Annotated in this window: 61 protein-coding genes and 2 tRNA genes (1 of these 63 running past the window's edge); 25 read left to right on the forward strand and 38 right to left on the reverse strand. The window is 42.0% G+C overall.

All coding sequences use genetic code 11. The features are described 5' to 3' along the window. A partial coding sequence (locus NFU46_RS17595; RefSeq protein ID WP_251603666.1) for a transposase occupies window positions 1–309 on the reverse strand: 309 nt, incomplete at its 3' end. 469 nt (window positions 310–778) lie between these two features. Between NFU46_RS17595 and NFU46_RS17600 the strand changes: the two genes are divergently transcribed. The 8 genes from NFU46_RS17600 (at window position 779) to NFU46_RS17635 (ending at window position 6852) form a co-directional block, all read left to right on the forward strand. Further along, entirely contained in the window at window positions 779–1711 is a 933-nt protein-coding gene (locus NFU46_RS17600) for a hypothetical protein (RefSeq protein WP_058585354.1), read from the forward strand. A 30-nt stretch (window positions 1712–1741) separates the two neighbouring features. Beyond that, window positions 1742–2641 carry a DUF350 domain-containing protein gene (locus tag NFU46_RS17605; protein ID WP_251603669.1) on the forward strand — a complete coding sequence of 300 codons (900 nt, stop codon included), beginning with the start codon at window positions 1742–1744 and terminating at the stop codon, window positions 2639–2641. 73 nt (window positions 2642–2714) lie between these two features. After that, complete coding sequence (locus NFU46_RS17610; protein ID WP_371319681.1) at window positions 2715–4367, forward strand: polyamine aminopropyltransferase; 1653 nt, start codon at window positions 2715–2717, stop codon at window positions 4365–4367. Between the two features lie 79 nt (window positions 4368–4446). Then, window positions 4447–4860: a YjfI family protein gene (locus tag NFU46_RS17615; protein WP_054563728.1), complete on the forward strand. Its 414-nt coding sequence runs from the start codon at window positions 4447–4449 to the stop codon at window positions 4858–4860. A 24-nt stretch (window positions 4861–4884) separates the two neighbouring features. Then, window positions 4885–5577 carry a PspA/IM30 family protein gene (locus NFU46_RS17620; protein WP_054563727.1) on the forward strand — a complete coding sequence of 231 codons (693 nt, stop codon included), beginning with the start codon at window positions 4885–4887 and terminating at the stop codon, window positions 5575–5577. Window positions 5578–5648: 71 nt separating this feature from the next. Then, a complete protein-coding gene (locus tag NFU46_RS17625) occupies window positions 5649–6287 on the forward strand; it encodes a hypothetical protein (protein ID WP_055199258.1) in 639 nt (212 codons plus the stop codon). Next, window positions 6284–6601, forward strand: a complete 318-nt coding sequence (locus NFU46_RS17630) for a hypothetical protein (protein WP_054554605.1) — start codon at window positions 6284–6286, stop codon at window positions 6599–6601. The genes NFU46_RS17625 and NFU46_RS17630 overlap by 4 nt, the downstream gene beginning before the upstream one ends. 65 nt (window positions 6602–6666) lie before the next feature. Further along, the gene (locus NFU46_RS17635; RefSeq protein WP_251603672.1) at window positions 6667–6852 is read left to right on the forward strand and encodes a hypothetical protein; all 186 of its coding nucleotides are present in this window, start codon (window positions 6667–6669) and stop codon (window positions 6850–6852) included. Here the strand turns inward: NFU46_RS17635 and NFU46_RS17640 are convergent. The 5 genes from NFU46_RS17640 to NFU46_RS17660 all read right to left on the reverse strand — a co-directional run bounded on the left by NFU46_RS17640 (window position 6845) and on the right by NFU46_RS17660 (window position 9946). Then, window positions 6845–7246, reverse strand: a complete 402-nt coding sequence (locus NFU46_RS17640) for a hypothetical protein (protein WP_058585357.1) — start codon at window positions 7244–7246, stop codon at window positions 6845–6847. The two genes, NFU46_RS17635 and NFU46_RS17640, sit on opposite strands and share 8 nt — an antisense overlap. Before the next feature lie 13 nt (window positions 7247–7259). Then, on the reverse strand, window positions 7260–7745 hold the full coding sequence (locus NFU46_RS17645) for a hypothetical protein (protein WP_054554607.1): 486 nt from the start codon (window positions 7743–7745) through the stop codon (window positions 7260–7262). 149 nt (window positions 7746–7894) lie between these two features. Next, window positions 7895–9271 (reverse strand): aspartate ammonia-lyase, encoded by a 1377-nt coding sequence (locus NFU46_RS17650; protein WP_251603675.1) that lies wholly within the window; start codon window positions 9269–9271, stop codon window positions 7895–7897. Window positions 9272–9279: 8 nt separating this feature from the next. Further along, entirely contained in the window at window positions 9280–9645 is a 366-nt protein-coding gene (locus NFU46_RS17655) for a hypothetical protein (RefSeq protein WP_251603678.1), read from the reverse strand. 106 nt (window positions 9646–9751) lie between these two features. Then, window positions 9752–9946 carry a hypothetical protein gene (locus NFU46_RS17660; protein ID WP_054554610.1) on the reverse strand — a complete coding sequence of 65 codons (195 nt, stop codon included), beginning with the start codon at window positions 9944–9946 and terminating at the stop codon, window positions 9752–9754. 183 nt (window positions 9947–10129) lie between these two features. On the opposite strand from NFU46_RS17660, the gene NFU46_RS17665 reads away from it, so the two are divergent. Next, complete coding sequence (locus NFU46_RS17665) at window positions 10130–10720, forward strand: DUF938 domain-containing protein (protein ID WP_251603680.1); 591 nt, start codon at window positions 10130–10132, stop codon at window positions 10718–10720. Here NFU46_RS17665 and NFU46_RS17670 read toward each other — a convergent pair. The 3 genes from NFU46_RS17670 to NFU46_RS17680 all read right to left on the reverse strand — a co-directional run bounded on the left by NFU46_RS17670 (window position 10697) and on the right by NFU46_RS17680 (window position 13730). Beyond that, on the reverse strand, window positions 10697–11836 hold the full coding sequence (locus tag NFU46_RS17670; protein WP_251603682.1) for a GNAT family N-acetyltransferase: 1140 nt from the start codon (window positions 11834–11836) through the stop codon (window positions 10697–10699). The genes NFU46_RS17665 and NFU46_RS17670 overlap by 24 nt on opposite strands. Further along, window positions 11833–13200 (reverse strand): carboxylesterase, encoded by a 1368-nt coding sequence (locus tag NFU46_RS17675; RefSeq protein WP_251603684.1) that lies wholly within the window; start codon window positions 13198–13200, stop codon window positions 11833–11835. The genes NFU46_RS17670 and NFU46_RS17675 overlap by 4 nt, the downstream gene beginning before the upstream one ends. Before the next feature lie 68 nt (window positions 13201–13268). Further along, a complete protein-coding gene (locus NFU46_RS17680) occupies window positions 13269–13730 on the reverse strand; it encodes an Lrp/AsnC family transcriptional regulator (RefSeq protein WP_062566269.1) in 462 nt (153 codons plus the stop codon). A 113-nt stretch (window positions 13731–13843) separates the two neighbouring features. Here NFU46_RS17680 and NFU46_RS17685 point away from each other — a divergent pair, with 113 nt between their 5' ends. Both NFU46_RS17685 and NFU46_RS17690 read left to right on the forward strand, forming a co-directional pair. Continuing rightward, complete coding sequence (locus NFU46_RS17685; RefSeq protein ID WP_054563718.1) at window positions 13844–15013, forward strand: monodechloroaminopyrrolnitrin synthase PrnB family protein; 1170 nt, start codon at window positions 13844–13846, stop codon at window positions 15011–15013. Continuing rightward, on the forward strand, window positions 15013–16131 hold the full coding sequence (locus tag NFU46_RS17690) for an aminotransferase class V-fold PLP-dependent enzyme (protein WP_251603686.1): 1119 nt from the start codon (window positions 15013–15015) through the stop codon (window positions 16129–16131). Before NFU46_RS17685 ends, NFU46_RS17690 begins: the two co-directional genes overlap by 1 nt. Here the strand turns inward: NFU46_RS17690 and NFU46_RS17695 are convergent. The 5 genes from NFU46_RS17695 to NFU46_RS17715 form a co-directional block, all read right to left on the reverse strand. Further along, entirely contained in the window at window positions 16103–16867 is a 765-nt protein-coding gene (locus NFU46_RS17695; RefSeq protein WP_055199252.1) for an MBL fold metallo-hydrolase, read from the reverse strand. The two genes, NFU46_RS17690 and NFU46_RS17695, sit on opposite strands and share 29 nt — an antisense overlap. 69 nt (window positions 16868–16936) lie before the next feature. After that, window positions 16937–17437: a DUF4124 domain-containing protein gene (locus NFU46_RS17700; RefSeq protein ID WP_175083134.1), complete on the reverse strand. Its 501-nt coding sequence runs from the start codon at window positions 17435–17437 to the stop codon at window positions 16937–16939. Window positions 17438–17545: 108 nt separating this feature from the next. Next, a tRNA-Ser gene (locus NFU46_RS17705) sits at window positions 17546–17638 on the reverse strand. Window positions 17639–17691: 53 nt separating this feature from the next. Then, window positions 17692–17782: transfer RNA gene (locus tag NFU46_RS17710), tRNA-Ser, on the reverse strand. 227 nt (window positions 17783–18009) lie between these two features. Continuing rightward, window positions 18010–18150 carry a hypothetical protein gene (locus NFU46_RS17715; protein ID WP_166341396.1) on the reverse strand — a complete coding sequence of 47 codons (141 nt, stop codon included), beginning with the start codon at window positions 18148–18150 and terminating at the stop codon, window positions 18010–18012. A 324-nt stretch (window positions 18151–18474) separates the two neighbouring features. Between NFU46_RS17715 and NFU46_RS17720 the strand changes: the two genes are divergently transcribed. Beyond that, complete coding sequence (locus tag NFU46_RS17720) at window positions 18475–19323, forward strand: diacylglycerol kinase family protein (RefSeq protein ID WP_251603688.1); 849 nt, start codon at window positions 18475–18477, stop codon at window positions 19321–19323. A gap of 53 nt (window positions 19324–19376) precedes the next feature. Here the strand turns inward: NFU46_RS17720 and NFU46_RS17725 are convergent, their stop codons facing one another. After that, window positions 19377–20306 (reverse strand): DMT family transporter, encoded by a 930-nt coding sequence (locus NFU46_RS17725; RefSeq protein WP_251603690.1) that lies wholly within the window; start codon window positions 20304–20306, stop codon window positions 19377–19379. A gap of 101 nt (window positions 20307–20407) precedes the next feature. Here NFU46_RS17725 and NFU46_RS17730 point away from each other — a divergent pair, with 101 nt between their 5' ends. Beyond that, window positions 20408–21850, forward strand: coding sequence for a PLP-dependent aminotransferase family protein (locus tag NFU46_RS17730; RefSeq protein WP_251603692.1), 1443 nt, complete (start codon window positions 20408–20410; stop codon window positions 21848–21850). Between the two features lie 66 nt (window positions 21851–21916). On the opposite strand, the gene NFU46_RS17735 is transcribed toward NFU46_RS17730, so the two are convergent. Then, entirely contained in the window at window positions 21917–22717 is an 801-nt protein-coding gene (locus NFU46_RS17735; protein WP_054563710.1) for a YggN family protein, read from the reverse strand. A gap of 391 nt (window positions 22718–23108) precedes the next feature. Between NFU46_RS17735 and NFU46_RS17740 the strand changes: the two genes are divergently transcribed. Then, window positions 23109–23297: a PA3496 family putative envelope integrity protein gene (locus NFU46_RS17740; protein WP_082389337.1), complete on the forward strand. Its 189-nt coding sequence runs from the start codon at window positions 23109–23111 to the stop codon at window positions 23295–23297. A 52-nt stretch (window positions 23298–23349) separates the two neighbouring features. Here NFU46_RS17740 and NFU46_RS17745 read toward each other — a convergent pair whose 3' ends face one another. The 3 genes from NFU46_RS17745 to NFU46_RS17755 form a co-directional block, all read right to left on the reverse strand. Then, window positions 23350–23832, reverse strand: coding sequence for a glutathione peroxidase (locus tag NFU46_RS17745; protein ID WP_054563709.1), 483 nt, complete (start codon window positions 23830–23832; stop codon window positions 23350–23352). Between the two features lie 107 nt (window positions 23833–23939). Next, window positions 23940–24239, reverse strand: coding sequence for an AzlD domain-containing protein (locus NFU46_RS17750; RefSeq protein ID WP_058585371.1), 300 nt, complete (start codon window positions 24237–24239; stop codon window positions 23940–23942). Beyond that, entirely contained in the window at window positions 24236–24943 is a 708-nt protein-coding gene (locus NFU46_RS17755; protein ID WP_251603695.1) for an AzlC family ABC transporter permease, read from the reverse strand. Before NFU46_RS17755 ends, NFU46_RS17750 begins: the two co-directional genes overlap by 4 nt. A gap of 137 nt (window positions 24944–25080) precedes the next feature. Here NFU46_RS17755 and NFU46_RS17760 point away from each other — a divergent pair, with 137 nt between their 5' ends. Continuing rightward, window positions 25081–25731 (forward strand): cytochrome b/b6 domain-containing protein, encoded by a 651-nt coding sequence (locus NFU46_RS17760; protein WP_251603698.1) that lies wholly within the window; start codon window positions 25081–25083, stop codon window positions 25729–25731. A 221-nt stretch (window positions 25732–25952) separates the two neighbouring features. Here NFU46_RS17760 and NFU46_RS17765 read toward each other — a convergent pair whose 3' ends face one another. Further along, on the reverse strand, window positions 25953–26405 hold the full coding sequence (locus tag NFU46_RS17765; RefSeq protein ID WP_058585373.1) for a cytochrome c: 453 nt from the start codon (window positions 26403–26405) through the stop codon (window positions 25953–25955). Window positions 26406–26508: 103 nt separating this feature from the next. Then, window positions 26509–26979 (reverse strand): DUF2721 domain-containing protein, encoded by a 471-nt coding sequence (locus tag NFU46_RS17770; protein ID WP_063700612.1) that lies wholly within the window; start codon window positions 26977–26979, stop codon window positions 26509–26511. A 244-nt stretch (window positions 26980–27223) separates the two neighbouring features. Here NFU46_RS17770 and NFU46_RS17775 point away from each other — a divergent pair, with 244 nt between their 5' ends. Together NFU46_RS17775 and NFU46_RS17780 are read left to right on the forward strand one after the other, a co-directional pair. Then, window positions 27224–30928, forward strand: coding sequence for a S8 family serine peptidase (locus NFU46_RS17775; protein WP_251603701.1), 3705 nt, complete (start codon window positions 27224–27226; stop codon window positions 30926–30928). A gap of 130 nt (window positions 30929–31058) precedes the next feature. Beyond that, entirely contained in the window at window positions 31059–33224 is a 2166-nt protein-coding gene (locus NFU46_RS17780) for a S9 family peptidase (RefSeq protein WP_251603704.1), read from the forward strand. Window positions 33225–33245: 21 nt separating this feature from the next. Here NFU46_RS17780 and NFU46_RS17785 read toward each other — a convergent pair whose 3' ends face one another. Genes NFU46_RS17785 through NFU46_RS17800 form a run of 4 tightly spaced genes read right to left on the reverse strand, consistent with a single transcriptional unit; the run spans window position 33246 to window position 36944 of the window. Further along, the gene (locus NFU46_RS17785; RefSeq protein ID WP_251603707.1) at window positions 33246–34721 is read right to left on the reverse strand and encodes a HAMP domain-containing sensor histidine kinase; all 1476 of its coding nucleotides are present in this window, start codon (window positions 34719–34721) and stop codon (window positions 33246–33248) included. Then, window positions 34721–35446 carry a response regulator transcription factor gene (locus tag NFU46_RS17790; RefSeq protein ID WP_251603710.1) on the reverse strand — a complete coding sequence of 242 codons (726 nt, stop codon included), beginning with the start codon at window positions 35444–35446 and terminating at the stop codon, window positions 34721–34723. Before NFU46_RS17790 ends, NFU46_RS17785 begins: the two co-directional genes overlap by 1 nt. Window positions 35447–35504: 58 nt before the next feature. Next, window positions 35505–36233, reverse strand: coding sequence for a spondin domain-containing protein (locus tag NFU46_RS17795; RefSeq protein WP_251603713.1), 729 nt, complete (start codon window positions 36231–36233; stop codon window positions 35505–35507). 9 nt (window positions 36234–36242) lie between these two features. Continuing rightward, window positions 36243–36944: a spondin domain-containing protein gene (locus NFU46_RS17800; RefSeq protein ID WP_251603716.1), complete on the reverse strand. Its 702-nt coding sequence runs from the start codon at window positions 36942–36944 to the stop codon at window positions 36243–36245. 205 nt (window positions 36945–37149) lie between these two features. Here NFU46_RS17800 and NFU46_RS17805 point away from each other — a divergent pair, with 205 nt between their 5' ends. Beyond that, window positions 37150–37521 (forward strand): DUF4870 domain-containing protein, encoded by a 372-nt coding sequence (locus tag NFU46_RS17805; protein WP_054563699.1) that lies wholly within the window; start codon window positions 37150–37152, stop codon window positions 37519–37521. Between the two features lie 57 nt (window positions 37522–37578). Beyond that, window positions 37579–38013: a YqaA family protein gene (locus tag NFU46_RS17810; protein ID WP_175083146.1), complete on the forward strand. Its 435-nt coding sequence runs from the start codon at window positions 37579–37581 to the stop codon at window positions 38011–38013. On the opposite strand, the gene folX is transcribed toward NFU46_RS17810, so the two are convergent. From folX to NFU46_RS17840, 6 genes are all read right to left on the reverse strand, one after another. Further along, window positions 38010–38369 (reverse strand): dihydroneopterin triphosphate 2'-epimerase, encoded by a 360-nt coding sequence (gene folX, locus NFU46_RS17815; RefSeq protein WP_175083175.1) that lies wholly within the window; start codon window positions 38367–38369, stop codon window positions 38010–38012. The two genes, NFU46_RS17810 and folX, sit on opposite strands and share 4 nt — an antisense overlap. Before the next feature lie 2 nt (window positions 38370–38371). Continuing rightward, entirely contained in the window at window positions 38372–38926 is a 555-nt protein-coding gene (gene folE / locus NFU46_RS17820) for a GTP cyclohydrolase I FolE (RefSeq protein WP_058585381.1), read from the reverse strand. A gap of 18 nt (window positions 38927–38944) precedes the next feature. Continuing rightward, window positions 38945–39664, reverse strand: coding sequence for a dihydromonapterin reductase (folM, locus tag NFU46_RS17825; RefSeq protein ID WP_062566254.1), 720 nt, complete (start codon window positions 39662–39664; stop codon window positions 38945–38947). 248 nt (window positions 39665–39912) lie between these two features. After that, window positions 39913–40749, reverse strand: a complete 837-nt coding sequence (gene nadE, locus NFU46_RS17830; protein ID WP_054563697.1) for an ammonia-dependent NAD(+) synthetase — start codon at window positions 40747–40749, stop codon at window positions 39913–39915. A 67-nt stretch (window positions 40750–40816) separates the two neighbouring features. Continuing rightward, window positions 40817–41443, reverse strand: a complete 627-nt coding sequence (locus tag NFU46_RS17835; protein WP_251603719.1) for a YceH family protein — start codon at window positions 41441–41443, stop codon at window positions 40817–40819. Window positions 41444–41458: 15 nt separating this feature from the next. After that, on the reverse strand, window positions 41459–44824 hold the full coding sequence (locus tag NFU46_RS17840; RefSeq protein WP_251603722.1) for an ATP-binding protein: 3366 nt from the start codon (window positions 44822–44824) through the stop codon (window positions 41459–41461). A gap of 165 nt (window positions 44825–44989) precedes the next feature. Here NFU46_RS17840 and NFU46_RS17845 point away from each other — a divergent pair, with 165 nt between their 5' ends. Further along, the gene (locus tag NFU46_RS17845; RefSeq protein ID WP_251603725.1) at window positions 44990–47272 is read left to right on the forward strand and encodes a penicillin acylase family protein; all 2283 of its coding nucleotides are present in this window, start codon (window positions 44990–44992) and stop codon (window positions 47270–47272) included. Here the strand turns inward: NFU46_RS17845 and NFU46_RS17850 are convergent. Continuing rightward, window positions 47265–48365, reverse strand: coding sequence for a GGDEF domain-containing protein (locus tag NFU46_RS17850; protein ID WP_251603728.1), 1101 nt, complete (start codon window positions 48363–48365; stop codon window positions 47265–47267). The genes NFU46_RS17845 and NFU46_RS17850 overlap by 8 nt on opposite strands. A gap of 261 nt (window positions 48366–48626) precedes the next feature. On the opposite strand from NFU46_RS17850, the gene NFU46_RS17855 reads away from it, so the two are divergent. Both NFU46_RS17855 and NFU46_RS17860 read left to right on the forward strand, forming a co-directional pair. Continuing rightward, entirely contained in the window at window positions 48627–50159 is a 1533-nt protein-coding gene (locus tag NFU46_RS17855) for a carbon-nitrogen hydrolase family protein (protein ID WP_251603731.1), read from the forward strand. Further along, window positions 50159–50476: a multidrug efflux SMR transporter gene (locus NFU46_RS17860; RefSeq protein WP_251603734.1), complete on the forward strand. Its 318-nt coding sequence runs from the start codon at window positions 50159–50161 to the stop codon at window positions 50474–50476. The genes NFU46_RS17855 and NFU46_RS17860 overlap by 1 nt, the downstream gene beginning before the upstream one ends. Before the next feature lie 41 nt (window positions 50477–50517). Here NFU46_RS17860 and NFU46_RS17865 read toward each other — a convergent pair whose 3' ends face one another. Next, the gene (locus NFU46_RS17865; RefSeq protein ID WP_251603738.1) at window positions 50518–51396 is read right to left on the reverse strand and encodes a DMT family transporter; all 879 of its coding nucleotides are present in this window, start codon (window positions 51394–51396) and stop codon (window positions 50518–50520) included. A 234-nt stretch (window positions 51397–51630) separates the two neighbouring features. Between NFU46_RS17865 and NFU46_RS17870 the strand changes: the two genes are divergently transcribed. After that, window positions 51631–52014 (forward strand): MAPEG family protein, encoded by a 384-nt coding sequence (locus tag NFU46_RS17870; protein WP_055199242.1) that lies wholly within the window; start codon window positions 51631–51633, stop codon window positions 52012–52014. A 78-nt stretch (window positions 52015–52092) separates the two neighbouring features. Here NFU46_RS17870 and NFU46_RS17875 read toward each other — a convergent pair whose 3' ends face one another. From NFU46_RS17875 to NFU46_RS17885, 3 genes are all read right to left on the reverse strand, one after another. After that, a complete protein-coding gene (locus tag NFU46_RS17875; protein ID WP_251603742.1) occupies window positions 52093–53298 on the reverse strand; it encodes a TonB family protein in 1206 nt (401 codons plus the stop codon). Window positions 53299–53306: 8 nt separating this feature from the next. Next, window positions 53307–53681, reverse strand: coding sequence for a BlaI/MecI/CopY family transcriptional regulator (locus NFU46_RS17880; RefSeq protein ID WP_054554650.1), 375 nt, complete (start codon window positions 53679–53681; stop codon window positions 53307–53309). A gap of 68 nt (window positions 53682–53749) precedes the next feature. After that, window positions 53750–54436 (reverse strand): pseudouridine synthase, encoded by a 687-nt coding sequence (locus NFU46_RS17885; protein ID WP_251603798.1) that lies wholly within the window; start codon window positions 54434–54436, stop codon window positions 53750–53752. A gap of 80 nt (window positions 54437–54516) precedes the next feature. Here NFU46_RS17885 and NFU46_RS17890 point away from each other — a divergent pair, with 80 nt between their 5' ends. Both NFU46_RS17890 and NFU46_RS17895 read left to right on the forward strand, forming a co-directional pair. After that, window positions 54517–54822 carry a DUF6482 family protein gene (locus tag NFU46_RS17890; RefSeq protein ID WP_130166506.1) on the forward strand — a complete coding sequence of 102 codons (306 nt, stop codon included), beginning with the start codon at window positions 54517–54519 and terminating at the stop codon, window positions 54820–54822. Window positions 54823–54869: 47 nt separating this feature from the next. Continuing rightward, on the forward strand, window positions 54870–55277 hold the full coding sequence (locus NFU46_RS17895; RefSeq protein WP_251603745.1) for an N-acetyltransferase: 408 nt from the start codon (window positions 54870–54872) through the stop codon (window positions 55275–55277). Window positions 55278–55290: 13 nt separating this feature from the next. On the opposite strand, the gene NFU46_RS17900 is transcribed toward NFU46_RS17895, so the two are convergent. Then, window positions 55291–55650: a HopJ type III effector protein gene (locus tag NFU46_RS17900; RefSeq protein WP_217875454.1), complete on the reverse strand. Its 360-nt coding sequence runs from the start codon at window positions 55648–55650 to the stop codon at window positions 55291–55293. Window positions 55651–55659: 9 nt separating this feature from the next. Further along, a protein-coding gene (locus NFU46_RS17905) for a retropepsin-like aspartic protease (RefSeq protein ID WP_251603749.1) crosses the window boundary here: on the reverse strand, window positions 55660–56096 show its 3' portion. The gene runs 676 nt beyond the window's last position; 437 of the gene's 1113 nt are visible here — the last part of the coding sequence; the start codon falls outside the window, past its right edge; its stop codon occupies window positions 55660–55662.

Consider the following 56096-nt stretch of genomic DNA (forward strand, 5'->3'; position numbering starts at 1 on the left):
TTGCCGTTTCTGCTTTTCAGCTAACGCACGCATTCGCTCTATCGATTGTAGACTTTGCTGTGCTTGTGTCAGTGATTTACACGGGCGAACATTGGGTGAGAAAGAAGCCGCAGCTATTGCAATGACATCATTTGCATCCGTTTTCTGGCCAACTCTAAATGCTTTGACAAATCGAGGGTCTAGAATCACGACTTCATGACCAACACTACGCGCTTTGCGTGCCCAATAATGAGCACCGCCACATGATTCCATAACAACTTTACAGCGAGGTGACGTAGTGAGTATGGTCAGTAGCTCTTTTCTGCTCACCGCTTTATTACTTTGTAGGTTTTGATGAAAAAACTTACCGACTTGAAAAACATTTTTGCTAAGTCGATACTAATTAGGTTAAATTCTGACATGTATGGATTCCTTATTGGTAAAAGTAATTGTCCAATTTCTTTATACCGTACTCACTATATTTGGGGGAGGAGTCCATACATCTCCTACAAGTACACTTTGCCTAGAGCCTAGAGCCTAGAGCCTAGAACCTAGAACCTCGACCTATCGGCTGATCGCTGAAGGCTGAAAGCTCTGTGATGTGTTGGGTTTCGCTCCGCTCTACCCAACCTACGCCAAACTTCCAAGCTTTACTCTTTCAACTTTCCCCTTTCTAACTTTACTCTCGCTAACTAGTAATTCACGACCCAATTTACCCTTTGTTGCAATTTTAATCTTGGTTTAGTACCTGAGCTATGTAAAACTATTTGCGTTTTTAAACCACAATCAGGTGACATGAATGTCTCAAATAAAAGCTTGGAAACTTATTAGCCTGTTTTGTTTGGTAAGCTTGCTTATGGGCTGTGAGTCGAAAGAAGAGCAGCTGAAACAAACAATACAACAATCCATAGAAAAAGCTGAAGTTGAATTAAATCAACTCGGTACAGCGCTTGATAATGGCTCTTTGCGTAATGCGACGATACTTAAACAATACGGCAAGGTGCTTGCTGAGCAGCAACCGCAACTTTCTGAGATCGCCCGTGTAATTAGTCTTGATGCGACTCGTGAAGGGGCTATTTATTCAGGTCTTACACAACGCTTAGCTGATGTTAAGTCTACGTATCTAATACCACCATATGAAGATACTCTTCATCAACTTGATCTTATTCGTGATGCTGCCAAACCGTCTTTATTTCAGGATGCGCTGACAGATCCTATCAATATGCTTGCTGATATGTCGCAGGGGTCACTAGCACGGGTTGGCGCAATTAGTGAGGCCGCTGAAGGTGAAAGTGTTGGTAACCAGTTAGTTGGTAATCCTAACTATGGGCAATGGCAAACGAATAGCAGCGGTACCAGCTTTTGGGTTTGGTACGGGATGTATCGTATGTTAGGCGATGTATTCGACCGAGTTGAGTATGGTCGCTGGAGCCGTCACAGAAAGTACAGCTATTACAATGACTATGGCCGTTACCGTTATTCGAGCCCAAAACAGATTAAAGCACAACAAACGGTAGAGACACGTACTCGTCAGTCTTATCAACGCCAAGGTAAACAATTCACTAGTCCGTATGCCAAGAAGCGTAGTGGCGCATCTGGATTAAGCCGTAGCAGCTATACGCCGCCACGCACACGTAGTAGCTATGCTTCTAGCAGTAGTTACAGTAGAAGCTCTGGGTCATTACGTAACAGCTCGAGCAGAACATCACGTGGCATTAGCCGCGGTAAGTAGTGAAAAGAATAACCACCGGAGTTACAACACATGTATGAATTTAATGGAATAACAACTTGGTCGTTGCAAGCTTTAGCAATCGACTTTGCAATCATTATCGCTTTATTTGTCAGCCTAAAATTTATTAAAGGCTGGGTATCTAACTTACACGCTAATGATGAAATAACTGAGCGTGACAATTTTGCTTTTGGTATTAGTTTTGCGGCTGGGCTTGTGGCACTTGCTATTGTTCTTAGTGGCGTGAGCAGCGGCTCATTTGCACCGACTTTACAACAAGAAGCATTACAAATGCTAGGTTATGGTGTGATGGCGATTGTGCTTATCAAGCTAGGTCACTTCTTCCAAGACAAGGTAGCGCTTCGTAAAGTGAGCCTGCATGACGAAATCGTAAAAGGTAATGCGACTGCTGCACTCATTGATTTTGGCCATGTGGTGAGTGTGGCTATTGTTATTCGCTCAGCTTTATTTTGGGTGGCGACTGAAGGCTGGCATGGTATTCAAATTGTGATCGCAGCTTTTGCCATTGGCAGCATTGCGATGCTACTAATCAGTCAATATAGAGTGCAGTTATTCAAGCGTACTAATCGCAGTGGTGATTGCTTACAGCAAGCGGTTATTGACGGTAACTTAGCAGTAGGTATTCGTTACGCTGGCTTTTTAGTGGGTAGTGCATTGGCATTAACTGCTGCATCAGGTATTGCTCCTTATGCGGCTGACAACATTGTTGCTAGTTTAGGTTACTGGGCATTAAGTGCTGCAGTGAGTTTAGTTGCTTTCATTTTACTACACTTAGTGACTATCAAAATCATCCTATCTGGTTGTGATATTTCAGATGAAGTGAACCGCCAGAAGAACGTGGGTGTAGCAGCTATCTCTGCAGCAATCTCATTTGCGATTGGCTCGACTATGGCAACCTTGTTAGGTGCCTAATTAAGTGTCTACTACAACAAGCGCCCCAAGTAGAGCCAATCTACTTGGGCATGATTTCCTATTAATAACTGTTATGGCCGTACTCGCTGGGTGCGGCCTAATTTATGAATACCTGCTATCTCATTATGCAGGTCGTGTCTTAGGCTCGGTCGAGAGTGCCATTTATGCCATGATCGGCACCATGATTGTCGCTATGGGTATCGGTGCATTTTTAGCACGTTGGTTTAAAGATGCATTTACTGCTTTCGCGTGGCTAGAGAGCATAATTGCTTTGGTCGGCATGGGCTGTATTTTAGCGATAGCGAGTGTTATCGCTGTCAGTTATTCATTGCCGCATATCTTCTCCGAAATTTTTAACTTGCCTGCAGATACCGTACTTAATGGCTATGTATTTGAAAAGCTACAAGAGTGGTCACGTTTCTTACCCTATGTGTTTGGTCTGTTACTCGGGCTATTGATCGGTATGGAGATCCCGCTGATTGCGCGTATTCGCCAGCAAGTTTATGGCCGCTTTTTAGAAAATAATGCGGGAACTATTTACGGGGCGGATTATATCGGTGCCGGTGTCGGTGCTGCTATTTGGGTGAGCATTATGCTTGCTATGCCAATTATGCAAGCAGCAGCTTGGACGGCGTTGTTTAATATTATTGCTGGTCTCGTGTTTTTATGGCGCTATCATCAACATGTTCGCTTCGCTAAGCTACTGCTAGTTTGCCATGTGCTGTTGTTGGTGTTTTTTGCGTTTGTGCTCGTGCTTGGCACCAGCTGGATGAAAAACCTAAGCAATGTTTTATACAAAGATAAAGTTATCTACTCGCAAGCAACTAAGTATCAGCACCTAGTTTTAACTGAGCGTTTGAGCCGCAATCAGCCCAATGCGATTACCGATCTTTACCTCAATGGCCGTTTACAATTCTCAAGTGTGGATGAGCAAATTTATCATTCAATGCTTGTCTATCCTGCTATGTTGGCCTCAAATCGCCATGACCGCGTGTTGATCATCGGTGGCGGTGACGGGCTTGCATTACGTGATGTTCTGAAGTGGCCAGTAGAGCATGTCACTCTGGTTGACTTAGATGGTCAGCTGTTAAACTTATTTGGTAATGATGTTGGCGACTATGATGCGCCAGAGAAAATCAGAACACGTTTAACAGCGCTAAATAAACATTCTATGAGCGATCCCCGGGCTGATATTCGCATTGCAGATGCCTTTTTAGAAGTCGAAGCAATGCTGGCAAAAGGCGAGCGCTTTGACACTATTTTAATTGACCTACCAGACCCTAATCATCCTGATCTTAATAAGATGTACAGTGATTATTTTTATAATCATGTGCGTCAGTTGTTGGCACCTGATGGGGCTGTGGCTGTGCAATCAACATCGCCTTATCATGCGAAGAAAGCATTTTTAAGTATTGCTAAAACAATGAAAGCTGCTGGCTTTGGTTATGTTGAGCAATACCAACAAAATATTCCTTCGTTTGGTCAATGGGGTTGGACTATCGCGACCACCGCTGGCAAATCAGCAAGTCAGCGAATTCGCGAAACTAACGAATTACCGGTGCCATCTCGTTGGGTAAGCAAAGAATATTTATTGGCTTCTTTTGTGTTTCCGAATCATTTTTTTGAACAAGTAAACACGATTGAAGTCAATAGATTAGGTTCAGGAACCTTATATGATTATTACCGCCAAGCGTGGCAAGTTGAAACCGAATTGTACAAAAATTGATATTTTATAGTTGACATAATATGTCGGCTATGCAAATCTTAACTCAGACATAATATGTCAAAACGTAAAAAGGTGAGACATGGAATTAAATGAACTATCAATCAAACTGGCTTCTTTTGAAACAGAAGGTGTGAGCTTTGAGTCTTTCTTGATTGCCAACGAAGGTGAGCAAGATGTGTTACAAGTTATCGTCGATGGGAATGATGAGTTACCTATCTTTGTTACTCAAACAGAAGAGCAATTACTGTGTATTAGCTACCTGTTTGCTGAAAACGAAGTACAAGCAGATATGCGTAATGAGTTAAACGAAACGTTACTACGTTTAAATGTACCAATCCCATTAAGCGCATTTGCAAAAATTGATGATAAATACGCTATTTTTGGCGCGTTATCGGTTAATTCATCGTTTGATGATATTACCCATGAGTTGGTAACACTGGCAGACAATGCGATTGATGCACTTGAAGCCGTGACCATTTATTTAAACGATTAATTAGCAATTTCTGGAGTTAAGATTATGAGTATTTTAAAGAAACTATTTACAGCTGTACGTGGTGGCGCTCGTGAAGCAGGACAAGCAATTGTTGATGCAAACGGTATCCGTATCTTTGAACAAGAAATTGCTGATGCACAAAATGCCCTACAACGCGCTAAAAAAAGCCTGACTGAAGTAATGGCAAAAGAGATGCAAACGAAGCGTAAAATTAGCGCACTAGATGCATCAATTGCAGAACATGAAGCGTATGCAGGTCAAGCACTTGAAAAAGGCAATGAAGCGCTAGCATTAGAAATCGCAGAAAAAATCGGTGATTTTGAAGCTGAGAAAGCAGAGCACGAAGAAGTGTTAGCTGGTTTTAGTAACCACATTGTGCAACTAAAGCAGCAAGTTAAAGATGCTGAAAAGTCGATTAAAGAAAACCAACGTCAATTAACGATGGTTAAAACGACAGAGAGTGTGCAGCAAGCAACAATGGCTGTTAATAGCACGCTAAATACTAATAGCTCATCAATGACATCAGCACGTGAGTCTCTAGAGCGTATTAAGCAGCGTCAGCAAGACCGCCAAGACCAGTTAGGTGCGGCTAAGCAATTAGAAGCTGATACTAATGGCGATGATTTAAAAGCGAAAATGGCTGAAGCGGGTATTGGTGATACCAACCCGAAAAGCGCGGATATTCTGGCGCGTATTAAAGCAAAACAAAATAGCTAATCAGTTAACACAAAGACAAAAGGTAACCCACGCACTGGGTTACCTTTTTTGCTTCAACAAGGAGTCAGCCAATGTTTAACTTTTTCAAATCTAAAAAAGCACCAGAGCGTCAGCTTACTGATCCAAGCCAATTACTCGTTGGTGATATGCTGACGGTGATTGATTCGTTCGCTTACCCAAGCTGGTTAAAAGGACAGACATTGCGTGTTATTGATGTGCAAACGTATCAGTACCAACGTAGTGCAGAGTATGAGTTGGTACTCGAGAGTGAATCTGGCCAAGTGGTGTTTTTGCAAATTGAATCAGATGACGGTGAGCAATGGGCAAATTTTGCGATCAAAATTCAACGCGACGATGTTGATGAGATTTTTACCCTTGATGAGTTCGCTCGTATTTTTGATGAAGACGAATTAACGGCAATTAACGTGCAAAATAGTCCGGAGCGTTTTAGTCACTTTTTAGCATCGAGCTACAAGCAATCAGAAGCGCCTTATGTGTGTTATTTCCATAATAAGGACTACCGTAATAAGCCTTTACCTCGTTATGAAGATGAAGGCGGTGAACCGTGTGAAATGATCTGTTTAAGCTCAGATGATGAATCGCATAGTTTAAATATTGAGATTTGGGAAGGCGGTGAAACAGAGGTATCACTGACGTTAACCAGACCAATTAGCGATATTGTTGACTTATTTCCTGGGGATGCCAAGTGAGTGATGCAAAAGCCAAATGGCAGCGTCAGGAGCAAGCCGTTAGAGCCACGCAAATGGCGTTTGATTTAAGCTCTGAAGTGCAAAAATCAATTAAGAAGCAAGCCATTGACCAAGAGCTTACGCCATCAGATATGATCCGTAAGATTTTGGAGCTCGACGTTAAGTCGAAAAAAACCAGACAGCGTTTATCGTTTAACTTAAATGATGAAGAGATTGCTTTATTGGCTGAGCGCTTTGGTGTTGCAGCCGATGATAAGCGTGCTGTGAAGCAGCGCGTGGCTGAATTACTCATTGAACACAGTAAAAAAAGCTAAGGTTTTGCCTTTACTTCTTTAAGCCCTTACACTGAGACTAGATGTTTTAAAGAAGTGGCATGACTGTGGATATTATTTTACTTGCGTATTTAGTTATTTTTGCATTATTTGGTACTGCAGCAAGTTACTTTGTTCGCTACATTTATGCTTACTGGGTGCATAATACAATGCAGGTTAAATACATATATAAGGCCGGGATTTGTATCATCAGCGTGGTGATAGTATCCGGCCTTATTGTATTGTTTACTTAATCTCGATTGCTTGGCACTGCTGTGAAATACACAGAGATTGTACAGGCAGAACTGGTGAGCAATCGTTAACAGTTAATGCTTGATCAGATGACTTCTCAGCCGCTGTAATTCGCTCTGCAAGTTGCTCTGCTTGCTCTTGTGTGTTGTTTAATGTTGAATAAACCACATAGCGACTTGGGCCACCACATGCCCGCTCACCAACTTCTAACACCTTACATTGAAAACTCGCAGTACAGCTATTATTGCTAACGATATCGTTCAGCTGATCGTTTAAATCACCTAGATCAACGCGCGCAGAACTACCCGACGTTGTTGTTTCGCAACCGCTTAAAGCAATGCTTGCTAACACAGTTGTGGTGATGAAAAGTTTCTTGAAAGTCGATGAACGAACCATTATTGCTTATTCCTTAGTATACACTTGCCGCTGAGCCTTCGATTCTAACACAAGTATTCTCAGAACACTGCGCACCTGGTGCGGTTAGATGCTGACAAATACTCATCATGTCGTTTGCTGCGTTAAATTGCTTTTCAAGGGCGGTGATATCTTTTGCAAGTTTTTCAACCTCAGCCGTGTCAGCTGTTTTGGTTGAATAAACAATGAAGCTACTTGGGCCGCCACAAGCACGACTACCAACAGGTAATACTTTACATTGGCTGCTGTTGTCACAGCTTGGATCATCGATTAATTGTTTAAGTTGCTCATGGGCAGAGCTAATAGTGGCTTTATCTGGGGCTGCTTTGGTCACTTCCTCAGCGTTTTTTATTTCAACGGCTTTTGGTGCCTCGACAAGTTTATTGCTGGTTGCCGTTGATTCGGCTTGCTCATTAGTTGCAGCGTCCGAGCACGCAGTTAATAACACAGGAAATAAAATTGCCAATAGTGGATAGCGCATAACATACCTAAAAATCGTTGAATAAGTACTCACTATCATACACATTGCTCAAAGTGGAGCAATAAAAACGTTAGCTTTCAGTAAGTAGCTCTGTATTCACAGAGCTACAGTAAGATAAAAGTTTTACACCTATCTGCATTAAATAGGTATTACAAACCACCTTGGGTTAGTTTGGCAGGGTTCAGTAACTCGCTCAGTTCTTCGCGCGAAATATCCGTATGCTCAGCAGCAACATCAATAATAGGACGACCTTCTTGATAAGCTAATTTGGCAATTTTTGCGGCTTTGCTATAGCCGATCACCGGATTAAGTGCAGTAACCAGAATTGGGTTTTTAGCGAGCGCTTTATCAACATTGCTTTGGTTTACTTTAAAGCTGGCAATCGCTTTATCTGCCAGTGCTTCACTGCTATTTGCTAACAGTTCGATACTTTGCAAAATGTTTAAGGCAATCACAGGCAGCATTACATTGAGCTCAAAGTTACCCGCTTGACCAGCCACTGTAATGGTCGCGTCATTGCCAATTACTTGTGCGCTGACCATAGCGGCCGCTTCAGGGATCACAGGGTTTACTTTACCCGGCATAATTGATGAGCCCGGTTGTAAAGCCTCAAGCTCAATTTCTCCAAGCCCTGCAAGAGGGCCGGAGTTCATCCAGCGTAAGTCATTGGCTATTTTCATTTGTGCTACAGCAAGTACCTTTAGCTGACCTGACAGCGCAACAATGGCATCTTGTGAACCGATGTTATAAAAGAAGTTTTTGCTTGGGCTAAAGCGAATACCCACATTCTCACTCAAGTGTTGGCAAAACTCACCGGCAAACGCAGGGTCGGCATTAATACCGGTACCAACTGCTGTGCCACCTTGTGCAAGTTCACAAACTCGCTCCAGTGCTTGGCGAATACCAGCCATTGCATGATCCACTTGTAACTGCCATGCCGCCAGTGTTTGTGCAAAACTCACCGGCATAGCATCCATTAAATGTGTGCGGCCGGTTTTAACAATATGGCCCACTTCGGCTTGTTTGTTTTGTAGGCTTTGACTGAGTTTATCGAGTTTAGGAAACAGCTCATAAATGATGTTAATAGCGCTACTTACAGCAATCGCAGTGGGGATCACATCATTTGAGCTTTGTCCCATGTTTACATCATCGTTGGGGTGAACGGTTTCGCCTGCAAATTGGCTCGCCAGCGTTGCAATGACTTCATTGGCATTCATATTTGAGCTAGTGCCAGAGCCTGTCTGAAATACATCAACAGGAAACTCTGAAAAATGCTTACCATCGATGACCTCTTGGCATGCTTGCTCAATGGCTTTGGCTTTACCTTGGCTCAAATGGCCTAAAGCAGCATTACTTTGCGCTGCAGCTTGCTTAATGTAGGCGAGGGCGGTGATAAATTGCTTAGGCATGGCTAAGCCACTAATTTGAAAATTGTTGATAGCGCGTTGCGTTTGAGCTTGATACAAAGCATTCGCAGGGACTTGTAGCTCACCCATGCTATCTGATTCGGTTCTAAATTGGCTCATAAACACTCCTAAATCGGGTTAAATTCTTGGCTGAGAAGGCACGCTTCTCGCTCCAAACTGAAATACTTTTCAATACAGTTATGAGTTTTGTAGTAACGCTTTAGCGCAAGTTGCGGTTTATAAAGCTGAGCTAAACATTGTTTACGAATTGCATTATGCACTAATGAATCACACATCTTTTCAAGTAGTTCATGAAAGGTGCGTCTTAGATACAGCTCTTGCAAAATAAAGTTGTGATGCTTTTCGTAATAGCGTGAAATGTTTAAACCCGCTTCAACATAGTTACCAACAAGTGCAGGGGCATGTAGCCCAGGTCTTTGGCAAACACATTTCATTTGCCGCTGATAATGGAGCATAGCATTGTGAGAGTGCATAGAAAAACCGATTAACTGTAATGATAATTGTTATCATTACAGTTAATCGGTTTTAGTGCAAGTCTTATATAATGAAGCTAAGACTGAATGGATTAACTGTGTGTGATTAATTGTAGCCGAGAATAAAAATCTGGTCTGTTTCATGTTTTTTCGGCGCCTGTACATTTTCTTTGTTACATTGAGAAAGAAGATCGATCACGGTTGCTCTGTCGTCACAACTTGTTAAGGCGGCTTTTTCGCTTTCAGCACGTTCGCTGGCTGCAAGTGCTGCATCTACAGCGGTGTAGGGTGAGATATACATAATATTGCTCCTATTGGTTAACTCACTTAAGAAATAGCATAAGCTGTACCAATATTGATCAATAAATTTAACTTGTTGAAAATTATAGTTTTATATTTTTAACTAATAAATTCACCGCGACTTTATTATTTATTTTTGCTTTACTGTTGTGCACTAATTACCAAACATGGTGCACTAATTTGTATGGATAAACCCTTCTCTCAAGCCTGTGAAAACAACAAATTACCTATTTTAAACGTATTAGCAGAGTTCTTTTCTGATGTGACGGATGTATTAGAAGTCGGCTCAGGTACTGGGCAACATAGTGTGCATTTTGCAACGCATTTAGCACATTTGCAGTGGCATTGTAGTGATCGCGAGGTTAATCACCCGGGGATTTTACAATGGCATCAAGAAGCTGCATTAACTAACTTGCATGCGCCACTGACACTCGACCTTAATGATCCTTGGCCGGTTGAAACTGTGAATGCCATTTTTACGGCGAATACAATGCACATTATTAGCTGGCCACTGGTGGAACGCTTTTTCCAAGGTGTAGCAAAGCATTTAGCGCCAAAAGGTAAGTTGTGTATTTATGGACCATTTAAGTACCAAGGTAAGTTTACCAGTGCTAGTAATGCTGAATTCGATGCGTTTTTAAAACAGCAAGATGCAAATAGTGCGATTCGTGATTTTGAAGCGATTTGCCAACTTGCAGAGCAAGCTGGCTTAGCCTTGGTTGAAGATGTGCAAATGCCAGCGAATAACCAATTATTGCTGTTTAAAAGGCAGTAAGCTTTCGCAATGGGCTTTATAGAGCGCCATATGTTGGCGTTCTCTAGTAATAAAATCGCTAATGGCAGCTGCAAACTCAGTGTGCTGAATATGATGCAGTGAATAGGTAGATACGGGCTTAAAACCGCGACTTATTTTATGCTCACCTTGTGCGCCAGAATGGAACTGTTTAAGTTTGTTGGCAATGCAGTATTCAATGCCTTGGTAATAGCAAAGCTCAAAGTGCAAACTATCAAGCTCATAATTTGTTCCCCAGTATCGACCGTATAAACAGTTCTGATCTTTAAAACTGAGTGTGGCGGCAATCACTTCTCCTTGATACTTAGCGAACATTAACACCAGTTTGTCGGCCATGCTTTGCTGTAATAACTCAAAAAAGGCGGTATTCAAATAACCATTGTGGCCTGAGCGCTTCAAATAGGTTTGGCGGTAAAAATGACTAAATTTCTGCATATGCTGTTTGTTGATGTCAGCACCTTCGAGCCATTCTATGGTTATCTGTTGTTCAGCTATTTTAGCGCGTTCTTTTTTGAGCGATTTACGCTTTCTTGCGGTGAGTGAAGCTAAAAAGTCCTCAAAGTCATTATAGCCTTCATTAAACCACTGAAACTGCACGCCATGACGTTGCATTACGGTATCGCTAGTTAATGCAGTCGCTTGTTGCTGGTGGCAAAAATTTATATGCCAACCTGACCAGCCTAACTGCGCTGCTGTTGCTGTGAGTACATGCTGAGTGTAAGCATAGACTTCAGTGGGGTTATCGTGATTTATACAAATTCTTTGCCCAGCAATAGGTGTGAATGGTACGCCACACAGCCATTTGGGGTAATACTCTAAGCCATGTTGTTGATAGGCTTCAGCCCAAGCCCAGTCAAATACATATTCACCATAAGAGTGGTGTTTTAGATACCCGGGTAGTAAGGCTATGACCTGTTCTTGCTGGTAAATTGCTAGGTGCATAGGTTGCCAACCCGATTCTTCACTCACACAGCCAGTTTGTTCTAAAGCAGCTAAAAAAGCGTGATCAGTAAAGGGTGTATCATTAAAAAATGACTGCCAAAGAGTGGCATCAATCTCACTTATTCGATTAAACCAGCGGTGACTAAACTCACTCATTGTGCAGCCGATTCAATATCTTTGATGAAACCGTTGATATGCATAGCAAGCTTATCGAAATAAGGGTTAAACGTGAGTCGCGCAAAGGGTTTGTGCGCTTGTAAATTTTCGGCTGTTCGTTCACCCATCACAACGTCTTTTTGGTATTTGCAGGCTGTATAAAGCGTGTCGTCATCTAAGTAGCTGCCGCAATTGCGATACAATGCTGTGCGACCGTAGTAAGGGTTGCTGGGCTTATTAACAATACCAATATGTGACATTCCTTTGATTTTTTTACAGTCATCGGTGTCGCAGTAATCACGAATTATTTGGTAATCAGCTGGAAAGCTGGCTGGGATATTATTGTCATCACCATAGTATACAAGCCGATCAAGCTGGTTATTCTTGCGCGTTTTTGGGTCGTGTAGCTTAGTTAAAATTTTAAAGGTCGCTTGGTTATCTATTGTGGTGTCAACATCACTAAAGGTGCTAAATATCGCTACATTAGGGAGTTGGCGATGACGTAGTTCATCAAGGCTAATACGGCTCATTGCTTCGTGACTAGCTGAGGCTGCACTAAATGGAAACGACTCATACTTGGCAAAATCAAGGTCCGCGTCTTTATCAATCCAATTTACAAATGGAATCGCATCGACCCATTTCGCTAGCCAACCGTTTTTATTGTGTGGCTCGCTTGCAGGTGAAAACAACATAGCAGCAGTAATTTTATTATCGACCGGGCCTTGAGTTAAGTAATCAATAACCAGTGCAGCACCGGTTGAGTAGCCCCCTAATATCACCTGATCAAAGTCTTTTAATGTGCGCTCAATGGCATACACGCTAGCCTTTTGCCAATCATCGGCATCTATGTCTCTAAGTGCTGCAGGAGCGGTACCATGCCCAGGTAGTAAAATTGTGCGTACCGTATACCCTTGTTGATAATACACTTGTGCAAGGTCGTGATAGGTAAAGGGTGAGTCGGTTAAACCGTGGATCAAGAGCACTGCTTTACGGCTATTGGCCTGTTTAAGTTCAAATGGGCTTATTAAATCGGCAACAGTCGCGTTAGCTGGTCGAGAGCCTTGTGCAACAAGCTGCTGATAGGTGTCTGTGTAAACAGGGCATGGCAAACTAGCACGCGGGTTTTCGCTACTAATTTGCAGGTAAGCAGCGGTTAAATAGTCACTAAATGCTTGCTCGATATTATAACTAAAGGTGCTATGGGTGCGTGGTAATGGCTCTCTAAATAGTCCTTCGCGCTTACTTTTCATCATCAGTTCTTGGTCTTCAAGCTGAGTAAGGCAGGTTTGTTGCTGCGCCATTAATGAGCTGCTAAAGAGTCCACTGATGGCCCAAGAGATAGCAACTAAGTTGATGAATTTCATATTTTAAGAATCCTTTTAAAGCCTGTTTTTAGCTTATCGAGTTGTGTTTTATTTGCAAGCAAGCTGCGTCAAGCGAGTGGTAAATGACGCTTAGTGAACGCTTGTTTTAAGACTACTGTCGATTCGATGTTAGCAATACAATCAATACTACCTAATTTATGTTTCACAAAGCTTTCATAGCTTTCTAAATCAGCGGCAACGATCTTCAGTAGGTAATCATAACTGCCTGAAATAACGGAACACTCAAGTACATGGTCAAGTTTCTCAACCTGCTGTTCAAATTGCTCAGCAGCGGCAACAGAGTTCTGGTTTAAGCGAACAAAGGCATACACAGACACATTTAAATCAACGGCTTTAGGATTGATGGCAGCATGGTAACCACTGATCACATTTGCTGATTCGAGCTTTTTAATGCGGCGTAGGCAAGGGGTATCGGACAGGCTAACCGAGTGTGCCAGCTCTGAGACAGAAGTTCTCGCATTATCCTGTAAAGCATTAAGTAATTGTTGGTCTTTTTTATCTAATTTCATTTTTATTTGAGTGATTTTCACTAATCTAGATGGATTCTAGTCTATATTTTGGCGATTAGCACTCATTGAACTCTGTTAACATTATCGCAATAAAATTATTTTGGAGTGAGCCTGTGACTGAGAACACTAAGGCATTTGATAGCTGGCTTCGCACCCGTTTTGTTGAGATCAACAGCGAATTAGAAAAACTATATTGGCAACAAGACGATAAAGCGAATGTAGAGGGTGTCGGTGAGCACCTTAAACGTCAATTAGAGCAAGAAGGTAATGAGCATATTCGTGCCTTACTGGCAGAGGGCAATACCGATGAAGGCTTTGATAATGCCTTTGACTTATTAGGTAATGTTGGCTTGTATATGGCGGCATGCCGTCGCCATGAGATAACAGAGCCTTCTCGTGAAACAAGCTCACCGCTTGTTGAAGCTTCTGCGTTGGCAATGCACATTGGTGCATCTATTGGTGTTACCCCGCGTTTTGCAACGGCGCATTTAACAACCCACAATAAAGCGGTTGATGGTTTGTATAAGCGCTTTACTGACCTTGAAGATGAGAAAATCTTTATCGATTACAATACCAAGGGCATTTTAGCGTATAAGCGCGCGGCAGATGCTTTATTAAAAATTCAGCCGTTAGGGATATCACACCCTATCGCGGCAGATTTACTCGCAGTGGCAAAACAAGCATTGCTTGATGTGATTGAGTCGAATAATACGTTATACAACAAGCTCGATACAGACCGCTTTTTCTATTGTGTACGCCCGTATTACAAGCCGTATCGAGTAGGTAAAGAGGTATATCGTGGCGCGAATGCTGGTGATTTTGCGGGCATTAATGTTATTGATTTACTGCTTGGTCTTTGTTTTGCTAATGAACCTAGTTACTCGCAAATGCTGGTGGATAAATTCTTGTATATGATGCCTGAAGATCAGCAGATCCTGCGTGAAAGCATGCGTATGACAAGCATTATGGATGACTTTTTAGCAGCAGAAGCTGAGCGCGATAGCGAATGGTTACAAACTAACTTAAAGCTGTTCATTCAAGTGTGTAAACTGCATGGTGATACAGCCATTGGCCACCATAATCAGTTGGTCAGTAAATACATAGCGCAGCCTTCACAGCAAATGCAGCAACAACATATGGATAAAGTCACAGCCAGTGGGCCGCCTTTGCATGTGTTACTTAACTCACTAGAGCAGTTACGTGATCGCCGTGCGGCAGCAAAAAGGGACGATATTCGAACTCGGTTTGATGATTTAACTAAGTTAAAACAGTGGATTAAGTAATGAACAAAAACGATTTCGTAATTCCACAAGGCAGCTATTTGCTCAACCACTCTGTGGGGCGACCCTTAAAATCTGCTGAGCAGCATTTTCATCAGCAGTTTTTTGCTGCTTGGCAAAATGAAAATAAAGAACCATGGCAACAGTGGTTGCAAGGTGTTGAGGCATTTACGAGTAGTCTCGCTAAATTATTTAACTCGCAAAGTGAGTTATTTTGTCCACAAGTTAACTTATCGAGTGGTTTAACCAAGCTGTTGATGTCGCACCCACGACTGCAACAAGAAAATTGCAAAGTGTTAATGGCAGAAAGTGACTTTCCAAGCATGGGTTTTGCGATGCAAAAAGCCCTACCTGAAAGTGCTGAAATCGTGTTTATTGGTAAGCATGAAGATTTAACTGATGCGCAGGTTTGGCAGTCATATTTAGCAAATAATGATATTGATTTAGTCTTTATAAGCCATGTTTATTCAAATACGGGTCAGCAAGCGCCTATTAACGAAATTATCAATATCGCAAAGCAACACAACACATTGAGCTTACTTGATGTTGCGCAGTCTGCGGGTATTTTAGAGGTCGACTTAACTAAGCTTGATGCCGATTTTATGTTGGGCTCGAGTGTAAAATGGTTATGTGGGGGACCGGGTGCTGCTTATTTATGGGTTAACAGCAAGCAGCTATCACTTTGTCAGCCACAAGATGTTGGCTGGTTTTCTCATCAAAATCCGTTTGAGTTTGATATTAAGCACTTTGCTTATCATCAAACCGCGTTACGCTTTTGGGGCGGTACCCCTTCAGTTGCACCTTATATTTTGGCTTCGCATAGTATTAATTACTTTGCTGATCTTGGTATTGAGAAAGTACGCGCTCATAACTTAGCAATGCTCGCTCAGTTTCATGATCAATTAGCTGATTATATGCGCTCACCCATACAGGCTGACAAATGCTCTGGTACGGCTATTATGCATTTTGGCGAGCAACAAGCGGCTGTTAAAGCTGCGCTTATTGCAGCGAATATTGCGGTTGATGAACGTCACTTAGGCTTAAGAGTCTCTGCTCATATTTATAATGATCAGCAGGATATAGATACTTTTATCACGACTGTGAAAAGCGCTTTAAATTAAGTGCTTGTCGAGCCTTTGCTTTAACGGAACGCCAGTGCGTCATTGGTTTTTCGGGGACCAGCGCTAAAATTTGCTCAAAGTCGATGTCATCAATACTTACTTCGTTGCTGTGGGCAAACATAATCCGTTTTGGTTGTAGCGCTTTTAGCATTAACAAAGAGCTTAAATACAGCTTTGGGTAAAAAACAGGAAAGGGTGGCACAAGCTGCCCTTTTACTTTTACTAGTAAATCAGCAATGTAAATTCGCTCGCTAGGAATATGATACAGGCTAATATCTCGGTCAGTGTGACCTGGGCTATGTAGTGCTTGCCAATCGTCAAAGCCGGGTAGGGTTGCATCAGTAGCAAGGTAATAATCTGCATCTAGATGGCGGCTGTACCAAAGGTTGTGGCGTTTTTTATTTAACCTACCTGCGACCCACCAAGCCAAAGCGATATCGGTTAAATGCATTAAGAAACCATCAATGCCTCTATACCATTGACCTGGAGCATTCGACGTCGCTATTTTGCCGCCGCTTAACTTTCTTAGTGCATGCGCTCCACCGGCATGATCTGGGTGCATATGGGTGACAACAATCAGTTTTAAGTCAGTGATGGGACGCTTGAGTTGTTCGGTAATATAGTCAAATACAGTATCAACATCAGCACGGCAACACCCATCAAGCAGCATCAATTTATCTGGATATTCAACTAAATAGATATTTTGAATATAACCTTCGAGCGTGTGAATGTGCAAAACAATTGACCCCTAAACTAAATCAGCAAATGTTGTTATATCATGTCTGACTAGTTTTGGTAAGTTAAGCTAATTGGATTGCGTGCCTCGCTCTTTGAGCTGCTTTTTGTTTTCTTCTAGCTGTGCTACTTGTTTTTCGAGGATGCTGATTTGGCTTTTATAGTAAGCGTTAATACGCTCACTTTGTTTGCTGATAGCATCATCAATAGAGGCTGCGCCTAACCTATTTGCGGCATCTTGCGTCATATTATTGAGTTTATCGATGCGCTCACTTTGTTGTTTTTGTAGTTCTTTAATTTCTAGTTGAAGGCGGTCTATTTCACGATCGGCTTTTTGAATTTTTAAATAATCTTCAACACTTAAGTCGGCAGGCTTTTGTGGTTTTTGCGGTTGCTCTGTAGCTGGTGTTTGGCTACTTGCTGGTGGCGGTGCAATTTTCACGATTACTGCATCTTTTCCACAAGGCTGCTCTGTAAAAGTGGCAACCCCGTCAATCATGCACTTATAAATAGTGGCTTGACTGTAGGCGCTGGCAAATAGGGCAAGAGTAAAAAATGCAAAACGAAACATAGCATCACTTTGTGTAGCAAATAGATACTTAGCATGCATGAAATATAATGAAGTGTGCAAGTTTTCGGGCATAAAAAAACCGCTTAAAAGCGGTTTTTAATAATAAAATGGTGGAGAAGGAGGGATTCGAACCCTCGATAGAGCTACAAACCCTATACTCCCTTAGCAGGGGAGCGCCTTCGGCCACTCGGCCACCTCTCCAGCGCATAATTCTGATTGTAATTTGCTGAAATTAATCAACAAATAAAAATAAGTGGTGGAGAGATAGGGATTTGAACCCTAGAGGGGCTACAAACCCCTGCCGGTTTTCAAGACCGGTGCATTCGACCACTCTGCCATCTCTCCACATCGTGATGCGAGAATAATACTTAGCTGAATCGGCTGTGTAAATAGGAAAAAGTTTGTTTGCTTGTTTTTTGAGCGTAAAGAGGGAGTTTTTTGTAAAAAGGTTTAATTAATTGCTGTTTTTAACTTAAAAGAAAGGGGTTGGAGCAGTAAACGGAGGAGCTAAAGAAGGATCTTCGTTAGTGGTTGGGTGTTTACTGCACCGATAAAGTAACCATGGTTGGGGATTACTTGTGTTGTACTGCGCCGCCAAGAGCTAACTTTTTGCCATAGCGATTTAGTTTTGCCAACATTTTTGCTTTGCGGTTTGTTGGTTTTACGGCAACATGAGTTGCAGCGTTTTGGTTTAATGTATTAATTGGGTTCATTACTTTGCTCCGGGTTGTGTTTGGTTGAAAACGTGAGTATTTTGCAATCAAACTGAACAAAAATAAAACGATAAAAATTGAGTCTGTCGGATAACTTTTTCTAATCCAAAAGCCTTTTATTAACATGGGGTTAAGTTTTTGCCTTAGTGATATCTTGCATGCTTATGCAGTTTCTTTAACGCTGAAGTGTAGGTAAATAAAGGTTTTTAGTTTTTATTATTTTTATTTATGCGTTTTTAGAGTGAGAAAGTGACTATTTATTCAGATTAATATAATTTGAACGAGTGTGGTGTTTTTGCCATGCAAGAAAAGAAGTAACCGTTGATGTTGATAATAATAAAGCCAAGTGACAAAAAAAATCATAAAAACAGTGTTGATTGGCTACTAAAAGAATGTAAAAAAAGACAGATTGAGCCTAAATTGTATTTAACCACAGGCAAGTTTGAGAATGATTGCGCTGATATAGCGCTTTTGGCTAAAAACCAAACTCAAGTTGTGGTGATTGGTGGTGATGGGACGCTGCATTTAGCTGTTAATGCATTAATGATGAGTCGTTGTTCTATCGCGTTAATTCCGGCAGGCACAGGAAATGATTTTGCTCGCGGCTTTGCATGTAAACAACAGGCTTGGTATGACGCTGTTTTTAATAGCCGTACTGAGTTAATCGATGTTGGACAAATCAATCAGCGCTATTTTATTAATGTGGCGGGAATAGGTTTTGACGCTGAAGTCGTGACTCAACTAAACAAAGCCGGAAGTTTTAGCTCGTTTGGCTACACTTGGCAGGGCATCAAGCAGCTATTTTCATTTAAGGCACAGTCACTTCAGGGTGAGTTTAATGGTAAAGCACTCAGCTACAGTAATTTAGCGACGATTTTTGCTAATCATCATTACTTTGGTGGTGGCTTAAAGATTGCCCCTCGGGCAAAGTTAAATGATGGTCAGCTTGATTGCTACTGTATGCCAGCTGGCGGTTTGTTGAAAAACCTGATCAGCTTTTTGTATTTACTACTCGTAAAGCATCATGGTTTGCAAGCGCTAGAATATGCTCGGTTAACTACTGCTGAGGTCACCACGAAAGGGTTGGCTATAGAAGCCGATGGTGAGCTTGTTGGTTTTACTCCGGCTAAGATTAAGATACACAAACAAGCACTTCGTTTTCATATGCCATAAAAAAGCGCCGGCAAATTTGCCGGCGCTTGGTGTTAGAGGTGACATAGTCACTTCTAACTGGGGATGGAGCTTTTTTGCTGTAGGTTACGTGCAGCAAAAAATGCTTTAATTTGTCGAGTTGGAGTTAGCACGATAGCATTTCCGAATAACACCAAGCTAAATCCCATAAAGGTATTCGCTTGCCATTCGAATCCTTCAAATAAGGTGCTTAAGACCACTGCAACCAGCGGGAACAATACGATTACATAGCTTGCTCGCTCAGGGCCGATATTTTTAAGTAGCGCGAAGTAACAAGCAAATGCGATTACGGTACCAAATACTGCTAAATAGAAGAGCGATACCCAATAGCTGGTTGGGGCATTCAATGTCAGCTCAACGTCGCTTACTAAAACATAAGCAGCTAGTCCTAAAGCGCTGTATAACATGCCCCAGGCATTGCCCTGAAGTACGCCAATATTACGCTGAGAGTTTCGAACACTGACCATATTTCCTAATGAAGCCACAAAGGTCCCAGACAGCGCAAGTAGTAACCCGACCAACGCACCATTACTCAAGTCGAATTGCTGAATTTGTGGCCAAAACAAGCTGGCAATACCCATTACGCCAAGTAGTGCGCCAAAGTAAATTCGTTTTGCAATTGGTTTGGCGAAGAACAAGCGGGTGTTAATAATGTTCATTAATAGCAACATCGAAAAGGCAATTGAGGCCATTGCTGAGGTGAGATAGTTCTGCGCCCAATACAGCACTAAATAATTTAAACCAAAGTTAAATAAAGCCAATAATGCAAAAAATCCGTGATCACACAGTGAATATTGCATAGGGAGTTTTTTTACCAGCACAAAGGCCCACATTAAAATGGCTGCAATGGCAAAGCGATAAAATAAAGAGACCTCAACAGCGACATCACCCAGTTGAAACTCAATAGCTAGCCAAGTCGATCCCCAGATCAATACTGTAGCAAGGTAGAGAGTGGCGCTTTTCATAGTTAGTACCTAAAAATTGAAAGTATGTTCATTTTAGTTCGCTTCTGTATACTTAACATATACAGAAAACTAGAAATGCAACCTATACAGTTTGGTGGGCTATGTCACAAGTTATCAGTCGTAGTAACAGTGAGTTCTTATATCAACAAGTTATTCATCTAGTTAGAGATCTTTGCTTGCAAGGCTCGTTATTACCGGGTGAAAAGTTACCTTCGCTCAGAAAAATGGCAGACAAGCTCAACATCAGTATTCCTACTGTAAAACAAGCGTATCAATTACTTGAAGGGCAAGGATTGATTGAAGCAAGAGAAAAGTCAGGGTACTTTTTAAAGTCTTCACAGTTAAATCAGTCACGACCAAAGCGAGTTAGGCTCAGTCGAGAGCCGACCACAGTCAATAAGCAAGGCTTGATTGAGCAAGTCTACAGCGCTATCCATAAAGCTAATGTGGTGCCATTTGGTATCGCCAACCCTGTAGCCGCTGCACCTACAGATAAAGCACTGGCACGAACAATGCGCCGAGTAATGACATTAGCGGGCGCATCGGCAATTAACTACGGGCCGATGGATGGCTTTGCACCACTTAAAAAACAACTCATTCATCGCTATCTGGATTTTGGCATTGGGGTTGATAGCGATGAATTAGTGATCACCAATGGTGCTCAAGAAGCGTTGGCGATTGCCCTTAAGTGTGTCGCTAAACCCGGTGATGTTATTGCTATCGAGTCGCCTTGTTATTTTGGCATTATCGAATTAATTGAAAGCTTAGGTTTAAAGGCACTGGAAATACCGCTGTGTCCTGATGAAGGAATATGGCTAGATGACTTGGCTCAAGCACTCGATGAACATGATATAAAAGCCTGTGTGTTTTCAACCTCATTAAATAACCCTGTTGGCAGTTTTATGCCTGATGCCAAGCGTGAGCAATTAGTGGCACTTTTAGAGCAGCGTGACGTGGTGCTTATTGAGGATGATGTTTATGGCGACTTACATTTTACAGCTAAGCGTGCCACTCCTGCACAAGCTTATTCAAAAAAGGGCTTAGTGATCACCTGCGCGTCGTTTTCAAAAACAGCTGCTCCCAGTTATCGCATAGGTTGGATCATTGCCGGTAAGTTTGCTGAACAAGCAAGACGACACAAACGCGCGCTTAGTTGCTCCGCGCCACTTATAAACCAGTGGACCTTGTATGAGTTTATAGCTAGCGGTGAGTACGACCGTAACATTCGTTTGCTTAGACAGCGCTTAAGTACCAACAAAGAGCGTATGATTTGGTGCCTGCAGCAATATATGCCAAGTTGTGCGCGTATAAGTAACCCGCAAGGGGGCTGTGTTATCTGGGTTGACCTTGGTAGCCAATATGATGCGGTAAAGTTATTCCATTTGGCACTTGAGGCGGGGATCAGTATTACTCCAGGGTTGATATTCTCAGCGGGTAAAAAATACCGTAGCTGTTTTCGTTTAAGTTATGGCTTGCCTTGGTCTGAAAACTTAGAGCAGGCGATTAAAACGTTATCGCAGCTGACTGTGCTGGCCAAAAAATAAAAAAGCGCAGAGCAAGCTCTGCGCGAAAGGACCAAGTGTTTTGGTTCAGGGATGTTAATTAGTCAATTACTCTGCATTCTGTTTGAAAGTAAATAGTTGATACTCTTTTAGCTCTGGTACTAGAACCACTAGCTCTTGCTCTTTATGAGCGATATCAGCAAAGCTGCCGCATAATGCATCTGCACGCTCTTCAAGTTGAGCTGCCTGTGTTTCTACACGCGCTTCGATTTGTGCGCCCATGTTTTCCATACGTTGCTCAAACTCATCCATGTCGCCACCTGAACCTAAAAGTTCAGAGCCTAGCGCCACTAAAATACTGCCCATCGATTGCATCATGGCTGACTCGACAGCCGATTCGATTTGCTCATCGAATTGGTCTTCAAAGTTTTGGCCAAATTTTTCGAAATTTTGCTGACCCATGGTGAACGCACCTTGCTGATAGAAAGCGTTTTGTACTTCTACGCTGATATCGTCCATTAATTCTGAAATGTCGCTTAGGCCATCAATATTGAAAGCATTTGATACTTCTTCGATGGCTACACCAGCTATTTTTACACCATCAAGTGCGATATTTGCTACTTCAGGAAGTTGGCTGCGTAAGCTGTCTGAGTAATCTGCAATTGCTTGCTGTTGTGAAGCATCAAGCGACACGCTTTGACCATCGATATATAAAGTGTGTTGATCGATGATTTTCATAGTGCGATTATCGGCTGTGTATACTTCTAACTCGCTTGGTGTGATGCGTACATCATTTATAAATTCAACATCACACTGCTCACCGCTGAATGAAATATTTGTATCATTATCGTTATGAGCCATTGCGCCGGTAGCGATAAATAAAGAACTTACTAACAATAACTTTTTCATTTTTTTCTTTCCTGTTTGAAATGACACAAATACATAATCAAATTGAATGCCAAAATTTATAAGTTCAATTAATTCAATATCTTGATGTGTTTTGAGGCTTTCTTAAAAATTGCGGGGAATAACTTTTTAACCATTTTTTAGTTAAATTAACTAAAAAATACACATGCATAAATGACTTTTATCGAAACGATAAAAAACTCTCACTTTTCAGAAATCAAATTTAGCGCTATTTATTCACAATATTGACATATGACCTATTTAGCATGGGTGTATGGCTTTATTTTGGTGGTTTTTTAGATACTAAATTACTACTGAGCTTTTTAATCTTTGCCAATTCATCGAGCAAATTTTAATCTCAAGAATTGGTCTCAAACACTTTATGGAGTGGGTTGTGGGTAAGACATTTAGTTATGACGCGCTAGATGACGATTTTGTTGAAGACGAGTACGAAATGGTCGGGCGTAATCAACACGACAAGAAAAAGCAACGCGTAAAGAAGAAGTTGGAAGACTATCTTGAACAAAAACGCTTGCGCAGAAACTTAGGCGATGACGACTTTGACGAGTACTTGAACGACTAAGCATAAATTTAGATAAAGAGGCAATTTGCCTCTTTATTGCTTTTAGACTTTGTTATTTTCCCAGTGCTGCTGCGATGTCTGACTCTAGCTGTTCAGGTTTTGTCAGTGGCGCATAGCGCTTAATTGCCTTGCCATCTTTACCAATTAAAAATTTGGTGAAGTTCCATTTTATTTTGCGGGTGATAAACCCCGGTAATTCTGATTTTAGGTATCTAAAAACAGGGTGAGCATGTTCGCCATTCACATCGACTTTGCTCATCATTAAAAAGCTAACGCCATAGTTAATAAGGCAGCCTTCTTTAATTTCTTTTGCATCACCTGGTTCTTGTTTGCCAAACTGGTTACATGGAAAACCAATTATTACTAAGCCTTGCTCATGATACTTTTCATGCAGTGCTTGTAAGCCTTCATATTGTGGAGTGAAACCGCATTTACTTGCTGTATTTACAACAAGTACGACCTTGTTTTCAAAATCAGAAAAGTCAACGGTTTGGCCTTGTAGGCTGGTGGCAGAAAGTTGGTGAAATTCGCTCATAATGATAACTTTTTATTATTGTTGCATTGATTCTAACTTGCTTGGAGTTTTTCTAAAAGGGTGAATTTTAATCAGCGGTTTTTCTTACTTGGCGTTAAGTATCGCAGCTAACTTAAAATTATAAATAATCCCATTCCTGCCAGTGTTGTGTAGTATATGTTATGTGTTTTATAGGCCACGATAACAGACACAACAGCAGCACTTAGGTAAGGGTTTTGCCAATCTAGATTTATCCCTTCGTCATTAATAAACACAATGGGCACCCAAATTGCGGTGAGTACGGCAGGGGCGCTAAAACTTAAAAATTGCTGCATTTTCGGGCCGACTTTAAACGGTAATGCGCGGTGCAAAAATAAGTAACGTGTGAAGAAGGTGATACACGCCATTAATAAAATGGTGGTCATCATTGTGTATGCTCCTCTTTTGCTTGCAAGCGACTAATTAGGTAGCCCACTGTCATAGCGATAAGAGCCGCGGTGACAAGCCAAAGTTGAAAGCCCTGACTTTTTAATAGTGTTGCTACAACGCCTGCGGTGATCACTGTAGCCAGTGTCGCAAGGTTCTTTACACCCGGAATAACTAAAGCAATAAACGTGGCAGCGATGGCAAAATCAAGGCCAAGGTGTGTTAAATCGGGAAGGAGGCTTCCTGCGACAATACCTAGTAAGGTCCAGATATTCCAGGCAATATAAAAACTAAAGCCGGCACTGAGTGCGTAAATAAGGCGAACTTTTGTGCGGTAGGCTTTGTGATGATGCGAAAAAGCAAATAATTCATCCGTCAGTACAAAACTCACTGGCAGTCGCCAACGAAAGGGTTGGTCAATGACTTTGTGGCGAATAGCTAAACCATATAAAAAGTGCCGTGAGCTAATAATGAGTGTGGTAAATAAAATAGTTAAAAGCGGCGTATTGCCTGCCATTAATTCAATCGCAACGAGCTGTGCTGAGCCTGCAAATACCAACAACGACATAGCTTGTGTTTCTAAAGCAGTGAAACCATTTTGAACTGCTAACGAGCCACATAGAATTCCCCAAGGTAACACCGCAAGGCATAAGGGGAGCATGTCGAAAAATCCTTTTAGCAAGGCTCTTATTGTTGATTTATGCATCTTATCGCTCATGTTTGTTGTTATGGCTCAGATCAAAACAGCTGAAATAGAGGTGTGTCAAAATAACTGAAGTTTGCAATAATGTATAGCCGAGCCTGTTGCTGAAATCATTAGCGTCTTTTAAAGGGAAAGTTACAATGTCAAAAGTTAAAGTATGGGATGGCTTTATAAGAAGCTTCCATTGGTTATTAGTTGCGGCCATCGCAACCCTCTATTTTAGTGCTGAAGAAGGTATGTTGGAGCTGCACTTTGCTGCAGGCTACTTCACTCTAGCGCTTATTATTACACGCCTTGTTTGGGGCCTTATTGGTAGTAAAACGGCAAAGCTGTCTGCACTGATTCATTCACCAATCGCCGCAATTAAATCGTTTACAAGCAATGAACATAAGGCGGGTCACGGCGCGGCGGGTAGTTATATGGTGATAGCCTTTTTTGCGTTACTTATTGTACAGCTAACCTCTGGCTTAATGACTAGTGACGATATATTAACGGATGGTCCACTAGTCGAGCATGTATCCTCAGATACCGTAGAGTTTGCCGGTTGGTTACATCATTTAAACTTTGACATTTTGTTGTATGCCATTGTGTTGCATGTATTGGCGATTGTGATTTACCGCATTAAAGGAAAAAACTTAGTGAAACCTATGCTAACGGGTAGTAGCGACCAAGTTGCGGTTACTGAGCCTGTTACTAAATCACCGTTGATAGCTTTTGTTATTTTTGCAGTGTGCTTAGTGGTGCTATTTACGACTTGGGGTGCAGAGCCCCTCAGCTATTTGCTTGGCTAGGTAATCTAATACCAATCCGCAATAATACTTAATCATTTTGAGGGATAAAACCTGTCGCTACCTGCGTTAAAAATTTCTGATTTAGAACAAACTAAATAACGAAATTTTTGCCTTGCTATCAACGAGGTTCTATTGCCTCAAAATAGACCACTTAATTAAGCGAATTGGTATAAGACATTAAAAAAGGCGCTAATAAGCGCCTTTTTAGTTCAAATTTTTAACTAGTCTTTGAAAGACTTATGGCAATCTTTACAGCCTTTAGCCCAAGCGCCAAATGCTTTGCCGATTACTTTCTTATCGCCACTTTGTGCTGCTACTGCTAGCTCATCAGCATATTGTTGGAAAGCAACGGCTTTTTTCATAAAGGTTTCGTTGTCGCTCCATACAGCTGCAAGTGCAGATGTATCACCCTTATCAGAACCCGCTACGAAAGCTTCCCAAGGCATTTTAGATAATGCCGCTGCATTGTCGGCACGCTTTTGAAAACGTTCTGCATCAAAAGGTACTTTTCCTTTTAGCATATCGCCCATGTCACCAATTTGTACGCGGATCATTGAAAATGCTGCCTGACGGTACTCGATTGCATCGCTTGGCTCTTCAAATACAGAATTTGCTGATGCGCCTAGTGCCATTGTAGATAGCATTGCACCTACTACTAATTGTTTTAATTTCATTCCTTTTGCCCCTTAAGGTGTCATAAAAGTAAACTAACTGAGTTGTATCTTAGCTCAATATAATATTCAAGTGTATTGCGGTTAATCTTAACTTAAGTTTAATTTAATCATTTATATCTATATCTGCGAAGATCATGCCGCGGCGCATGCTTCTGGTAGCTAAGAAAACCTCGCCTAGTAAAGATAAAAATCCACATATCAACAGTGCCATAGCAGCCACAAAACAGCTAGCAATAGTCACGCTTAAATTAATTGATTGAATGTGTGATAAGAATAAGCACATAACTACGGCGCACACCAATAAAGCACTGAGTACACTTAGACTAAATGCAATATGAATGCAGCGAGAGCGTTTCAACAGCGCCCTTAGCTCCGTTGTTAATGACTTATTGAAGTCTTCATCCGTACTGACTTTAAGTTTACGTTCTAACTGCCGAGCTCTATCGGTGATACGTGCCAAACGATTGGAAAGTACGCCTAATGTTGCAGCAATACCGGTAATTAAAAAGACGGGTGCAACAGCAGTTTGAATCACTTTTGCCATGGTAAGAATGTTGATTACTTCTGAATTCATTGAAAGTACTCTATTTATTAAAATTCAACACAATGTTCATTTACAAATATTTACAACTATTTCTTTCCATATAAAGCCATTAATAATCAGTTGCTTGAGATTTTTTATGTGTTTCATTCTTAATTTAATGTAATTGTTTTGTAACTGAGTTGTTGTTCTTGTTTGTATTTCCGTTTTATATTGGTTCTGAAACTTTGTTTCAATCACTATTTAGACGATAACATAACATATCCCAGGGGAACCCATGTCTAATAATCTAATAAAAAGAACTGCAGTTGCTTTGGCTGTAACAAGTGCAATGTGCGCAAGTGCCCAAGCCAATGACTTTTCAAAGTATAATCTTGCCGGTAAAAAATTAATTAAAGCGAGTGCGGTAACTAAAAAAGAACAAAAAGTTCGCAGTGAAGCAACAAGCTGGCTTGTAAAACTTAATGCTCCAGCATCTATTAATGCAAAAACAATGGGCGCTGATGTAGCGTCAATTCAAGCGCAAGCAAAAGTAGCACAAGCAAGTGTAGAGCAAGCAATCAACAGCATGGATTTACCTCTTCAGGTTGTTGCTAAAACTTCGACGCTAGTAAGCTCAATTGTAGTAAATGGTAATAAGCAGGATGTTGCTAAGTTACTATCAAACTCTCAAGTAGAAGGCATTTACCCAGTATACGATTATGAATTGCATGTTGCTGACAGCGCTGACTATATTGAAGCAACTCCGCTAGTATCTAACGGTTTAGCAACAGGTGAAGGTGTTCGCGTTGCCGTTCTTGATACGGGTATTGACTACACTCATACAGCCTTTGGTGGTGCGGGTACTGACGAAGCGTATGCTGCAGCAATTGCTGATCCTGCCTCTGTAGATTGGCCACAAGGTAAAGTATTAGGCGGTTATGACTACATCAATTATGACGATGATCCAATTGATGTGACAACTAACCACGGTACACACGTTTCTCACTCTGTTAATGGCATCGCGCCAAATGTAGATTTATTCGTTTACTCGGTATGTAATAGCGGTTGTCCTGGCCTTGCACAACTACTAGCGCTTGAAAGTGCAATGGATCCTGATGGCAATGGCGACATTAGTGACCGTGTTGATGTTATCAACATGTCTCTCGGTGGCGATTACGGTGATATTGCTAACGATGCTGTAGGCCTATTTATCAACCAAGCGGTTAAACTTGGCACAAACGTTGTTATCTCTGCAGGTAACGATGGCGCTTACCCATTCATCGTTGGTGGTCCAAGTACAACTGAAAACGCTCTTTCAGTAGGTGCGATGACTCACCCTACAGGTGCAGAGTCTATTGGTAGCGGTACAATTAATGGTGAAGAAGCGATTGTACAGCCAGCGAGTTTTGGACCACAAACAGCGTTTAGTTTCTCAAATGATGATATTGAGCTTGTTTACCCGGATGCTAACCAAACGGCTTGTGAAGCGTTTGCTGATGACGTAGATTTCACAGGAAAGGCCGTTATTCTTGACCGTGGCGGCTGCAACTTCAGTGCAAAAGTTTATTATGCACAAGAAAAAGGTGCGGCATTTGTAATCATTGCAAACAGTACAGATGATGGTACGCCAGCACCGATGGGGGGTTCTGAGCCTCTTGTTACTATTCCTTCTGTCGGTGTGACATTTGCTGCAGGTACAGCACTTAAAGCGGGTGGTACATTTAACCTAACAGTTGAACGTCTAGTTCTTTCTGGCGCTATTGCTGACTTCACATCGCGTGGTCCTTCAATGGGTGGTTTATTAAAACCAGAAATTACAGCACCAGGTGTTAACATCATGACTGCTCACCCTGGTCTTGGTGATGGTCTTACAGGCGCAACAGGTACTTCATTCTCGGGTCCTATTACTGCAGGTGCGGTGAGCTTATTAAAAGAAGCTCTGCCAGAGCGAAACGCGTTTGAAATTAAAGCGACGTTAATGAACACTGCAAACCTAAATGTAACTATGGAACCGTTAGCGATTAACCCTGACGCTGAGCTTGCACCAATTAGTTACATCGGTGCGGGTCTTGTTGATGTAAACAAAGCGGCTAACTTACCAGTTGCTGCTTGGGCTGCAGATACTAAACAAGCTGCACTTTCGTTTGGTTTAGTGAGTGCATCAGAAACAGTTGAGCTTACTAAAACAGTTCAAGTTAAGAACTTCTCTAACGAAGATAAAGTGTACACCCTTTCTCTTGAACAGCGTTACGCAGATGATGTTGAGCGTGGTTCATTCTCACTAGATTACCCAGAGTCAATAGTAGTGCCAGCAGGTCAAACAATGTCATTTGATGTGACAGCGACGATTGACCCTGCAACGTTACCAGAGTGGACATTAACGGATGACAATATCGGCTCACAAGATGCAACGGCTGATTTAACTAACTTAGAGCTTGATGGTGCGTTAATCTTCTCTGATGGTAGCGATGAGGCATTCCACCTTGTTTATCACGTATTACCAAAAGCAAATGCAGCAATGAGCTTCATGCCTGTAATGACAGATAATGGTGTTGCTCATGAGTTAACAAATACAGGTGCTGTTGCACTTGAGCCAGTATTTGCTCCTACAGTGATGACTGATGATGTTGATGAAGATCAACGCTTTGACTTAGTGGGTGCATCAATCGAAACATTCCAAGTACCTACGGATATCTGTGATAGCGGTTATGTTACTTTGACTACTCTTGTGATGAATGAGGGTATTACTCATTCTTACGTGGGTGGTTTCATGGCTGACTTCGACGTAGACCAAGATGGTACATACGATGTAACAGTACAAAATGGTAAATTAGAATGGTTCTATGATGTAGAGCCAGGTACAGCAATCACCTTCACTCACGGCTATGGCAGCGCGTCAGGTTTCTTAGATAATGTTTATCAAGTTATTGGTAACAACCATCTTACAATGCAAAGCTGTTTAGGTGCATTTGGCCTAACTGCTGACGATATTGGCCGCGCAACTGCAAATGTACGTTTCCGTACAGAAGAAGAAACGTGGACACCAATTGCATCAGGCGAAGGCGATGTTGCGATGGGTACATATACATTCACTGACGCATCAAGTGACGTGTATGCAGCTCTAGTTGATGAATCAGGCGAAGTAGTTAGCTCATTAGAGCCTGGCGCTTCTGCAACACTATTGAACGCTGGTGCAGACTTCATGATCTTATCTGACTCAGGCTCAAAAGCATATGCAGCAACACCAAGCGAAGATGCTAACGTTGCACCAGTTCTTGCTGATGCATCATTCTCTGTAGATGAAAACACTGCGGTAGATACAGTGATCGGCACACTAGAAGCAACATATGGTGCTGAGCTTGCTAATCCAATCGCTGAATACATTGTAGTTAATTCTACTTCTTCAGCTGTTTCAGTGACTGCTTCAGGTGATGTTGTTGTTATGAACAGCGACATGCTTGACTACGATGCTGGCATGATGAGCATTGAGCTTGAAGTTGTTGCTGCAGACTCTGCAGGTAATATCTCTGAATCAGCAATGGTGACTGTTGAAGTTATGAACGTTGCTGACGAACCAGAAGAAGTTAATCCAGTAATCGATGCTGAGCTTGGTGAGTTCTCTGTTCAAGAAAATGCCGCAGAAGGTACTGTAATCGGTACTGTGACTGCGACTGACCCAGATGCTGACCTAACTCCTATCGCAACATACGAAGTGACAGGAAGTGACAGCATTAGCATCAGTGATGCAGGTGAGTTAATGGTTGCTGGCGCTATCGATTATGAGCAAACAACCTCTATCGAAGTAACGGTAACTGCGGTTGACTCTGCTGGTAACATGTCTGAAGCGGTGACGATTACTATTGCAGTAACACAAGACCCAGGCGAAGATATTGTTGTAGAAGTCGAAGAGCCGAAGAAGAAATCTTCTTCAGGTTCACTAGCATGGTTAACATTACTTGCTGCACCGTTCGCATTTATGCGTCGTCGTAAGCAAAAGTAATTACTTGATAAGTAAGTGATAAAAGGGAGCTTCGGCTCCCTTTTTACATTGCTTCACAAAGGCTACTTATATATTGCAGTTTTTTTACTTATATTGGAGACGGAATAATAAAAACGAACACAGGAATCCCATGAAAGTTGGCCATTCACTTTGCCTTGCGGCACTCTCTTTAGCTGTTCTATCAGCGTGTAATAAAGTCCCAGATAATAAAGAACAAGCTGTTATTACAGAGCAAGTTCAGATTGCAGCACCCGTCGCCAAAAAAATACCTCATGAAATGACCATTCATGGTGACACACGTATCGATAACTACTATTGGATGCGTGATGATGAACGCAAAGATGCCGCTGTTATTGCTCATTTGAATGCTGAAAATGCGTATGTTGAAAGTAAACTGGCACATACTCAAACGCTACAAAACACCCTATTCGAAGAGCTTAAAGGCCGTATTGAGAAGGATGACGATACCGTACCGACAAAAAAAGGGGAATATTACTACTTCTCACAAACGCGCGGTGATGACGAATACCCGGTTTATGTGCGCAGTAAAGATAGCCTAGGAGAAGATAAGCAGGTTATCTTAAATGTGAATGAGCTTGCTAAAAATCATGACTATTTTGCCGTAACCGGTTTAGCTGTGAGCCCAAATGGCAATTTGCTTGCTTATGGTGAAGATACCGTGAGTCGCCGTATTTACACAATTAAAGTAAAAGATTTAACCACAGGTAAAATGCTCACAGAAAGCCTTGAAGGCACAGAAGGTGATGTCGTGTGGGCGAATGACAACAAAACCTTTTACTATATCAAAAAAGACCTACAAACGCTGTTAGGCTACCAAGTATATCGCCATACGCTAGGCACCCCGCAAGCTGACGATGAACTTGTTTACGAAGAGAAAAACACCAGTTACTACACCAGTATTTACAAGAGTAAAGACCAACAAGAGATCTATATTAGTCATGGTAGCACCAGTGCATCTGGCGTCTCGGTTATTGATGCTAATGATGTCAAAGCAATACCAAAACGTTTTATTGAACGCGAAGCAGGGCTTGAATATGACATCAAAAAGTTAGGCGATTGGTATTACATCGTTACTAATTTAAATGCAGTTAACTTTCAACTTATGAAAGTGCACCGCGATAAAGCGCATGATAAAGCAAATTGGCAAACGCTAATTGCTGGTCGTGATAACGTGAAGCTTGAAGGCATTGAGTTATTTAACAATCATTTGGTATACGAAGAGCGAGAAATGGGGCAAACCCGTATCACTATTCGCGACCTTCGTAACCAGCAAGAGCAAGTCGTTGCGTTTAATGACCCAACTTATATGGTCTTTAGCTATGGCAATAGTGAGTTAGATAACCCTAACTTACGTGTTTACTATTCAAGTATGACGACGCCAGGCAGCAGCTACGATATCAACCTAGAAAGTGGCGAAAAAACCCTGCTTAAACAGCGTAAAGTGTTAGGTGATTTTAATCCTGACAATTATGCCTCTGAGCGAGTTTACGTGACCACCCGAGATGGTGTCGATGTTCCTGTGAGCCTTGTTTATCGTAAAGACAAGTTTAAAAAAGACGGCTCGAATCCACTTATGCAATATGGTTATGGTTCGTATGGTGCGACCATGGATCCGAGCTTTTCTAGCTCTCGATTAAGCTTACTTGACCGTGGTTTTGTGTTTGCGATTGCGCATATCCGTGGCTCACAAATGCTGGGTCGTCCTTGGTACGAAGACGGCAAGTTGCTGAAAAAACAAAACAGCTTTAATGACTTTGTTGATGTGACTAAATCATTAGCAGCTCAAAAGTATGGTGATAAGGATAATATTTTTGCCATGGGTGGCAGTGCAGGTGGCTTACTAATGGGGGCTGTTGTGAATCAAGCGCCTGAACTTTATAAAGGGGTGATTGCAGCAGTGCCTTTTGTTGATGTAGTCACGACCATGTTAGATGCCAGCTTACCACTGACAACGAATGAGTATGACGAGTGGGGCAACCCGAATGATAAAGTCTATTACGATTACATGCTGTCATATTCGCCGTATGACCAAGTTAAGAAGCAGGCTTACCCAAATATGTTAGTCACCACCGGCTTACACGACTCTCAAGTTCAGTATTTTGAGCCTGCAAAATGGGTTGCTAAGCTACGTGAATATAAAACCGATGATAACCTGTTGCTGTTCAAAACCGACATGGAAGCAGGGCACGGCGGTGCTTCTGGGCGCTTTAAGAGCTTGCAAGATACCGCTTTATATTACGCCTTTATGCTCGATTTAGCGGGTATCGAAAAATAATAACAACACAGGCATCCGTGATTAAGCGGATGCCTGCATCGCTAAATTAAAACGAAATTCACTGCCTTTTCCTAAGGTACTTTTTACGTTTATTTCACTATCCATTAGGTTGAGCAGTTGCTTGCAAATAGCAAGCCCTAAGCCTGTTGAGCCTCGTTTTATACTATTACGCGCCTGATAGTGAGGTTCGAAAATCGCATTGAGTTCATCCTCATGAATACCAACCCCGGTATCAGACACTGCCACGTATAACTGATCACTTTGCTGGCTAACTTTAACGGCTATTTCACCGCCATTTGGGGTGTGCCGAATGGCATTTTCGATTAAGTTTGTAAGCACCCGCTCTAATTTTGCAATATCTGCTGTCACGGTAAAATCGCAGATTTTAGGAATAACCTTGAGTGAAATTCCCGCTGATTGCGCTGTTAGAGCAAGCTTCGCCACACAATCATAAATTAATTCGCCCAAATTAAAGGTTTCAGATTGTATTTTCACTTGGCCGCACTCTAAATTAGCTAGCTCAAAAATTTGTTCAATCAGCTGTTTTAGTTGCTGGCAGTTATGCATTGCAAGATTGAGATAATGACGTTGCTCGGGCTCGTTTAAGTGGCTATCCGGTTTATTGATCACCTCCAAAAAGCCGTACAGTGAAGAGAGCGGCGTACGTAAATCGTGTGATAAATGAGTCAGTAACTCACGGCGTTGTCTATCAGCGTGCTGTAATGACTGAAACTGCTCATCAATACGCGCCAGCATGGCATTGACGCCTTTGCTTAAATTGCCAATTTCATCATCAGCTGTGTAGCTAGAATCCAATGACATTTTTGTTAGGCTGTAGTTAGCCGTTTCTATTTTATTAAGCTCTTTATTGAGTTTTTTTAACGGTAAAGTGAAAAATCGAAACAACAGCAACATCGCAATAAAGAGCGCAACTAAGGCGGTTATAAACCACATAGCGGCAAGCCAGAGGTTATCATTGGCTTTAATGTTTTTAAGGGTAGTATCGTAAGCTTGCCCGCCAATAATCACGTACAAATAGCCTTGCAGTTGCTGCTGATTATAAACTGGCGCGGTCGAAAATATTTTTACGCCATCCTTGCTACGCGGATCGTCACCATAAATCGGTGTAGCAGTGGGGTTGTCGAGTAGCTGCTGTATTGGGCTTAAGTTTATTTGCTGCCTAACGACTTGCCCCGGTTTAGCTGAATAAGTCAGTAAATGACCTTCTGGGTCTACAAAATAAAACTCAAATGCCGGACCAAGTATCATCAGCGTGTGAAATAAGTTTTCAAGTGCGTCATAGTCATACACACCTTGTTTGATCAGTGGATTGTCATGCACTAAATGCTCGGCTAGTTGGAGGTGCAAGTTTTGCTGAGCATGATGTACCGAGCTTTGTTCTAATTGCTTACTCCAATTTAAAACGAGTGCGCACAACAGGCTAAAAATAAGCACCAATGACCAAGCGAGTTTTTGATATAGCGTCATTGATTTCATTAGTTTGCACTCAATTGACCGGGGTTTAGTTTATAGCCTACCCCCCAAACTGTTTCGATAAAGTTTGCTGGGTGATGTTGCTCAAACTTACTGCGTAAACGGTTTATGTGGGAATTAACCGTATGCTCGTAGCCGCTGTGTTGATAGCCCCATACTTGGTCTAGTAATTGTTGGCGGCTAAAAACATGGTTTGGGTGTTTAGCAAAATAGACCAGTAAATCGAATTCGGTGGCGGTTAAGTTAATTGCTTGGTCAGCTAAAAATGCTTGGTGGCTGGCAAATTCAATGTGTAGTTCTCCAAGTTGAATTGCCGCTTGAGCGCTATCTTCATGATGTGATTGAGCTGCCATAAGCTGTGACCTATGCCGTAATTGTGTTTTTATTCGTGCTTGTAATTCTCTGGCGAAGAAAGGTTTGCAAATATAATCATCAGCGCCCATTTCCAAACCAATCACTCTGTCCATATCGCTACTGAGTGCGGTCAGTAAAATAACGGCAATACTTGGGTAGTGCTCTTTAATTTTGCGGCATAAGCTCAAGCCATCCATTTGTGGCAGATTAATATCAAGCAGTACTAAGCCGTAACTTGAGCTGGCAAGCTTCTTTATTGCAGCTTCAGCGCTCGAGGCTTCATCAATATGTAAGTTTAGGCAGTGCAATTGTTTGCTGATAAGTTGGCGGATTGCTCTATCATCTTCGACGATTAATAATTTTTCTTGGCGCATGGCTCACTCCAAATCACAGAGGCACATCCTTATGACCTCGGTGTAAGGAGTGCGATTATTATTGCGTCCGCGTTATCGTGATTCGAGCAACCGGGTTATCAAACTTATGCTGGCTGGTGAGCACAGAATTTGTCAGGCCGTCATCTTGACTAACCACACCTGGGTGCATTGCAACATGGTTAATATCGTCGCGCATTTCGTTGTAACCTTCGCCTGAGTCAGCAGGGCCTGGGATCGTGCCTTGCGCTTCAGTGTTAGCTTCGGTGCCTGCATCATAGGCAAAACTAGTACGAGACAGTGACTCATTAACCGCTAACGAAGACACGTCTATAGCATTAAGACCGGTAAACGCGTCATTTGTATTCACCAACATGGTTGCTAAGCTAATTTTTAATGAATCAAGCTCACCTGTTGTCAGGGTCAACGTGACTTGCTCACCTGGTGGTAATGGGCTTTCTGCTGAAGCTGCTTGCATTGTCATTTCTGCTGCGAGTAGCTCGCTGTTATCGCCGCCTTCAGCCATAATTTCAAGTGCTTCAGATGCTGGCTCGCCAATTTTCCAAAGCATGCCTTCGGTGTGAGCAATCACAGCAACAGGGGAGAAAGGTTGAGCAGCGGTAAGATTGACTACCTCCACCATAAATTGATGATTTGTCGCCATCTCACCCATTTCCATTGTCATTTCTTCCAGCGCTTCATCCATGTTGTCTGATGATTTATCTGAATCCCCACAAGCCGCAAGGCCGGCACTCAATGCGAGGATAATTAAGCTTTTTGAAAAGCGCATAATAACCTCCTATTTAACCGTAACTGTTAGCATCGCAACTGGGTTTAACCATCTGTGCACGGTGTTATTGAGGTCACTCATACCCGCTTCTAAATCGTCGTCACCTAAATTACCCGGATGAATATGCACCATCATATTGGTTTCGTTACTGGTGACGCCGCTGCCATTCATACCCGCATTACCACCTGGTGCGGCAGGAATGCCTAGCGTGCCCGGCATACCTGAACCCTCAACAACAAGCTCATCATTGGCTTCGGTGCCTGCATCATACGCATTGAGATAAACAGTATAGGTACCAGCTTCGGTTGGGATCATCCAACTATCTAAACCTACAAAGCCATCATTGGTAGGCAGTAGCATGGCTGTTAGAGATAAGTAGCTATTGCCATCCTTGGTGGATAAGCTCGCCATCGTTGAGCTTGCTGGGGCTAATAAACCTTCAGCTGGGTTGGCAACCATGTCGCTGTTTGCGGCTGTGGCTTCAGTCATTAATGGCTCGAGATTGCCACCTTCAGCCATAGTCTGTAGGGCTGTAGAAGCAGGCATAGCAACGCTGAAAAGTTTGCTATCACTGTTATGAGCCGTAATGAGAATAGGGGTAAAGTGTAAACCTTGCGTGAGGTTAGTTAGTTTTATATCAAGCTCAGCAGCTTGGCTTGCAAGGCTAGTTACTGCGCATGCAGCGAATAAAGTTAAAGGTAAAGCTTTCATGTGAGATTCCTGTTTTTGATGATTCAAAACCAGTATCGAATAGCAATATCCAGAAACCCTCACGAAGTTATCACATTTTTATCACAACGTTGATTACAGCCTTTTTTGCTGGTTGAGAGTTTTAAATTTAACCAATTTAACTAGGGTAAAAAGTCATTACGGTTTATAGTAGAGAAACAAACAGACCCATAACAAGGAATTTAAAATGGATGATAATCAGAAAGTTGAAATAATTGTGGCAGATAAAGAGCAGCGCACATGGGCAATGTTTTGTCACTTAAGTGCCTTAGCAGGCTTGCTTTTCCCGTTTGGTTCGGTGATTGGGCCTTTGATTGTTTGGCTTGTAAAAAAAGAAGAAATGCCACTTGTTGCTGAGCATGGTCGCAAATCATTAAACTTTCAATTAACCATGATGATTGCTTACATTGTGTGCTTTATGCTGATGTTTGTTGTCGTTGGAGTCATCCTGCTGCCATTAGTAGCGCTATTCTCATTGATTATGGTGGTAGTATCGGCGATTAAAGCCAACGATGGTAAAGAAGTTAAATATCCAATGGCGATAGAATTTATAAAGTAAACTAATTGCCATATACTAAAAGCTCAGCCATTTGCTGAGCTTTTTTATGTGATGTTTATGGCCTACTTATCGTTATTTTTCAGCGCGTTTATTTCCGCAACCTTATTACCTAGCTCTTCAGAATTAGTAATGACAGCTATGATAGCCAGTGGTGACTATCTACTTTGGTTGTTATGGTTAAGTGCAACTGTAGGCAATGTGCTTGGGAGTTGTGTGAATTATTGGCTGGGCACGCAAGTCATGCGATTTAAAGAGCGTAAATGGTTTCCCGTTTCACAAAAGTCGCTAGACAAAGCCGAACAGCAATTTAATAAATACGGTATTTACAGTTTGCTATTTGCTTGGCTGCCTATTGTCGGTGACCCTTTAACGGTTGTTGGCGGAATTTTTAGGGTTAAGTTTTCAATCTTTTTGTTACTCGTGACCCTAGGCAAAGGCGCACGTTATTTAGCTGTGCTTGCCTTTGCGGTAGGGCTTGAAAAGCTATTTTAGTTTTTTTGCCAATCAAGAGTCAGTGATACTGAATCAGCAAAGCGCAGCGCATGAGGTTTATCGACGCGTACTTTGGCATAGTGAACGCTTTGATGCTGGTGGCAAATTGCTAAAATCTCAGCAACCAGTTTTTCTAACAGCAAAAAGTGGCCTTCTTCGACAAGGCTGATCACTTCTTTAGTAATGGTCTTGTAGTTTAGCGCTTTATCGACTGCGTCAGTTTCACAAGCTTGATCAGCAGGGTAATGAATTTCTAAATTAATCACTACATCTTGTTTTTTCTCACGTTCCTCAGGGTTAAAACCTATAAAGGTTCGTAGCCTGAGGTTAGTGACATTAATAATTGCATTGGCCATCATTACCCTCTAACTAGTTGTAAAAACTCGTTACGGGTTTTTGGATCGGCTCTGAAGTTACCTAACATAACCGATGTACGCATGCTTGAGTTTTGCTTTTCAACACCGCGCATCATCATACACATATGTTTTGCTTCAACGATTACACCAACACCTTTCGCGCCTGTCACTTCTTCAACCGCTTTAGCAATTTGATGGGTTAATTGCTCTTGAATTTGAAAACGACGCGCATACATGTCAACAATTCGCGCAAACTTAGATAAACCAAGCACTTTGCCATCAGGAATATAAGCAATATGGCAGCGGCCAACAAATGGCAGCAAGTGGTGCTCACACATAGAGTAAAGCTCAATGTCTTGGATCAATACCATGTCATCGGCATCTGAAGTGAATACCGCATTGTTGGTGATTTCATCTAATGTTTGACGATAGCCTTTAGTCAGATACTCCATCGCTTTTGCTGCGCGTTTTGGTGTGTCGAGTAATCCTTCACGAGCAGGATCTTCACCTACTGCGGTAATTATTTGTTGGTAACTATTTTTTAAATCATCGTGCATAGCTTTCTCAGTAATTCGTTATTTTAAATGTCTGCCACCATCAACAGGCATAGAACGACCTGTGATGTAGTGACTGCTTAGTAATAGTTCTACGCTGTTAATAATCTCGGCGCAGCCGGGCTCAATGCCCATTAGCGATTTCTTTAATGTTTTGGCTTTGTATTCGTCGCTATCGTGTTCATTAAAGATAATTAACGAAGGGGCGATAGCATTCACTTTAATGTCTGGTGCAAATTTAGCGGCAAACGACTTGGTTAAATTATCAAGCGCTGCTTTGCTTGCTGCATAAGCAAGGTGCTTAGGGCTGCCTTTTTCAACCACATAATCGGTTAAGTGAATAATATCTGCGGCTTGGCCACTGTTTTGCTGATAATGCAGTAGCAAATCAGAAGCTGCTAAATTAATTAAATAGGGCGCTTTGGCGTGGATACGCATCATGTTATCGAATAGGTCTGCGTAATCGTGGTTATTTGCTTCGCAATCCCAGCTAGACGCATTATGGATAATTGCCTTGAGCTGGTTGGTATGGGTTTTTAATTCTTCGATAAAATGCCCGATAGCTTGGTCACTATTAAAATCAGCATGGATGCAAATAGCGCCTTTACCTGCAAGCACATCAATTGCTTCATGGCGGGTACGGTAAGTGACTATGATTTCTTGCCCTTGCGCTAAAAAGTGCTCGGCCAGAGCGAGTCCAATACGTTGGCCTGCGCCAGTAATTAAAATGGGCGATGACATAAACTAATATAAAACCTTAGATTTTTGATTTGAAATGTAATGTATTTAACTGTAACAACTATAAACCAAATTACAGAACTATTTCATCTTTACTGCAATCATGTTGCTAACTTTTACGTCAAGCATAGCGCTCTAGATCATTTAGCGCGGCCGATAATGAGTGATTGAAGGTTTTGAATATTGCTAAGGGTCTGTACGAGGAAGGAAAAAGGGCAATTATTATTGCCCTTTTAGTGTTTTAATCGTTTTTAAAGCTCGTCGTATACCGTTGGGATCGCTTGGCGCTTATGTTGAGTACGTAAGTAAATTGCTGTTAGCTTTTCTTCGACTTCATTGCTGACTTCTTTACCTTCTAAGAAATCATCAATTTGATCGTAAGTGAGGCCAAGCGCTTCTTCGTCAGTTAGACCTGGGCGATCACACTCTAAGTCGGCCGTTGGGGCTTTATGTACAAGGACAGCTGGCGCTCCCAAGTGCTCAGCAAGCGCACGAACTTGACGCTTTGATAAGCCAAATAAAGGTGCCAGGTCACATGCTCCGTCACCAAATTTTGTGTAGAAGCCAGTGATGTTTTCAGCACTGTGATCGGTACCAACAACTAAGCCTTGGCTGAAACCGGCAATTTCATACTGCGCAACCATGCGTTGGCGTGCTTTTACATTACCTTTGATAAAGTCGATTTTAGCTTGCTCTGGTAATTCAGCACCACCACCAACAACCGCGGCCATTGCTTGTTCATGCATGCCATCGACAGCCGCTTTAATGTTAACCGTCATACGCTTACTCGGTTGAATAAAATCTACGGCTAGTTGTGCTTCGTCTTCATCTGCTTGTACGCCGTAAGGTAAGCGCACAGCAATAAATTGATATTCGTTAGTGTTGTGCTCTTGGTTTAATTCATCCACCGCTAATTGGCATAAACGGCCACAGGTTGATGAGTCAACACCGCCACTGATCCCTAATACAAGTGAGCGAGAGTGCGCAGCAATAAGTCGGCTTTTAAGAAAGTTAACACGACGGGTGATTTCCGCTTTTACATCAATAGTTGGTTGGACTTTCATTTCCGCCAGAATGTCGGCACGCATGGTAGAGCTCCTATTTTTCGTTGTGGTTGTCAGCGTTTTTTACATTATGTTACGGGCGCGGTTTTTATTAAAGACCTAAATGCGCTTTTATTGCGTTAATTTGTTGCTTAAGATCTTCGATTTCGCTTCGTAATTGTTGCAATTCACTACTGTTATCTTGAACAGGCTCATTAGCAGCCATGTCCTCAGTAATGCTGTCTGGGTCAACAAATAAGTGCATGTAGCGACTCTCGCGCTTGCCGGGCTCTCGAGCTAAGCGTGCAACATGTTCTTGCTCTATAAGTGCATTTAATGCGGCTTCGACTTCATTGACGTTACTAAACTCAGCGAGGCGGTTGCTGCGTGTTCTCAACTCGCCTGGTGTTTGCGGGCCACGTAACAGTAACAAACAGATAATGGCGCGTTGCTGCTCAGTAAATTGCAAACTGCCAAATTCGGTATTACAAAAGCGGTGAGCATATTTATTTACACGCCCAGATAGCCCTTCATCAACCGTTACTAAGCGTGATGCAATAAGCTCATCGAGGGTATCTTGGACTTGCGCTTCAGTGAGAGACAATACAGGTTCACGGTTAGATTTTTGATTACATGCATTAGTCAGTGAGTTTAAAGATAACGGGTAATGTTCGGGTGTTGTACTTTGCTTTTCGAGTAAACAGCCAATAACACGTTGTTGAATTGATGATAATTGCATGGTTTTACTCTCTTTTTATTCTTCAGTGCTTAGCCACACTGTTAATTTTTTATTGAGCGAGTCAAATTTAAGGGGTTTGGTGACATAGTCGTTCATACCTGCGTTTAAACAACGCTCTTTGTCACCTTGCATCGCATTTGCAGTGAGTGCGACGATATTAACCCCCTGATGAGCTGCGCCTGCTTCACCTGCCCGAATGGCTCGCGTTGCTTGGTAACCATCCATTTCTGGCATTTGGCAATCCATTAACACTAATTGGTAGGGGCTTTGCTCTCGGCTTGAAAGTTGTGCAATTGCTTCAAGGCCATTTTCAGCGATATCAAAACTAATGCCTGCTTGCTTTAGCAACGAACCTGCCACCATCTGATTCACTTTATTATCTTCAACCAGCAAGACTTGCGACTCAGTATTATCGCTACTGGTCACGACCTTGGTTATTAAGGCCTCTTTATTAACCTGCTGCTGTTCAATGTATTTGTCGTTCGCCAGTGAATTAAATAAATCAGACTGCGTTAATGGTTTAAAGATAATACTCTCAACTTTTAATGTTTGTCTCGTTTGTTTTTCAGTAAGACTCATTGGGGCCATTAAAATTCGTTTACAGTTGGTGGCATTAAAGTATTTTAAGAATGCTTGTTGGTGCTCTTTTGTTGCGCTGCTATAAAAAAGATAATCCACTAAAATTGCATCGCAGCCATTATCGGTTGGCATTGCAGCACGATTGAGTAAGCTTAGCATATCAGTATAGGTCTCGACCTCTGCTCCCCATAGCTGCAATTGTTTTTTGGCAATATTGCTACTGAGCTTACAATTATCAGCAATTAAAATATGCTTTTTATCTATAATGTGGCTTGGCTCTGGCGCTTGCTTTGTATGATCACGTTTAACTTTTACAGTAAAATTAAAGGTGCTGCCTTCCCCGTATGAACTAACCACACTGACATCACCATCCATTAACTGACACAGCTGTTTTACTATTGCAAGGCCAAGCCCTGTACCGCCGTATTGGCGTGTAGTTGATGCATCCGCTTGCGTGAATGAGTCAAATAAAGTGGCTTGCTTTTCGGGCTTGATACCTACACCCGAATCAATAACAGAGCAGTTCAAGAACAATTCTTCGTTGTTTGTTTCGAGTTTGGCGATGACGATAATCTCACCATCTTTTGTGAATTTAACCGCATTGCTAACTAGGTTATTGATGATTTGTCTAATCCGGTTTGGGTCGCTAATGATAAAGCCGTGATTAAGGTGTGTGGTATCTAGCAGCAACTTGGTATTGTTTTGTTCTGCTTTAATGGCAAACGATTCGATAGTATCGCCAAGTAGTTTTGATACATTAAAGCTAACATTTTCAATATCGAGCTTACCGGCCTCAATTTTAGAGAAATCTAAAATATCGTTAATGATATGCAATAGTGATTCAGCCGATGATTGCGCCAAATCTATATGGTGGTTTTGCTGGGTGTCTAGTTTGGTTTGTTTGATGATATTGAGCATCCCGATCACGCCATTCATGGGGGTGCGGATCTCATGACTCATACTTGCTAAAAATTCACTTTTGGCTTTTACTGCTTGTTCTGCTGCTTCTTTCGCTTGAACGAGTTGTTGTTCGGTCTCTATACGGCGCTGACTGGCGTGTAAACTACCAATGAGTGCCGCAACTGCGATTAAAAAGCTTTCTTCATTTTTACTCCAATGTCTGCGGTTATGACATTTTTCGGCGCACACAACCCCCATTGTTTTGCTACCAGTAGGAATGATCACTGTCAGCATTGAGCGTATATTAAACCAATCAAGGTAGTTGCTACGTAGGTCACTAGTCAGTGGATGTTGTTGTGCATCACTGGCATTAATTACAGCGTGATTGTTAATGGCATCAAAATAATTTTGAAATTCAAATTGTTGTAGTGAAATCGGCTCGCTAAATTCAGGCTGGCTTTGGTCGTGAATAGCAAAGGTATTGAGCGACTGGCGGTCGTCACTAAATAGCCAAATACTCGCGCGATCAATATCAAAAGCGTGACAAATTGCTTGCACAATCACATGTTTAGATAAGTTAAGGTTACCAGTCAGTACAGCATCATTAACGGTAAGAGAGGCTAAAATCTCATTATGTAAGGCTATTTTGTTGTTTTCTAGCTCATCTCGCTTACGGGTATCAATATTTTGTAGTGAACCAAAAAGTTTTATACAACGGCCATTTTTATGCTCGGCTTCACCATGTAGCAGCACCCAAACCTCATCACCTTCAGCAGTGATGATTTGTACTTGAGTTTCAAAACTCTCACCATACTTGATTGCACGCTCGTTAAGGCGACGAATTTTATCTCGGCTTTCACCCGCTTTGAAATGTGTAAAGTTAGCAGGCCACTCTGGTTGTACATTAAGAGGAAACTTAAAAATTTGCTTGGTCATATCAGACCAATAGACGGTTCTTGTCTCTAGATTAAAAGACCAAGCGCCGACTTTAGCAAGACTACTCATGGTTTCTAACATACGTTCGCTTTTGTACTGTCTTTCGACCATGCGTAAAAAGAATACTGAGGCGCCAGCAAATAAAATACAAAATAGAATAATGGCCAGTCTAAGCGGCCAAATAGCAGAACTTGGTGGCTGCCATCCAGATTTTGGTGTGGCGTACATCTGCCACTCACCACCTGGAAAGTTAATTCTAAAGCTCAGAGGGTTTGTGTTGAGCACGTCCTTAGAGCCGAAGAAAAAATCACCTTTAGCAGCAAGGCCATTTTTGCCTTGTAGGGCAATATCATAATGCTCACTTAGCGCGATTAACCCCGAGTTCGTGTAAATTTTGTCTATATCGAGGACAACAGAGAGGAGCCCCCAAAAAGTGAGTTCTGGTGGAGTGAATACGGGCATTCTTGCTATCAATGCTTGACCACCTTGCACCAACTCTAAGGGGCCGGCCATAACAATACGATTTTCATCTCGTGCTCTAATTGCGTCGTCACGCTGCGCTGGGTTTTCTAAAAAGTTTAGCCCGATAGATTTCTCATTACCCACAAGAGGATAAGTCATCTGAATAACCATATCAGGGGCCGCGCCGATGTTTCTAAGCTCTGAAGACGTTGAAAATAAAGGGCTGGCAATTTGCGTGAAGCGGGCTTGGTCTAAATTGGGTTCAGCCGCAACGGCAACTGCAAGGCCCCTAACAAGTTGAATGTTAGATATTAAGGTGGCTTCGAGCTCTGCACGATAGGCACTTACTTTTGCCAGCTCCTGTGCACGAAAAGCATCTTTCTCGCGGCTGTAATTAATTTGGTCGATTACAAGGCCAATCACGATGATACAGGCAAGTGAAAACCAGAAGGCTAGCTTCAGTTTTTGTAGTTTTTTATTATCTGTTTTGGTCGCTAGCGGCATGAGAAATATCAGGTTTTATACTATTTACCTACTATAGACAATTTCTGTGGTAATTAACAATGAACAGCAAATCTATAAACCTAATTTCAATTATTTGTATCGCAACACTATTCTTTCACAAAACTCAGGTTAATATAGTGTTACTTTAGCGCAAGGATAATTGGCATGTTTAAGATAATCAAATGGTTACTAATAGGTTTGTTCGTTGTAATGTTACTCGCAACGGGGCTTGTTTATGGCGTATTAAACTTAAGTTTACCGGCACTTGATGGTCGCGGTAAAAGCGACGCTATTTCGCAATCAGTTAAGATTGAGCGAGATACCTTAGGACAGGCTGTTATTCATGCCGAAAACCGATTAGATGCAGCCTATGCTCTTGGTTTTGCTCATGGTCAGGACCGATTCTTTCAAATGGATTTACTGCGCCGTAATGCTGCAGGTGAGCTTAGTGAGTTATTTGGTAAAGCTGCCGTTGGGCTTGATAAAAAAATGCGCTTTCATCAGTTACGTAAACGCAGTCAGATTGCTGTCGCGCAGTTACCTGCTAAAGATAAAGCGCTATTAAAAGCGTACGCGAATGGGGTTAATGAAGGCCATGCGCAAGTGGGTTTCAATAGCTTTGAATATTTACTCACAGGCGCTGAAGCAAAACCTTGGCAAAGCGAAGACAGCTTACTAATCATTTTTAGTATGTATTTAGATTTACAAACGGCCACCTTTGAGCGCGACAAAACACTGATCGAAATCGAAGATTTATATGGTAAGGCGATGGTTGACTTTATTACTCAGCCTAGCCTTTATCAAGCGGCACTCGATAATAGCCAATTAGCGCCTTATAACGGCGGTATTCCTTATCTCAAAGACGCTCAATGGGCTATGACTGACATTGCAGACCGAAAGGAACTTGGCAGTAATAACTGGGCGGTTACTGGGCAGTTAACTGAAACAGGTGCTGCAATGCTGTCTGACGATATGCATTTATCGTTTGCTGTGCCAATCATTTGGTACCGTGCCCAGCTCAATTACCCACTCAATGGTGAAATGCAGCAAATCACCGGTGTGTCACTACCAGGGGCTCCTGCCATTGTTGTTGGTACCAATAATAAGATAGCTTGGGGATTCACCAATGGTTATCTAGATACAGCCGACTGGGTAGCCCTTGAGAGTAAAGAGAAAACCTGGCAGATAGATGAACCTATCTTACTCAATGACGGCAACAGCGAAAATTACGCTTTGAGCATGAGTGAGTATGGCCCAGTTAAAGAAATTAACGGCAAACCTTATGCGCTAAGTTGGGTTGCCCACCATGAGTATGCGGTTGATATGGAGTTACTTAAGCTTGAGCAAGCAAACACGGTTGATGATGCACTAGCGCTTGCTGCTGAGGTGGGTATTCCTGTACAAAATCTGATGGTTGTTGATGATAAAGGTAATGCAGCTTGGAAGAATATGGGAGCCGTGCCTGCCCGTAAAGAGCCCCATCAATTAGCGGTGGCTGAGCAAGCGTATCCTGCACAGTGGCACGAAAACGAAACCCAGCGTCCATTTGTTAAAAACCCAGAAAGTGGCCGTTTATGGACGGGCAACTCACGAGTTGTTTCCGCAGAGGATGACCAGCGCTTTGGTAATGGTGCTTATGCCATGGGGGCTCGCTCGGCACAAATTCGCGACCGCTTATTTGAAAAACAACAGTTCAACGAACAAGATTTTTATGACTTACAACATGATAACGAAGCGCGTTTCTTAACGGCTTGGCATAAACTGCTGGTCAAACAGCTTAGCAACGCAGGCGATAAATACGCGCTGTATTTAAAAGAGCTAAATAATTGGCAGACGTGTGCTTGTAGCGACTCAATTGGCTACACCTTAGTAAAGCGCTACCGCAGTGAAGTGATTAACGGCTTATTTAGCCCGTTAGAGAATAAGCTAAAAGCTCTCGATAGTAGCTTAAAACCAGTAAAACGAGACTTAGAACCTGCTGTTTGGCAACTTATCGAAGCGCAGCCTCAGGCATGGTTAAACCCTGAGTATGCAAACTGGCAACAACAAATGATAGGAGCCTTTGACCGCGTTATCACTAAACTAACCGATCAATACGGTAACAACCCGCATAGCTGGGAGTGGGGCAAGGTTAACGAATTAGTGATTGAGCACCCATTTGCCAAGCAAATACCCGCACTGAAAAGCTTATTGAATATGCCTACGGAGCCTGGGTTTGGCGATACCTTTATGCCTTCGGTGCAAGGACGTAGCTTTGGTGCTTCACAGCGCTTTATTGTTCAACCTGGGCACTTAGATAAAGCGATAATGGCTATTCCGGGTGGGCAATCGGGGCATCCATTGTCAGAATTTTATCGTGCCGGGTTTAACGATTATGTTAGTAATGGTTTAACGCCATTATTGCCACAAGAGATTGCCCACAGTATCACTATCGATGCGGTTAATTAACCGCATCAGCATCTTTGAAAGCAGGGCGTTGACCTTTAGCAATGGTAGTTTGGTTGCGTCCTGCGTGCTTGCTTTTATACAGCGCTTCATCAGCGTGTTGTAGCATTTTTTCTATTGAAGCGAGCGGTTGCCATTCAATAAGCCCAAAACTCATAGTGACATTGAGATCGGGGAATTCATGATGTGCCTCTAGCTCGGCGATTTTTAAACGTAAGGTTTCAATTTTTGCAAAGGCCTGCTTTGCATCTGTATTAGTTAATAAAATTAAAAATTCTTCACCACCCCAGCGTACCGCTATATCTTCATCATCAATAAATTGGCGAATTAGCCTGGCAACATTAACGAGCACCGTATCACCTTTTTCATGGCCATAATTGTCGTTAATACTTTTAAACTTATCGATGTCAGCCATAACAATACAAAGACTGCTCTCAAGCTCTATGCTCTTTTGATGTGCCGCAGTGATTAATTTTTTTGCAAAACGGCGGTTGTAGAGCTTAGTGAGTGGATCGCGGGCTGCCATTTCTGTTAACTCAACCCGTTGCGACAAAGTGATTTCTCTGATTAGACCCATGCCATAGACCATAGGTAAGCCGGCAATAATAATATTGATTACATTTACATGCGGTAGTAACTCTGGGTAAGCGAAGCTGTACTGAACATCTGCAAAAAACACATAAAGCAGGGCGAATGTCGTGATCATAACTAAACTATAAATGGCTGCGCGCCTAAACGTTAATTGATAATCGATCATTAAAATGCAAGACACAGTCCATAGGTAAAACTGAAACCCAGCGCCTAAACCAAGGGTGGCACAGACAATTACCGCATGAATAATTACTTCAAGGCAAAATACTCTAAGTGCTAGCGAAGTCAGTCCTTGCTTAATTAAAAAGATGCCGCTTGCCCAAGCAAGCACACTCAAGATATTAACTAAAGCAAGCGTATTTGCACCTATGTGAGCAAATACGGGGATCAGCAAGACATGAACAATCAACGCGAAATAGGCGATTTTAGAAATAATCAGAAATTTAACGTGTTCAATCTCTTCTAAGCCAGATTGCTTTGATTGTTTTAATAAGTGTTTGATCAATCCAACCTCAAATACACATGGAGAGTAGCGTAATTATAGATGAAAAGTTGAGCAATGCAGGTTTATAATTGCTCGCTTTTGCTTTGTAAAGCCATTTAGTTCAAGTTTATGAATGAGGCTAAGCGCCTGTTCACATCATCTTTGATATGATCAAAGGCTTGGCAGAGTGGGTATTTGATGCCACTCTAGTTAAAGCTAATCTAGAAACATGCTGAGCAATGTTTGCTGTGATTATTCTCTCGTGCCCAAAAAGGAGTAGCTATGCCGGCGGAAAAAACGCATTTAGAGATCTGTAATCTAACCAAAGAACAGTACCCACAAATCAAAACTCTTATGGACCAAGCGTATCCTGGGCTTGGTGGTGCTTGGCCAAGCCATACTATTTTTAGGCTGATAGATCAGTTTCCTGAAGGGCAAATAGGTATTGTTGACGATGGTGTCCTAGTTGGCATCGCCTTGAGTGTACAGGTCGATTACGCGCGCTTTTCTAACCCGCATACCTACGAAGATATTGTTGATGGTCATGACCGAGTATTTAGTGATCCTGAAGGTGATGCACTTTATGGTCTAGATGTAGTGATTTCATCGACTCACCGAGGTATGCGATTGGGTCGTCGCTTATACGATGCACGAAAAGAGCTGTGCCGTCAGTATAACTTACGCGCTATTTTAGCGGGTGGGCGTATTCCGCGCTATTACAATCACAGTGCAGAGATGTCGCCGATGGAGTACATCGAAAAAGTTGACCACAAAGAGCTGTACGATCCGATTTTGAGCTTTCAGTTATCTAATGATTTCCAAGTTAAACGTTTACTTAAAAAATACCTTCCTGAAGATCAGGAATCAGTTGGTTACGCCACTTTACTTGAGTGGAATAACATTATGTTTGAGCCGACTGATACAGTACTTGAGTCGACCAAATCAATTGTCCGTGTCGGTGCCGTACAGTGGCAAATGCGCTGTGTTGAGTCTGTTGAAGAACTGCTCAAGCAAGTGGAATACTTTGTTGATACGGTGTCTGACTATAAGAGTGACTTTATTCTGTTTCCGGAGTTTTTCAATGCCCCGTTAATGGGCCTCACCGAGCAAAGCAATCAAACGGAAGCCATTCGCTATCTGGCCGAATATACAGAAACCTTCCGTGATGCAATGTCGCGCATGGCGGTTGAATACAATGCCAATATTATCACAGGCTCTATGCCGCTTGCTGAAGATGACAAGATTTATAATGTCAGCTACCTATGCCACCGCAGCGGTAAAATCGATGAGCAGCGCAAAATTCATATTACCCCTCACGAGCAAAATGACTGGGTGATCCAAGGCGGTGACAAAATTGCTGTATTTGAAACCGATGCGGGTCGTGTCGGTATTCAAATTTGTTACGATGTTGAGTTCCCTGAGCTGTCACGTATTCTCGCTAAGCAAGGGTTAGATATTTTGTTCGTGCCATTTTGGACGGATACAAAAAATAGTTACTTACGTGTTCGTCATTGTGCGCAAGCACGTGCAATTGAAAATGAATGTTATGTTGTGATTGCAGGCTCGGTTGGTAACTTACCTGAGGTTGAGAGTTTAGACGTACAGTATTCGCAATCAGCAGTGCTTACTCCTTCTGATTTCTCATTCCCACATGATGCGACCTTGAATGAAGCAACACCGAATACCGAAATGCTGTTATTCAGTGATTTAGATATGGATAAACTGAAAATCCTTCACAGTGAAGGTACTGTTAGAAACTTAAAAGACCGCCGCGAAGATTTGTATGACGTGATCTTGAAAAAGCGAGATAACTAATGGCGTGGTTGTATTTAATTGTCGCAGGTCTGTTAGAAATTGGCTGGCCTATTGGCCTTAAAATGTCTCAACAGGCAGACAGTCGCTGGTTAGGCATTGCAATTGCTGTCGCATTTATGGTCGCTAGTGGTTTTATGCTGTGGTTGGCGCAAAAGGATATTCCGATGGGAACATCTTATGCGGTATGGACAGGCATAGGAGCCGCGGGCACTTTCTTAGTTGGTATTTTATTTTATGGGGATACCGCCACATTTGGCCGTATTGCCGGAGTATTGCTGATAATTAGCGGTGTGATAACGCTAAAAATTAGTCATTAAAAAAGCGGCATAGCCGCTTTTTTTAATGAATAGGAATAAGCCTAATTTGGTAGCATTACCAGAATGGCTGCCAGTGCAATTAACACAAGCCCCGCTGTGTCTTGGCGTTTTAACGGCTGTTTTAACCAAAGAATCGATACCATAATGGTAAAGAATACTTCTATCTGCCCCAGTGTTTTTACATAAGCAACATGCTGCAAGCTCATGGCACTAAACCAACCGATTGAACCTAAACAGCTACAAAAACTGACAGCCGTAGTGGTACCTTTGTGATGCCACATTTTCTTAAATGTACCGCGTTCTTTAAATGCAATATACACGCACAGCATCAGGGTTTGTAAGCTGATTATCAGTAACAACACCCAAGCGGCAGAGTGTGGGAAAGTCAGTCCTGAATTTAAACTTGCCTCACGGATCCATGATGAAGAGAGAGCAAAAGAAGTGCCGCAAGCAAGCCCAAGCAGTGCAGTGCCCAAATTAAAGTGTTTAACATTCGCGATGCCACTTAATAGCAATACCGCAATTGCACCAATAAATACGCCAACCCAACCTAGCAGTGAGAGTGCTGAGCCAAAGAACATAACACCTAAAATGGCCGCCATCAGTGCTTCACTTTTTGCAAGCCCTGCGCCGACTGCAAAGTTATTCATTTTAAACAGTTTTACCATCAAACCGGTGGCAACGATTTGGACGATACTGGCGCCAACAATGTAGCCAATAAAAGCCAGATTAAAGTCAGGGAGTGCGGCGTCTTGATATTGATAAAGTACAAATAAATACAGTGCAGCAATCGGGCTGGCAATAATAAAGCGAGCAAGCGTTACCCCGGCAACGCTCACTGTTGCACTGAGTTTACTTTGCAGAGCGTTTCGCCACGACTGCATAAATGCCGCAAAAATAGTTAAGAAAATCCAAGTCATATTGAAAATAAATTAATGAGGAGAGGCAATTAGAGTAACAAAACCAAAGTATGAGAGCATTAGCTTATCGACCAACTTGAGAAAAACTCAGCTGTGACAATATGCCGCAGGGCTTTTATGCCGGCTTTAGACTATAGTGACAATGATGCTATTGCTGGCCGCTGCTGTTTTAAGTAGCGGCTTTTTTTGTTTGCGCTAGGGTAGGTTATTACAGTTAAAAGATAAGGAAATATCATGACCACACTGATTATCTGCGCACTCATCGCAGTACTTATACCCTATTTAGCTAAAGCACCTGTGGCTTTCGCACAAAATAAGTTGGCAGGCTACGACAATAAGCACCCACGCGAACAACAAGCTAAACTAACCGGCTTTGGTGCTCGTGCGTTGGCAGCACATCAAAATAGCTTTGAGTCACTGATTATTTTTGCTGTCGCGCTGGCAGTCGTAATAGGTAGCAATAATGTCTATCAGGTAACTGAGACCCTAGCGATTGTGCATGTTATTGCCCGCGTGTTGTATTGTATTTTCTACTACATAAACCAAGATATTCTGCGCTCATTAGTTTGGCTAGTAGGCTATGTTTGTGCTGTGGCGATGATTGCTGTTTGCCTTTAGTTACAAGCCAATGAGTTAAAAACCACAAAGCAAGCGGCTTAAATAAGGCGCTTGCTTTAGGGTCTTAAGTGGTTACTTTTACTTAGAGCTAACTTTAATTTTCTCTATTAAATCTTTTGCTTGATAGTTTTCGTCTAAGGCAAAATCGAGTTGCACTAAGGCGTTTTTAAAGCCAGATTCAGACGGCGCATATTGCCATTGTTTTAAGGCTCTTTTCGCTTCTCGATTGAAAACACCTTCAGGCTCTGCACTCACCACACTAACATTGCTGGTGGCGCCGCTTGGTAAAATATCGTATTTCAAAACGACTGAACCGCTAATACCTTGCTCTGCCGCTTGAATTGGGTATATCGGCTCTACACGCATAACCGCTTGATAGTCCTTTGTCTTTTCAATGGACATTGGCTGTTTTGCAATCGCAAAGCTGCTAAGCATGCCCGCTGTAAAAATAACTAACGCTGTTTTTGCAATAAATGAGCTGTTGTCTATCTGCTTTATTTGATTTAGACGTTGTAACATGGTGTTTTTATCTCCGTATTGTGAATAAGCCATTAATCCTGTTCTGCTAAAGCTTGCACAGTGCACTAATGCCTTACTGTATAGAATTCGTTGTTCAGTTGATTTATTTTTGAGTACTTGCTCATCACATGAAAGCTCTTGAATGCGGCGTAGACTTGCATAACCAAGCCAAGCGACAGGGTTAAACCACAGCAAAATAGTGGCACTTAAAGCGATGGCATTAATTAGGTTGTCTTTGCGTTTAATGTGCACTGATTCATGTTCTAAAATAAGCGCTAAAGCATGGCTGTTGTAATGGCTTTGATAGTTTGTAGGCAGCACTAGCTTGGTGTTTATAACCCCAACAACCATAGGTGAACTCACCTGATTGCTTTGGTATAAGCGCATGCTTTGGTTGCTGTGCTGATCAAGCGTAATTGGCGCTAATTGCAGTTTTGCTAGAAAACGGTAATGAAAATATACGGCAGTGATCAGCAGTGCGGCACTAATAAAGCCATAAATAGCAAACCAAGTGAGCGTAAACTGCGGCATTATTGCTGTGTTTGGCGTGATAGTCAGCTTACTGATAAAGTCGTTTTGAATTGGTTTTAAGTGTTCTGGTAGGTTCGCTAACAATAAACTAATCGGTAAAAGCGCCCACAGTGTATAAACCAAGCGTGCCGACAGCTGGCTTAGCAACTTTCGCTCTAGCAGCAATAAAAACATTATTGCAGATGAGATCAAAAGTTGTTGATCTAACAACCAATTAAAAAATGCATCTAACATAACAAGCCTTATTTTTGCTGTTTTTCCCAATCATCAATGACCTTTTTCAGCTCATCAATATCATGTTGCGAGAGTTGCTCTGATTTAGCAAAGCCACTCACCAGTGGCGCAATACGGCCATTAAAAAAGCGTTCAATAAAGCTTTGGCTTTCTTTTAATGTGTATTCTTCACGGGCGATGCAAGGAGTGTAGTTATATTGGCGGCCTTGTTTCTCGAAGCTAAGTGCGCCTTTTTTAACTAAACGGCTTAGTAGCGTTTTGATGGTTTTTTCGTGCCATTCTTTATCGTCACTTAAACGCGCAATTACTTCACTTGCCGTGGCTGGGTAGCCAAGCCATACCGCATCTAATACTTCGAATTCAGCTTTAGAAAGTTCAATCATTTTTATGCCTACAGATGTAATCTTTAATTTAAGATTACACGTGTAATCAATTAATGCAAACTTTTTTGTTAGAGAATGTCACTTTTTTTGATACTGACTATCTGTCCTTCGGGCAAATTAAGCGTGGTGAGTGACAATTTTGCGATATCTGTGCGGTAAAGGTCGATGACTTTGTAGCCACAAAAACGTGCCATTTTACGTATTTGCCGATTTAAGCCTTGTTTTAAGACGATGCAAAACTGCGTTTCGTTGACTTGAGTCACCGTGCAAGGGAGGGTTATTTGTTTATCGACAGGCACACCGCTAGCCATTTTTTTACAGAAGTCGCTATCAAGGGGTTTATCTACGGTGACTAAATAGCGTTTGGGTTGGTGGTAATCAGGGTGGATCAGCTGATTACAAAACTCACCGTCATTGGTCAAAATCAACAAACCTCGGGAGTCTTTGTCGAGCCGGCCAATTGGGTAAACCCGAGTGGTTTTAGGCAGGCTATGAATAAGGCTTGTTGGGTCATCAGCATTTAACTTGCAATCTATACCAACGGGTTTGTGATAAGCAAAGTAGGTGAGTGGCGCTTTAGCTAAAATTTTTTCGCTAAGTACAATCACATCATCGTGCTCATCAACATGATCTATATGATTTGCGGCACGGCCATTTACTGTTACCTCACCTTGATCTATCAAGCGCGATGCTTGCTTTCGAGAGCAAACACCCGCATGGGCAATAAATTTAGCAAGTCGTACTTTTTCTGGCATGAGTGATTTTTGTACAATTAATTTGATCACAGTATATCAAAATCACGTATAAATAGTTCCACCACCAAAGAGGAATGCACATGCCTATCAAGTTATCAGAGCTTGCAGATCACCAACCACTGCAAAAGGTTATCCTTCATTCGTTGGAAATGGCACTGTATCAGGTGTCTGTGATGATCAATAACGTTGAGTATTATGTTACTGATGAGCAGGGTGAGTTTATTCGTGATATTAGCCCGTTGCATATTCAAAAGCGTCTTGATCACCTAAGTTATGGCGATATGGTTCTACGCCACACCAGTGCTTATGATGAAATGTGCGGTCAGCCCGAAAAGCTCGCGAGTAATATGCTCGAAGTACCTTATGGCAAGAACCACTTATACTGATTAACGATATAAGCGTATACTGAGTCATAACATTTTATAGGTATACTATGTATCAATTAAAAAGTGATGACTCAGCTGATCTAAACAACCAGCTAAGAGAACATATTGTGGCTTTCAACGCCCCGCATTTTAATGCCGAGCGTATTCCTTTAGGCTTTAAGTTCGTTAATAAACAAAATAGTGTTGTTGCCGGTATCCATGGTCAAGTATTTGGCAATTGGCTGCTTATTAGTTGGCTTTGGTGTGATGATAAGACACGTGGTAAAGGGCTTGCGACACGATTGTTAGCTGAATTAGAGAGCAAAGCTAAAGCGTTTGGTGCAAATACTGCACAACTTGATACGCTCGATTTCCAAGCCAAACCCTTTTACGAAAAAAACGGCTACCAAGTTAAATACGAGATGAAAAACTACCCACTCGACGGCTGCCGTTATTTTATGGAAAAAACCCTTTAATTATTGGTTTTAATCACTTCGCTTTAAGCACGTCTTGCTCGGTAAAAGTAATCCCTAAGAAAGGGGTCGCTTCAGGGGCAAGCATAAAGGTGCGAATGTTCATATGGTCTTGCCCTTCAGGATTGGGCAACACGTCATCACGATAAAACGCGCCAAAACAATCTAGGGTATTTTGTTTGCTTAGTTGATTAAGCTTTGCAAAGGCAAAAATTTTACACGAACCGTTATTTTCATTTGCTTCGCTTAGCAAGCCATGATTGTTAAAACCGCTTGGGGTAAAATCATAATTGCTGTCTATAACCGCCATGGTATCGGTAAACTCAATTTGCTGTGGTGTGCTTGCTAATGTTGCCAGGAATTCGTTAAGAGTCATTGCTTGTCCTTAAAAATTGTTCTTTATCAACTCTAACTCATTCACTTGCTGATTGATATTAAACTTAAAATTCTCTAAAAAGTTCATACCTAATAAGCCATAGCCAGCATGATTTTCTATTATCAGTACTTCAAAATTACGAATACGTTGTTGACCGACTTGAAATGATGCGAGCTGATAACGCTGTGCTTCAACAATTCCATTAGCTGTGTTTACTTGCAAGGTGCCAAGGTAATTGGCTGGGGTGTTAAGCGAGTTTAATAATGTTTGGTTAATTACAGTAAAGCTAGCGCCGGTGTCGATCATCAGCTCGGTTTCAATATCATCGTTGATAATACTGTTTACTAAAAAGTGTGAACCTCGAGCGGTTAACTCTATAACTTCAACACCTGCGAGGGCTTGTTGAATCATCAGATGTAATTGCTCAGCCTGTTGTTTATAGTCAT

The organism is Pseudoalteromonas sp. NCCP-2140 (genome assembly GCF_023708065.1).
Lineage (GTDB): Bacteria > Pseudomonadota > Gammaproteobacteria > Enterobacterales > Alteromonadaceae > Pseudoalteromonas.

Bases quoted from the DNA above. Each gene is read 5' to 3' on its own strand.
- NFU46_RS17645 (WP_054554607.1), bottom strand. From the start codon at position 7,745: ATGCGCTATCCACTATTGGCAATTTTATTTCCTGTGTTATTAACTGCG.
- NFU46_RS17730 (WP_251603692.1), top strand. From the start codon at position 20,408: ATGTCACAAGTTATCAGTCGTAGTAACAGTGAGTTCTTATATCAACAA.
- NFU46_RS17760 (WP_251603698.1), top strand. From the start codon at position 25,081: ATGTCAAAAGTTAAAGTATGGGATGGCTTTATAAGAAGCTTCCATTGG.
- NFU46_RS17690 (WP_251603686.1), top strand. From the start codon at position 15,013: ATGAACAAAAACGATTTCGTAATTCCACAAGGCAGCTATTTGCTCAAC.
- NFU46_RS17765 (WP_058585373.1), bottom strand. From the start codon at position 26,405: ATGAAATTAAAACAATTAGTAGTAGGTGCAATGCTATCTACAATGGCA.
- folX (WP_175083175.1), bottom strand. From the start codon at position 38,369: ATGGCCAATGCAATTATTAATGTCACTAACCTCAGGCTACGAACCTTT.
- NFU46_RS17600 (WP_058585354.1), top strand. From the start codon at position 779: ATGTCTCAAATAAAAGCTTGGAAACTTATTAGCCTGTTTTGTTTGGTA.
- NFU46_RS17870 (WP_055199242.1), top strand. From the start codon at position 51,631: ATGACCACACTGATTATCTGCGCACTCATCGCAGTACTTATACCCTAT.
- NFU46_RS17725 (WP_251603690.1), bottom strand. From the start codon at position 20,306: ATGAAAAGCGCCACTCTCTACCTTGCTACAGTATTGATCTGGGGATCG.
- NFU46_RS17660 (WP_054554610.1), bottom strand. From the start codon at position 9,946: ATGTATATCTCACCCTACACCGCTGTAGATGCAGCACTTGCAGCCAGC.
- NFU46_RS17670 (WP_251603682.1), bottom strand. From the start codon at position 11,836: ATGAGTGAGTTTAGTCACCGCTGGTTTAATCGAATAAGTGAGATTGAT.
- nadE (WP_054563697.1), bottom strand. From the start codon at position 40,749: ATGCGTGCCGACATTCTGGCGGAAATGAAAGTCCAACCAACTATTGAT.
- NFU46_RS17880 (WP_054554650.1), bottom strand. From the start codon at position 53,681: ATGATTGAACTTTCTAAAGCTGAATTCGAAGTATTAGATGCGGTATGG.
- NFU46_RS17785 (WP_251603707.1), bottom strand. From the start codon at position 34,721: ATGAAATCAATGACGCTATATCAAAAACTCGCTTGGTCATTGGTGCTT.
- NFU46_RS17715 (WP_166341396.1), bottom strand. From the start codon at position 18,150: ATGAACCCAATTAATACATTAAACCAAAACGCTGCAACTCATGTTGCC.
- NFU46_RS17610 (WP_371319681.1), top strand. From the start codon at position 2,715: ATGGCCGTACTCGCTGGGTGCGGCCTAATTTATGAATACCTGCTATCT.
- NFU46_RS17735 (WP_054563710.1), bottom strand. From the start codon at position 22,717: ATGAAAAAGTTATTGTTAGTAAGTTCTTTATTTATCGCTACCGGCGCA.
- NFU46_RS17795 (WP_251603713.1), bottom strand. From the start codon at position 36,233: ATGCGCTTTTCAAAAAGCTTAATTATCCTCGCATTGAGTGCCGGCCTT.
- NFU46_RS17780 (WP_251603704.1), top strand. From the start codon at position 31,059: ATGAAAGTTGGCCATTCACTTTGCCTTGCGGCACTCTCTTTAGCTGTT.
- NFU46_RS17895 (WP_251603745.1), top strand. From the start codon at position 54,870: ATGTATCAATTAAAAAGTGATGACTCAGCTGATCTAAACAACCAGCTA.
- NFU46_RS17775 (WP_251603701.1), top strand. From the start codon at position 27,224: ATGTCTAATAATCTAATAAAAAGAACTGCAGTTGCTTTGGCTGTAACA.
- NFU46_RS17655 (WP_251603678.1), bottom strand. From the start codon at position 9,645: ATGCACTCTCACAATGCTATGCTCCATTATCAGCGGCAAATGAAATGT.
- NFU46_RS17790 (WP_251603710.1), bottom strand. From the start codon at position 35,446: ATGCGCCAAGAAAAATTATTAATCGTCGAAGATGATAGAGCAATCCGC.
- NFU46_RS17770 (WP_063700612.1), bottom strand. From the start codon at position 26,979: ATGAATTCAGAAGTAATCAACATTCTTACCATGGCAAAAGTGATTCAA.
- NFU46_RS17640 (WP_058585357.1), bottom strand. From the start codon at position 7,246: ATGGTTCGTTCATCGACTTTCAAGAAACTTTTCATCACCACAACTGTG.
- NFU46_RS17805 (WP_054563699.1), top strand. From the start codon at position 37,150: ATGGATGATAATCAGAAAGTTGAAATAATTGTGGCAGATAAAGAGCAG.
- NFU46_RS17840 (WP_251603722.1), bottom strand. From the start codon at position 44,824: ATGCCGCTAGCGACCAAAACAGATAATAAAAAACTACAAAAACTGAAG.
- NFU46_RS17885 (WP_251603798.1), bottom strand. From the start codon at position 54,436: ATGCCAGAAAAAGTACGACTTGCTAAATTTATTGCCCATGCGGGTGTT.
- NFU46_RS17845 (WP_251603725.1), top strand. From the start codon at position 44,990: ATGTTTAAGATAATCAAATGGTTACTAATAGGTTTGTTCGTTGTAATG.
- NFU46_RS17890 (WP_130166506.1), top strand. From the start codon at position 54,517: ATGCCTATCAAGTTATCAGAGCTTGCAGATCACCAACCACTGCAAAAG.
- NFU46_RS17750 (WP_058585371.1), bottom strand. From the start codon at position 24,239: ATGATGACCACCATTTTATTAATGGCGTGTATCACCTTCTTCACACGT.
- NFU46_RS17860 (WP_251603734.1), top strand. From the start codon at position 50,159: ATGGCGTGGTTGTATTTAATTGTCGCAGGTCTGTTAGAAATTGGCTGG.
- NFU46_RS17875 (WP_251603742.1), bottom strand. From the start codon at position 53,298: ATGTTAGATGCATTTTTTAATTGGTTGTTAGATCAACAACTTTTGATC.
- NFU46_RS17900 (WP_217875454.1), bottom strand. From the start codon at position 55,650: ATGACTCTTAACGAATTCCTGGCAACATTAGCAAGCACACCACAGCAA.
- NFU46_RS17605 (WP_251603669.1), top strand. From the start codon at position 1,742: ATGTATGAATTTAATGGAATAACAACTTGGTCGTTGCAAGCTTTAGCA.
- NFU46_RS17650 (WP_251603675.1), bottom strand. From the start codon at position 9,271: ATGAGCCAATTTAGAACCGAATCAGATAGCATGGGTGAGCTACAAGTC.
- NFU46_RS17665 (WP_251603680.1), top strand. From the start codon at position 10,130: ATGGATAAACCCTTCTCTCAAGCCTGTGAAAACAACAAATTACCTATT.
- NFU46_RS17865 (WP_251603738.1), bottom strand. From the start codon at position 51,396: ATGACTTGGATTTTCTTAACTATTTTTGCGGCATTTATGCAGTCGTGG.
- NFU46_RS17625 (WP_055199258.1), top strand. From the start codon at position 5,649: ATGTTTAACTTTTTCAAATCTAAAAAAGCACCAGAGCGTCAGCTTACT.
- NFU46_RS17720 (WP_251603688.1), top strand. From the start codon at position 18,475: ATGTTGATAATAATAAAGCCAAGTGACAAAAAAAATCATAAAAACAGT.
- NFU46_RS17755 (WP_251603695.1), bottom strand. From the start codon at position 24,943: ATGCATAAATCAACAATAAGAGCCTTGCTAAAAGGATTTTTCGACATG.
- folE (WP_058585381.1), bottom strand. From the start codon at position 38,926: ATGCACGATGATTTAAAAAATAGTTACCAACAAATAATTACCGCAGTA.
- NFU46_RS17675 (WP_251603684.1), bottom strand. From the start codon at position 13,200: ATGAAATTCATCAACTTAGTTGCTATCTCTTGGGCCATCAGTGGACTC.
- NFU46_RS17680 (WP_062566269.1), bottom strand. From the start codon at position 13,730: ATGAAATTAGATAAAAAAGACCAACAATTACTTAATGCTTTACAGGAT.
- NFU46_RS17835 (WP_251603719.1), bottom strand. From the start codon at position 41,443: ATGCAATTATCATCAATTCAACAACGTGTTATTGGCTGTTTACTCGAA.
- NFU46_RS17800 (WP_251603716.1), bottom strand. From the start codon at position 36,944: ATGAAAGCTTTACCTTTAACTTTATTCGCTGCATGCGCAGTAACTAGC.
- NFU46_RS17615 (WP_054563728.1), top strand. From the start codon at position 4,447: ATGGAATTAAATGAACTATCAATCAAACTGGCTTCTTTTGAAACAGAA.
- NFU46_RS17810 (WP_175083146.1), top strand. From the start codon at position 37,579: ATGGCCTACTTATCGTTATTTTTCAGCGCGTTTATTTCCGCAACCTTA.
- folM (WP_062566254.1), bottom strand. From the start codon at position 39,664: ATGTCATCGCCCATTTTAATTACTGGCGCAGGCCAACGTATTGGACTC.
- NFU46_RS17620 (WP_054563727.1), top strand. From the start codon at position 4,885: ATGAGTATTTTAAAGAAACTATTTACAGCTGTACGTGGTGGCGCTCGT.
- NFU46_RS17700 (WP_175083134.1), bottom strand. From the start codon at position 17,437: ATGTTTCGTTTTGCATTTTTTACTCTTGCCCTATTTGCCAGCGCCTAC.
- NFU46_RS17855 (WP_251603731.1), top strand. From the start codon at position 48,627: ATGCCGGCGGAAAAAACGCATTTAGAGATCTGTAATCTAACCAAAGAA.
- NFU46_RS17745 (WP_054563709.1), bottom strand. From the start codon at position 23,832: ATGAGCGAATTTCACCAACTTTCTGCCACCAGCCTACAAGGCCAAACC.